At 41.9% G+C, this 57,210-nt stretch carries 62 protein-coding genes and 3 riboswitches (2 of these 65 running past the window's edge); of the genes, 37 read left to right on the top strand and 25 right to left on the bottom strand.

Annotated elements, in window-relative coordinates; all coding sequences use genetic code 11:
* The 5 genes from PBF_RS15775 to PBF_RS15755 form a co-directional block, all read left to right on the top strand.
* Positions 1–157, top strand: partial view of a DMT family transporter gene (locus PBF_RS15775; RefSeq protein WP_035330938.1) — the end only. 182 nt of this gene lie to the left of the window's left edge; only the last 157 of its 339 coding nucleotides appear in the window; the start codon falls outside the window, past its left edge; it ends in the stop codon at positions 155–157.
* Positions 154–468 carry a DMT family transporter gene (locus PBF_RS15770; protein ID WP_035330898.1) on the top strand — a complete coding sequence of 105 codons (315 nt, stop codon included), beginning with the start codon at positions 154–156 and terminating at the stop codon, positions 466–468. Before PBF_RS15775 ends, PBF_RS15770 begins: the two co-directional genes overlap by 4 nt.
* Before the next feature lie 125 nt (positions 469–593).
* Entirely contained in the window at positions 594–980 is a 387-nt protein-coding gene (locus PBF_RS15765) for a DUF302 domain-containing protein (protein ID WP_035330897.1), read from the top strand.
* 116 nt (positions 981–1,096) lie between these two features.
* Entirely contained in the window at positions 1,097–1,945 is an 849-nt protein-coding gene (locus PBF_RS15760) for a hypothetical protein (protein ID WP_035330896.1), read from the top strand.
* Complete coding sequence (locus PBF_RS15755) at positions 1,946–2,356, top strand: HIT family protein (protein ID WP_035330895.1); 411 nt, start codon at positions 1,946–1,948, stop codon at positions 2,354–2,356. It begins immediately after the preceding gene.
* Positions 2,357–2,390: 34 nt separating this feature from the next.
* On the opposite strand, the gene PBF_RS15750 is transcribed toward PBF_RS15755, so the two are convergent.
* Positions 2,391–3,404 (bottom strand): AI-2E family transporter, encoded by a 1,014-nt coding sequence (locus tag PBF_RS15750; protein ID WP_035330894.1) that lies wholly within the window; start codon positions 3,402–3,404, stop codon positions 2,391–2,393.
* Between the two features lie 41 nt (positions 3,405–3,445).
* Positions 3,446–3,745 (bottom strand): hypothetical protein, encoded by a 300-nt coding sequence (locus PBF_RS15745; RefSeq protein WP_035330893.1) that lies wholly within the window; start codon positions 3,743–3,745, stop codon positions 3,446–3,448.
* 116 nt (positions 3,746–3,861) lie between these two features.
* Between PBF_RS15745 and PBF_RS15740 the strand changes: the two genes are divergently transcribed.
* A complete protein-coding gene (locus PBF_RS15740; protein ID WP_035330892.1) occupies positions 3,862–4,707 on the top strand; it encodes an SDR family oxidoreductase in 846 nt (281 codons plus the stop codon).
* On the opposite strand, the gene PBF_RS26820 is transcribed toward PBF_RS15740, so the two are convergent.
* A complete protein-coding gene (locus PBF_RS26820) occupies positions 4,704–5,036 on the bottom strand; it encodes a hypothetical protein (protein WP_235192272.1) in 333 nt (110 codons plus the stop codon). The two genes, PBF_RS15740 and PBF_RS26820, sit on opposite strands and share 4 nt — an antisense overlap.
* 167 nt (positions 5,037–5,203) lie before the next feature.
* Here PBF_RS26820 and PBF_RS15730 point away from each other — a divergent pair, with 167 nt between their 5' ends.
* A complete protein-coding gene (locus PBF_RS15730; RefSeq protein WP_035330891.1) occupies positions 5,204–6,346 on the top strand; it encodes a metallophosphoesterase in 1,143 nt (380 codons plus the stop codon).
* Between the two features lie 25 nt (positions 6,347–6,371).
* Here the strand turns inward: PBF_RS15730 and PBF_RS15725 are convergent, their stop codons facing one another.
* From PBF_RS15725 to pxpB, 5 genes are all read right to left on the bottom strand, one after another.
* A complete protein-coding gene (locus tag PBF_RS15725; protein WP_035330890.1) occupies positions 6,372–7,163 on the bottom strand; it encodes a putative hydro-lyase in 792 nt (263 codons plus the stop codon).
* Positions 7,164–7,183: 20 nt separating this feature from the next.
* Complete coding sequence (locus PBF_RS15720; protein WP_035330889.1) at positions 7,184–8,374, bottom strand: NRAMP family divalent metal transporter; 1,191 nt, start codon at positions 8,372–8,374, stop codon at positions 7,184–7,186.
* A 219-nt stretch (positions 8,375–8,593) separates the two neighbouring features.
* Positions 8,594–9,364: a LamB/YcsF family protein gene (locus PBF_RS15715; RefSeq protein WP_035330888.1), complete on the bottom strand. Its 771-nt coding sequence runs from the start codon at positions 9,362–9,364 to the stop codon at positions 8,594–8,596.
* 1 nt (position 9,365) lies between these two features.
* Positions 9,366–10,376 (bottom strand): biotin-dependent carboxyltransferase family protein, encoded by a 1,011-nt coding sequence (locus PBF_RS15710; RefSeq protein ID WP_035330887.1) that lies wholly within the window; start codon positions 10,374–10,376, stop codon positions 9,366–9,368.
* Positions 10,373–11,083, bottom strand: a complete 711-nt coding sequence (gene pxpB / locus PBF_RS15705; RefSeq protein WP_035330886.1) for a 5-oxoprolinase subunit PxpB — start codon at positions 11,081–11,083, stop codon at positions 10,373–10,375. The genes PBF_RS15710 and pxpB overlap by 4 nt, the downstream gene beginning before the upstream one ends.
* A 337-nt stretch (positions 11,084–11,420) precedes the next feature.
* Between pxpB and PBF_RS15700 the strand changes: the two genes are divergently transcribed.
* The 10 genes from PBF_RS15700 to PBF_RS25895 all read left to right on the top strand — a co-directional run bounded on the left by PBF_RS15700 (position 11,421) and on the right by PBF_RS25895 (position 19,516).
* Positions 11,421–12,143: a CBS domain-containing protein gene (locus tag PBF_RS15700; protein WP_235192271.1), complete on the top strand. Its 723-nt coding sequence runs from the start codon at positions 11,421–11,423 to the stop codon at positions 12,141–12,143.
* Positions 12,144–12,269: 126 nt separating this feature from the next.
* Positions 12,270–12,312, top strand: a riboswitch (PreQ1 riboswitch).
* Positions 12,313–12,365: 53 nt separating this feature from the next.
* A complete protein-coding gene (gene queC, locus PBF_RS15695) occupies positions 12,366–13,025 on the top strand; it encodes a 7-cyano-7-deazaguanine synthase QueC (RefSeq protein WP_035330885.1) in 660 nt (219 codons plus the stop codon).
* Between the two features lie 3 nt (positions 13,026–13,028).
* Positions 13,029–13,505, top strand: a complete 477-nt coding sequence (queD, locus tag PBF_RS15690; protein ID WP_035330884.1) for a 6-carboxytetrahydropterin synthase QueD — start codon at positions 13,029–13,031, stop codon at positions 13,503–13,505.
* Positions 13,498–14,229 (top strand): 7-carboxy-7-deazaguanine synthase QueE, encoded by a 732-nt coding sequence (gene queE / locus PBF_RS15685; RefSeq protein ID WP_035330883.1) that lies wholly within the window; start codon positions 13,498–13,500, stop codon positions 14,227–14,229. The genes queD and queE overlap by 8 nt, the downstream gene beginning before the upstream one ends.
* Positions 14,230–14,374: 145 nt before the next feature.
* The gene (locus PBF_RS15680) at positions 14,375–15,481 is read left to right on the top strand and encodes an ABC transporter ATP-binding protein (protein ID WP_035330882.1); all 1,107 of its coding nucleotides are present in this window, start codon (positions 14,375–14,377) and stop codon (positions 15,479–15,481) included.
* Positions 15,471–16,274 carry an ABC transporter permease gene (locus PBF_RS15675; RefSeq protein ID WP_035330881.1) on the top strand — a complete coding sequence of 268 codons (804 nt, stop codon included), beginning with the start codon at positions 15,471–15,473 and terminating at the stop codon, positions 16,272–16,274. Before PBF_RS15680 ends, PBF_RS15675 begins: the two co-directional genes overlap by 11 nt.
* Complete coding sequence (locus PBF_RS15670; protein WP_035330880.1) at positions 16,275–17,078, top strand: ABC transporter permease; 804 nt, start codon at positions 16,275–16,277, stop codon at positions 17,076–17,078.
* A complete protein-coding gene (locus PBF_RS15665; RefSeq protein ID WP_035330879.1) occupies positions 17,075–18,148 on the top strand; it encodes an ABC transporter substrate-binding protein in 1,074 nt (357 codons plus the stop codon). Before PBF_RS15670 ends, PBF_RS15665 begins: the two co-directional genes overlap by 4 nt.
* A gap of 89 nt (positions 18,149–18,237) precedes the next feature.
* The gene (locus tag PBF_RS15660; RefSeq protein ID WP_035330878.1) at positions 18,238–19,011 is read left to right on the top strand and encodes a divergent polysaccharide deacetylase family protein; all 774 of its coding nucleotides are present in this window, start codon (positions 18,238–18,240) and stop codon (positions 19,009–19,011) included.
* Positions 19,012–19,363: 352 nt separating this feature from the next.
* Positions 19,364–19,516 (top strand): lmo0937 family membrane protein, encoded by a 153-nt coding sequence (locus PBF_RS25895; protein WP_113880971.1) that lies wholly within the window; start codon positions 19,364–19,366, stop codon positions 19,514–19,516.
* A 113-nt stretch (positions 19,517–19,629) separates the two neighbouring features.
* Here PBF_RS25895 and PBF_RS15655 read toward each other — a convergent pair whose 3' ends face one another.
* Positions 19,630–21,360, bottom strand: coding sequence for an AAA family ATPase (locus PBF_RS15655; RefSeq protein ID WP_035330877.1), 1,731 nt, complete (start codon positions 21,358–21,360; stop codon positions 19,630–19,632).
* A 266-nt stretch (positions 21,361–21,626) separates the two neighbouring features.
* A riboswitch (TPP riboswitch) is annotated at positions 21,627–21,729 on the top strand.
* A 68-nt stretch (positions 21,730–21,797) separates the two neighbouring features.
* Here PBF_RS15655 and thiT point away from each other — a divergent pair.
* From thiT to PBF_RS15640, 3 genes are all read left to right on the top strand, one after another.
* Positions 21,798–22,397, top strand: a complete 600-nt coding sequence (thiT, locus tag PBF_RS15650; RefSeq protein WP_035330876.1) for an energy-coupled thiamine transporter ThiT — start codon at positions 21,798–21,800, stop codon at positions 22,395–22,397.
* A 647-nt stretch (positions 22,398–23,044) separates the two neighbouring features.
* Positions 23,045–23,314, top strand: a complete 270-nt coding sequence (locus PBF_RS15645) for a hypothetical protein (protein WP_035330875.1) — start codon at positions 23,045–23,047, stop codon at positions 23,312–23,314.
* 120 nt (positions 23,315–23,434) lie between these two features.
* The gene (locus tag PBF_RS15640; RefSeq protein WP_035330874.1) at positions 23,435–23,674 is read left to right on the top strand and encodes a hypothetical protein; all 240 of its coding nucleotides are present in this window, start codon (positions 23,435–23,437) and stop codon (positions 23,672–23,674) included.
* A gap of 64 nt (positions 23,675–23,738) precedes the next feature.
* On the opposite strand, the gene qoxD is transcribed toward PBF_RS15640, so the two are convergent.
* The 4 genes from qoxD to qoxA are packed head-to-tail and all read right to left on the bottom strand — an operon-like array spanning position 23,739 to position 27,595.
* Complete coding sequence (gene qoxD / locus PBF_RS15635) at positions 23,739–24,044, bottom strand: cytochrome aa3 quinol oxidase subunit IV (RefSeq protein ID WP_035330873.1); 306 nt, start codon at positions 24,042–24,044, stop codon at positions 23,739–23,741.
* Positions 24,045–24,650 carry a cytochrome aa3 quinol oxidase subunit III gene (gene qoxC, locus PBF_RS15630; protein WP_009334518.1) on the bottom strand — a complete coding sequence of 202 codons (606 nt, stop codon included), beginning with the start codon at positions 24,648–24,650 and terminating at the stop codon, positions 24,045–24,047.
* The gene (gene qoxB / locus PBF_RS15625) at positions 24,640–26,616 is read right to left on the bottom strand and encodes a cytochrome aa3 quinol oxidase subunit I (protein WP_035330871.1); all 1,977 of its coding nucleotides are present in this window, start codon (positions 26,614–26,616) and stop codon (positions 24,640–24,642) included. The genes qoxC and qoxB overlap by 11 nt, the downstream gene beginning before the upstream one ends.
* Positions 26,606–27,595: a cytochrome aa3 quinol oxidase subunit II gene (qoxA, locus tag PBF_RS15620; protein ID WP_035330870.1), complete on the bottom strand. Its 990-nt coding sequence runs from the start codon at positions 27,593–27,595 to the stop codon at positions 26,606–26,608. The genes qoxB and qoxA overlap by 11 nt, the downstream gene beginning before the upstream one ends.
* A gap of 498 nt (positions 27,596–28,093) precedes the next feature.
* Here qoxA and ltaE point away from each other — a divergent pair, with 498 nt between their 5' ends.
* Complete coding sequence (ltaE, locus tag PBF_RS15615; RefSeq protein ID WP_035330869.1) at positions 28,094–29,125, top strand: low-specificity L-threonine aldolase; 1,032 nt, start codon at positions 28,094–28,096, stop codon at positions 29,123–29,125.
* A 42-nt stretch (positions 29,126–29,167) separates the two neighbouring features.
* On the opposite strand, the gene PBF_RS26165 is transcribed toward ltaE, so the two are convergent.
* Positions 29,168–29,344 (bottom strand): hypothetical protein, encoded by a 177-nt coding sequence (locus tag PBF_RS26165; RefSeq protein ID WP_160169262.1) that lies wholly within the window; start codon positions 29,342–29,344, stop codon positions 29,168–29,170.
* Between the two features lie 442 nt (positions 29,345–29,786).
* Between PBF_RS26165 and PBF_RS27215 the strand changes: the two genes are divergently transcribed.
* Positions 29,787–30,647: a CAP domain-containing protein gene (locus PBF_RS27215; protein WP_035330868.1), complete on the top strand. Its 861-nt coding sequence runs from the start codon at positions 29,787–29,789 to the stop codon at positions 30,645–30,647.
* A 24-nt stretch (positions 30,648–30,671) separates the two neighbouring features.
* Here the strand turns inward: PBF_RS27215 and PBF_RS26525 are convergent, their stop codons facing one another.
* Entirely contained in the window at positions 30,672–30,818 is a 147-nt protein-coding gene (locus tag PBF_RS26525) for a hypothetical protein (RefSeq protein WP_200870056.1), read from the bottom strand.
* A gap of 273 nt (positions 30,819–31,091) precedes the next feature.
* Between PBF_RS26525 and PBF_RS27055 the strand changes: the two genes are divergently transcribed.
* Entirely contained in the window at positions 31,092–31,220 is a 129-nt protein-coding gene (locus PBF_RS27055) for a hypothetical protein (RefSeq protein ID WP_258750318.1), read from the top strand.
* Positions 31,221–31,263: 43 nt separating this feature from the next.
* Here PBF_RS27055 and PBF_RS15605 read toward each other — a convergent pair whose 3' ends face one another.
* Positions 31,264–32,205 (bottom strand): DMT family transporter, encoded by a 942-nt coding sequence (locus PBF_RS15605; protein WP_035330867.1) that lies wholly within the window; start codon positions 32,203–32,205, stop codon positions 31,264–31,266.
* A gap of 148 nt (positions 32,206–32,353) precedes the next feature.
* Here PBF_RS15605 and PBF_RS15600 point away from each other — a divergent pair, with 148 nt between their 5' ends.
* From PBF_RS15600 to PBF_RS15590, 3 genes are all read left to right on the top strand, one after another.
* The gene (locus PBF_RS15600; protein ID WP_035330866.1) at positions 32,354–34,522 is read left to right on the top strand and encodes a beta-propeller domain-containing protein; all 2,169 of its coding nucleotides are present in this window, start codon (positions 32,354–32,356) and stop codon (positions 34,520–34,522) included.
* Between the two features lie 156 nt (positions 34,523–34,678).
* Positions 34,679–35,683 carry a DUF3231 family protein gene (locus PBF_RS15595; RefSeq protein ID WP_035330865.1) on the top strand — a complete coding sequence of 335 codons (1,005 nt, stop codon included), beginning with the start codon at positions 34,679–34,681 and terminating at the stop codon, positions 35,681–35,683.
* Between the two features lie 104 nt (positions 35,684–35,787).
* Positions 35,788–36,195 carry a hypothetical protein gene (locus PBF_RS15590; RefSeq protein ID WP_035330864.1) on the top strand — a complete coding sequence of 136 codons (408 nt, stop codon included), beginning with the start codon at positions 35,788–35,790 and terminating at the stop codon, positions 36,193–36,195.
* A 34-nt stretch (positions 36,196–36,229) separates the two neighbouring features.
* Here the strand turns inward: PBF_RS15590 and PBF_RS15585 are convergent, their stop codons facing one another.
* Positions 36,230–36,616: a globin gene (locus PBF_RS15585; RefSeq protein ID WP_035330935.1), complete on the bottom strand. Its 387-nt coding sequence runs from the start codon at positions 36,614–36,616 to the stop codon at positions 36,230–36,232.
* Positions 36,617–36,813: 197 nt separating this feature from the next.
* Here PBF_RS15585 and PBF_RS15580 point away from each other — a divergent pair, with 197 nt between their 5' ends.
* Positions 36,814–37,641, top strand: a complete 828-nt coding sequence (locus tag PBF_RS15580) for an aldo/keto reductase (RefSeq protein WP_035330863.1) — start codon at positions 36,814–36,816, stop codon at positions 37,639–37,641.
* Between the two features lie 45 nt (positions 37,642–37,686).
* Here the strand turns inward: PBF_RS15580 and PBF_RS15575 are convergent, their stop codons facing one another.
* Entirely contained in the window at positions 37,687–37,938 is a 252-nt protein-coding gene (locus PBF_RS15575) for a hypothetical protein (protein ID WP_430515286.1), read from the bottom strand.
* Positions 37,939–38,289: 351 nt separating this feature from the next.
* Between PBF_RS15575 and PBF_RS15570 the strand changes: the two genes are divergently transcribed.
* Complete coding sequence (locus PBF_RS15570) at positions 38,290–38,862, top strand: hypothetical protein (RefSeq protein ID WP_035330862.1); 573 nt, start codon at positions 38,290–38,292, stop codon at positions 38,860–38,862.
* Between the two features lie 32 nt (positions 38,863–38,894).
* On the opposite strand, the gene PBF_RS15565 is transcribed toward PBF_RS15570, so the two are convergent.
* Positions 38,895–39,203 (bottom strand): hypothetical protein, encoded by a 309-nt coding sequence (locus tag PBF_RS15565; RefSeq protein WP_035330861.1) that lies wholly within the window; start codon positions 39,201–39,203, stop codon positions 38,895–38,897.
* Positions 39,204–39,359: 156 nt separating this feature from the next.
* Between PBF_RS15565 and PBF_RS15560 the strand changes: the two genes are divergently transcribed.
* The 3 genes from PBF_RS15560 to PBF_RS15550 are packed head-to-tail and all read left to right on the top strand — an operon-like array spanning position 39,360 to position 40,376.
* Entirely contained in the window at positions 39,360–39,869 is a 510-nt protein-coding gene (locus PBF_RS15560; RefSeq protein ID WP_035330860.1) for a hypothetical protein, read from the top strand.
* A 2-nt stretch (positions 39,870–39,871) separates the two neighbouring features.
* Positions 39,872–40,009: a hypothetical protein gene (locus PBF_RS26520; RefSeq protein ID WP_035330859.1), complete on the top strand. Its 138-nt coding sequence runs from the start codon at positions 39,872–39,874 to the stop codon at positions 40,007–40,009.
* A gap of 31 nt (positions 40,010–40,040) precedes the next feature.
* Entirely contained in the window at positions 40,041–40,376 is a 336-nt protein-coding gene (locus tag PBF_RS15550; RefSeq protein WP_035330858.1) for a DUF3889 domain-containing protein, read from the top strand.
* A 244-nt stretch (positions 40,377–40,620) separates the two neighbouring features.
* Here the strand turns inward: PBF_RS15550 and PBF_RS15545 are convergent, their stop codons facing one another.
* The 5 genes from PBF_RS15545 to PBF_RS15525 all read right to left on the bottom strand — a co-directional run bounded on the left by PBF_RS15545 (position 40,621) and on the right by PBF_RS15525 (position 48,855).
* On the bottom strand, positions 40,621–41,178 hold the full coding sequence (locus PBF_RS15545) for an HAD hydrolase-like protein (RefSeq protein WP_035330857.1): 558 nt from the start codon (positions 41,176–41,178) through the stop codon (positions 40,621–40,623).
* 89 nt (positions 41,179–41,267) lie between these two features.
* The gene (gene metH / locus PBF_RS15540; RefSeq protein ID WP_035330856.1) at positions 41,268–44,714 is read right to left on the bottom strand and encodes a methionine synthase; all 3,447 of its coding nucleotides are present in this window, start codon (positions 44,712–44,714) and stop codon (positions 41,268–41,270) included.
* Positions 44,707–46,557 (bottom strand): bifunctional homocysteine S-methyltransferase/methylenetetrahydrofolate reductase, encoded by a 1,851-nt coding sequence (locus PBF_RS15535; RefSeq protein ID WP_035330855.1) that lies wholly within the window; start codon positions 46,555–46,557, stop codon positions 44,707–44,709. The genes metH and PBF_RS15535 overlap by 8 nt, the downstream gene beginning before the upstream one ends.
* A 4-nt stretch (positions 46,558–46,561) precedes the next feature.
* Positions 46,562–47,746 (bottom strand): cystathionine beta-lyase, encoded by a 1,185-nt coding sequence (metC, locus tag PBF_RS15530; protein WP_035330854.1) that lies wholly within the window; start codon positions 47,744–47,746, stop codon positions 46,562–46,564.
* Positions 47,743–48,855, bottom strand: coding sequence for a methionine biosynthesis PLP-dependent protein (locus PBF_RS15525; protein WP_035330853.1), 1,113 nt, complete (start codon positions 48,853–48,855; stop codon positions 47,743–47,745). Before PBF_RS15525 ends, metC begins: the two co-directional genes overlap by 4 nt.
* 75 nt (positions 48,856–48,930) lie before the next feature.
* Positions 48,931–49,046, bottom strand: a riboswitch (SAM riboswitch).
* 447 nt (positions 49,047–49,493) lie between these two features.
* Between PBF_RS15525 and PBF_RS15520 the strand changes: the two genes are divergently transcribed.
* The 4 genes from PBF_RS15520 (at position 49,494) to PBF_RS27050 (ending at position 54,762) form a co-directional block, all read left to right on the top strand.
* Positions 49,494–49,733 (top strand): hypothetical protein, encoded by a 240-nt coding sequence (locus PBF_RS15520; RefSeq protein ID WP_035330852.1) that lies wholly within the window; start codon positions 49,494–49,496, stop codon positions 49,731–49,733.
* 314 nt (positions 49,734–50,047) lie between these two features.
* A complete protein-coding gene (locus PBF_RS15515) occupies positions 50,048–52,885 on the top strand; it encodes a 2-oxoglutarate dehydrogenase E1 component (protein WP_035330851.1) in 2,838 nt (945 codons plus the stop codon).
* Positions 52,886–53,144: 259 nt separating this feature from the next.
* Positions 53,145–54,398: a 2-oxoglutarate dehydrogenase complex dihydrolipoyllysine-residue succinyltransferase gene (gene odhB, locus PBF_RS15510; RefSeq protein WP_035330850.1), complete on the top strand. Its 1,254-nt coding sequence runs from the start codon at positions 53,145–53,147 to the stop codon at positions 54,396–54,398.
* 238 nt (positions 54,399–54,636) lie between these two features.
* Positions 54,637–54,762: a hypothetical protein gene (locus PBF_RS27050; protein ID WP_268745122.1), complete on the top strand. Its 126-nt coding sequence runs from the start codon at positions 54,637–54,639 to the stop codon at positions 54,760–54,762.
* A 458-nt stretch (positions 54,763–55,220) separates the two neighbouring features.
* On the opposite strand, the gene sda is transcribed toward PBF_RS27050, so the two are convergent.
* Positions 55,221–55,352, bottom strand: a complete 132-nt coding sequence (gene sda, locus PBF_RS15505) for a sporulation histidine kinase inhibitor Sda (RefSeq protein ID WP_035330849.1) — start codon at positions 55,350–55,352, stop codon at positions 55,221–55,223.
* 212 nt (positions 55,353–55,564) lie between these two features.
* On the opposite strand from sda, the gene PBF_RS15500 reads away from it, so the two are divergent.
* Together PBF_RS15500 and PBF_RS15495 are read left to right on the top strand one after the other, a co-directional pair.
* Complete coding sequence (locus PBF_RS15500) at positions 55,565–56,359, top strand: VOC family protein (RefSeq protein WP_035330848.1); 795 nt, start codon at positions 55,565–55,567, stop codon at positions 56,357–56,359.
* A gap of 199 nt (positions 56,360–56,558) precedes the next feature.
* Positions 56,559–57,210, top strand: partial view of an AMP-binding protein gene (locus tag PBF_RS15495; protein WP_035330847.1) — the 5' portion only. It continues 1,004 nt past the right edge of the window; only the first 652 of its 1,656 coding nucleotides appear in the window; the start codon lies at positions 56,559–56,561; its stop codon lies off the right edge, out of view.

The raw sequence follows: 57,210 nt of genomic DNA, 5'->3' as shown, positions 1-57,210 counted from the left end.
CATGGGCACCGCCGGGACAGTCCTATCTGAAATTATATTTTTCGGAGAGCCCTTGAAATTATCTAAAATCATTCTTGTCCTTATTTTATTACTAGGTGTACTTGGCTTAAAGCTGGTGACAAACGAAGACGAATCAAAAGGAGCTGAAAGTTCATGAGCTGGCTGTATCTGATTCTTGCTGGGGTTTTTGAGATGACAGGTGTCACCATGATAAACAGCCTGCACCAAAAACGGAACTGGCAATCCTTACTTTTGCTTGTTGGCGCCTTTGGTGCCAGCTTCTGGTTCCTTGCGCTGGCCATGAAAGAACTGCCGATGGGGACAGCTTATGCGGTCTGGACTGGAATTGGTGCTGCCGGAGGATCCATTCTTGGCATGATTCTGTACGGAGAGCCCAAAGATGCCAAAAGGATATTCTTTATTGCAATGGTATTAAGTGCTGCAATCGGACTTAAACTTGTGTCTTAGATATGAAACCCGGTCACACCAAAAAACGATCTCAATCAATATCTCATAGCAGTTCACCAACATTCTATAGTAAAAAAACAGCAGTTTGTTCATATTAAAAAGGACATGAAAAAGAGGTGACTGCTATGAATTTTGATTACACAGTTAAATCAGAGAAATCCATTGAAGAAGCAATTACCGCATTGGAAACACATTTAAAAGATGAAAAGTTTGGTGTACTTTGGACTTTTGATATTAAAGAGAAGCTGGAGGAGAAGGGCTTTCATCTGGATGAAGAATTTAAGGTCCTTGAAGTCTGCAATCCCCAGGAGGCGGAGAGAGTACTGAAAGAAGATAAAATCGTTGGCTATTTTCTCCCCTGTAAAATCGTTGTATATAAAGAAAGCGGCAAAACAAAGATAGGATTGCCAAGGCCAAGTGTGTTAATAAGTATGATGGAAAGTCAGAACCTTAAAGAAATGGCATCAGATATTGAGAAGCGCCTGATTGCCTGCCTGGATAAATCCGTTTAAGCCGTTTCCTTAAAAAATATCCTTCCTTCCAAAGACAAACAGTTAATAATGCTGTTTGTTTTTCTTTTTATACTTTACAATAGAATGTGAATTCTAAATTTTGCGAAGGTGAGTCAATGGATACAAAATTAATTTTAATCGAAGGCCTGCCGGGTTCAGGCAAATCGACTACGGCAAGATTGGCCTATGAAGTGCTTAAGCAAAAAGGCATCGAAGCAGAAGTATACTTCGAAGGTGATCTCAGCCACCCGGCAGATTTTGAAAGTGTCGCTTACTTTACTAATGATGAGTGGCAGCTCTTATTAGAAGAATTTAGCCCTTTTAGAGAGCAAATTTCAGAGAAAAGCATTTCAGAAGATAATGGCTTTTTGCTGCCTTATAAAAAACTGGGATCAGATCTTCCAGATGCATTTTATGAAAAAGCATTTAAACATGATATCTATGAGCTGCCATTGGAGCAAAATATTAAACTCATCACTCAAAAGTGGGCAAGATTCGCCAGGCAAGCTGAAAACACCAATAAAGTTCATATTTTTGAATGCTGTTTTATACAGAATCCCGTTACGGTCGGGATGATTAAATATGGGGCTTCCCAAACAAAGATATTGGACTATGTTTTAGCGCTGGAACATTCGGTGAAAAAGCTTAATCCGATGCTAATTTATATCAACCAGGATAACATTGGATACTCCTTTAAAAAAGCTATTAAAGAACGGCCGAAAAGCTGGTCAGAGGGTTTTATCAATTACTATACCCAGCAAGGATATGGAAAGCAGAATCAGTTAAGCGGGGAAGAAGGTACAATAAAGGTTTTAAAAGCAAGAAGGCAGGCTGAAGAAGAAATCCTGAAAAAACTGACTATCCGAAAGACTGTAATCAATAACTCTGCATATGATGAGCGTTCCCACAAAATCACTTTAGAAAATTCCCTGATCAATTACCCTGTAAGGAAAGGAAATGATTAAATGACATATCAGGAAAATTGTCCTTTTTGCAGTCCCCACAAGGATCCACACCAGAATATCATTTTTGAAAACAGCACTTGCTATTTTCTTCAGCACGATAAAGAACAGGACGTTTTGGAGGGCTGCGGGGTCATTGTGCCAAAAGCACATCATTCAGATGCCTTTCACTTAACGGCTGAAGAGTGGAAGGATACATATAAACTTCTTCAAAAAGCGAAGGATTATTTGGATAAAAAGTATGCACCGGATGGGTATACTCTTGGATGGAATGTCGGTGAAGCTTCAAACCAATCCATTCTTCACAGCCATCTGCACGTCATACCCAGATATAATGATGAACCACACGCAGGAAAAGGGCTCAGGCATTGGCTGAAGCAGCCTGATAATAAAAGAGGCGCAGTGAATAAATAAAAAAACACACAGCGGGACTGTGTGTTTTTTCAAGTTACTGTATTTTCGGCGGATTGCTCTTGACTTCAAGTACATCCAGAAGAAACACAAACACCGGTATACCGACAATCAATCCCCAGACACCGAAGAAATGCTCTGAGAAAATCAGTACGATGAACGTATAAAATACAGGCAAATCTGTTTTGGAAGACATAAGCTTAGGATTTAAAATATAAGCTTCAATCGCATGGATCACCATAATCACAAGGACAATATAAAACACCTGAATGAAGCCGCCGAGAGAATAGGCGATTGTACATAAAGGAACCATGGAAATAATCACACCTGCCACTGGAATTAGCCCAAGCAGGAAAATAAGTATGGACAAGCCCATCAGGTGAGGAAAGTCCATTATCCAAAGGGCAAGTGTAGTCAGGATGCAATTCACTGTGGCAATGACCACTTGAGCTTCAATGACCTTTCCAAATGTTTGCACAAATTTACTTCCAAAGTAGGAAATCTCATTATAAAAGGGAGCCATTTTGCTGTATTTGAACTTTAAAGTAAACTCTGTCAGTTTAGGCTTTTCAAGCAGGAAGAACAAACTAAGGATAAGGGACAGCAATACTTGAACCGCAATATGGCTAATATCTGAGAAATATTGCAGCAGGAACGCAAAGCCCTGTTCAAGATACTTCGTAATTTCATTTCTTTCAAGCATTTGCACAATGTATGTGATGACAATATTGTCATGCTTCTGGGTATAAAAGCCTTCAACCTGCTTAAACAGCTGTGAAATTTCAGTAACTATTAAAGGAAGGTACTTAATAACCCCGATAGAAAGCAGGCCGATAATGCCTATATAAAGGGTTACGACTGTCAGTTTTCTATTCAGTTTAAATCTTGAAAGGACCAGTTTCACGAGCCTATCCATCAGGAAGGAAAAAATAAAAGTAATCAGGATTAAATTAATCATGCTTCTCGACAGGTAAAGAGCCAGAACTATAATTCCAAAAATGACGAATCTTTTAAAGCCGTTATTATTAAAAAGTGATTTAATCGTTTCCAATTCCATTCCTCCACACTTTAGTAGGTTTCTTCACGGTTCCATTAAATGCGGAGATAATTACTCTGAAACATGTAGGGTGTCATGTATTCGCTGCTTCTATGGAATGCAGCAGATGTAAGAGTCTGAAAATACATCTGCTGTGATATAAAATTGGTTGTCTTTGCGGTTGTTTTTGCTGCAGTTACCAATGTGCTGCAAAAAACAGGGTTTTTCAGGGCCGGTGAATCGATTACAATGGCATCTCTTCCCGAGTCACTGAAATCAATCGGCTCCTGGCTTTGCTGCACTGCAGGAATCAAACCGGATAAAATCAGAAAAATGCTGATAAATATGTGAGCCAACTTGTTCATCCTCTTATTATCAATATATTTATTATTTTATAATACTTTTACATTTAATTATATATCTATTTACATTTGAAACAAAAAAATTCAGCCCAGAGAAAGGATGATGGTATTTGAATAGCAAATACGCAGTCATTACCGGATGTTCAAGCGGATTTGGCGTATTAATGGCAATTGAGCTGGCAAAGAATGATTTTCAAGTTCTTGCAACAATGAGGAACTTGGATAAAAGCAAAATATTAATGGAGAAAGCTGATAAAGAGGGAGTACTTGCTCAGATTTCCATTCGCGAATTGGATGTCACTTCATCAGCTTCTATTGAAAATTTAAAAAGCCAGCTGGCACAATTTCCTTCGGTTGATGTTTTAATCAATAATGCAGGCTACGCAGGAGCGGGATTTGCAGAAGAAATACCACTGAATGAGTATAGAGAACAGTTTGAAACAAATGTCTTTGGAACGATTGCCGTGACTCAGGCAGTTCTGCCATTTATGCGGGAAAAGGGATCGGGAACCATCATAAATATAAGCTCCATCAGCGGAAGAGTAGGTTTTCCGGGCTTATCGCCATATGCCGCTTCAAAATTTGCGGTAGAAGGCTGGAGTGAATCACTTAGGCTTGAAGTCAAGCCGTTTGGAGTAAATGTGGTGCTGATTGAACCAGGGTCTTTCAGGACAGGCATTTGGACAACAGGGAAAAAAATATCGGAGCCCTCTTTGAAAAGAGACTCGCCTTATTACCCATATATGATAAAAATACAGAGGTACCTTGATAAAGGGGAGCCCTTTTATGAAGATCCAGTAATCGTTGCGAAAAAAGCAGTGGACATTATTAGGGAAAAAGAACCTGCACTCAGATACCCCGTAGGAAAGGGTGTCCGAACAAGAATTCGCCTGAAACACCTTCTGAGCTGGAAAACGTGGGAGAAAGTTATATTCAAAACACTTTATAAAGATTAATTGATAAACAAATATCCGGTAATGATCAATCCGACGATAAAAAAGGCAAAAGTTCCAGCAAGAAATGGATTGAGATTTATGAAAAAATCTGCTCTTTCTTCTTCATTCATATGAGTCATCATATTTAATTTTGAATCGGCAATTACATTATTGGTCCAGGCATCGCCCTGAGAAAAAGTAAATAAGCTTAATGCAAATAGAATGAAGCTGCTGTAGGCAAGGGTATCAAGAAGAGGAAAGTTGAGAAAAAATGACACAGCGGCTGCTAAAATGGATTCTAAAATAAAAAATAATAATGCCCAGATCCAAAACTTTCTTTGTATCCCCATAGGAGGACCTCCTTATTTCATTTTCTTTTTTATACCGAACAAAGGGTAAAAAGGTTTCAAAATTTTCCTTTTTTTCTTCTTTTTTCTTAAGTCCCCAATCTCTGATTAATTTTCTTGCATCTAGAGAAAATAAGAAAACTAATCTTTGATCGTCTGGGGGAGTAGGAATGAAAAAGGGAATGAAAAAATATTCTATTACGCTGTTATCATTCATAGCCCTGCTGCTTGTCTGGAACCAGACGGAAGCTGAAGTATCCGGACCGCCAACCATCCATCTGCGCCTGTTGGAAACCACTGATTTGCACGGAAACATGATTGGTTATGATTACGATGACCGCAGGAAAACAGTGGAGTTTGGGCTTTCCAGGACGGCCAGCCTGATTAAACAGGCAAGAAATGAGTCTCCTAACTCCCTTCTCTTTGATAATGGGGACATTCTTGAAGGCAATGGACTCGATGAATATGCCTATAGAAGCCATCCGCTTGACATGGCTAATGTCCATCCTGTTTTCAAGGCTATGAACACGTTGCTTTATGATGCTGCAACAGTAGGAAATCATGAATTTAATTACGGAATTGATTTTATGGAAGAAAGCATAAGGGGCGCCAATTTTCCTTATGTGAATGCAAATATCTATGTGGAAGACAGCAATCAGCTAGAGGAAGATGACCTCAATTATTTTAACCCCTACACCATCATCGAGAAAGAAGTGACAGATACAGCTGGAGAAAAGCATAAGTTGAATGTCGGAGTCATTGGCTTTATTACTCCCATTGTTGAGGAGTGGAATAAAGAGTATTTTCGCGGGAACCTAAAAGTGAAAAACATAAAAGAAACGGCCGAGCACTTTATTCCTGTTATGAAAAGCAAAGGGGCGGATATCATTGTTGCCCTTGCACATACAGGCCTCCAATCCGATAAAGGGCTGGAGGAGAAAAAGGGCAATTCAGTTCAAGCACTCAGCAAAGTTAATGGAATAGATGCTATTTTATTCGGACACAGTCATTCTGTTTTTCCTGTAAAGGATGAGCTGCAAAAGGTGCCTGGAATTGACTTGAAGACAGGAACCATAAATGGAACAGCTGCAGTTCAGGCTGGATACTGGGGCAATCATCTCGGTCTCATCGATTTAAAAATAGTCTATGAGGATGGAGAATGGAAAGTAAAAAGCAGTCTAGCCTCCATCAGGCCTATTTACCGGACTATCAAAAATAAGAAGAAAGAAGTCATCCCGGCTGACCCGTTAATAGAGCAGATTATGAAAAAAGATCATCAGGATGCCCTTGATTTTTTAAAACACAAAAAGTAAAAGGCGCCAAAAGGACGCCTTTTTCCTATAAAACCGAAAACTCTTCATTTTTTAAATCTGTAATAAACATATGTCCCGGTGCATGTGTAATCATAATTTCCGGCTTCACATGCATGGCAACTGCCTGGGGAGTGACGCCACAGGCCCAAAAGACAGGTACCTCTCCATCTTTAATCGTCACGGCATCGCCAAAATCGGGCTGATGTATATTATTTATGCCGATTGCTTCGGGGTTCCCAATATGGACAGGGGCCCCATGAACAGAAGGGAAGCGGCTTGTCACCTGGACAGCCCGAATAGCTTCCTTCTCTGTCATCGGCCGCATACTCACAACCATTGGACCTTCAAACCGGCCAGCCTTCACACACTCAATATTGGTTTTAAACATCGGGACGTTCCGATTTTCCTCAATATGGCGGATAGGGATATTATTTTTCAGCAGTGCTTCTTCAAAGGTAAAACTGCATCCAATCAGAAATGCCACCATATCATCATCCCAATAAGAAGTGATGTCTGAAAGCTCTTCAGAGAGAACACCGTTTTTATATACCCTGTATTTGGGCAAATCGGTTCTGATATCAGCATTTGGAGCTGAAAGCATAGGCACAGGAGAACCAGGTTCGGTCACATCAATGATTGGGCAGGATTTTGGATTCCTTTGGCTGAAAAGGAGAAACTCAAAAGCCAAATCCTTTGGCAATATGGCAAGGTTTGCCTGAATGAAGCCGTTGGCCATTCCAGCTGTCGGCTTATCCCACGCCTTGCTGCGGATCAATTTGCGCGCCTCATCAGGATTCAATAGAGAAGGGGAGTTCATATAAAAATCTCCTTTCATGCTTATTTAAACAACTCAGGGATACCATTGATTAATGAGTAAACCCCCATGTAAGACATGGCAATCACGATAATGACTCCGAAAATGGTCATCCAGAGCGGATGTTTATAATCGCCGACAATTTTCGTTTTATAGGCAGCAATCAGCATTACACCTAAAGCGACCGGCAGGATAAGACCATTTAATGATCCAACTAAAACAAGTATTTTTACCGGCTTTCCAATTAAAACAAAGACAAACGTAGAAACGGCGATAAAACCGACAATTACCCATTTATGATGTTTCTCGACAGCTGGGCTCAATGTCCGAATGAATGAGACAGAGGTGTAAGCTGCACCGACTACAGAAGTGATGGCTGCTGCCCACATTACGACTCCAAACATTTTATAGCCAATATTGCCCGCTGCCAGCTGGAATACAGAAGCTGGCGGGTTGGATGGGTCCAGTGCCAAGCCTTGCGATACTACACCAAGTGCTGCGAGGAAAAGGAAGATACGCATGATGGAAGCAATCCCGATTGCACTCACAGAGCTCTTTGTGACTTCAGGAAGAGCTTCTTTTCCTTTGACACCTGCATCAATTAAGCGATGGCCGCCAGCAAAAGTGATATATCCGCCGACCGTACCGCCGACAAGTGTGATTATGGCCAGAATATCAATTTTGTCAGGAACAAACGTTTTGACAACAGCTTCACCGACAGGAGGCTGTGCAGTAAACATGACATAAAGAGTAAGTCCAATCATGACAAATCCTAAAATCTGTGTGAAGCGGTCCATTAATTTTCCTGCTTCTTTTACAAGAAAAATGCCGATTGCCAGAATTCCGCTTAAAAGAGCGCCAAATTCAGGCGAAATGCCGAAAATAACATTAGTACCTAAGCCGGCACCGGCAATATTCCCGATATTAAAAGCCAGTCCGCCCATGACAATCAGGGCAGCAAGGAAATACCCGAGGCCCGGCAGGACATCGTTGGCAATATCCTGTGCGCGCTTTTCGGAAACAGCAATGATTCGCCAGATATTCATCTGTGCACCAATATCAATAATAATAGAAATTAAAATGACAAACCCGAAGCTCGCAAGCAGGGTTTCTGTGAATACAGTCGTTTGAGTCAGAAAGCCTGGTCCGATGGCAGAAGTAGCCATAAGGAAAGCAGCGCCAAGCAATAGACTGGCATTAGATTGCTTTTTCATTCATTTTCCCCCAATAATTCAATTTGTGTTTTTTATGAAATCAGCGCTGTAAGGGCTGATGAGGCCGTTCGCGCTGGTGAATCCTTCGTGAACGGCATTCATTCGCACGTTTAAGACCACTAACGCTGACCAATCCGCCGTGAACGGAACTATTCCCCGATTAGTGGGTTTCGCACTTAACAAGTCACCAATTTTTCATTATCTCCATCAATACCAATTTTATTTCAAAAACTCACTGATTTTTGCCACCTGGATTCCCGCTTCATTCAATGCCTTCGGGATATATTGGGCAAATTCCAGAGCGCTTTCCCCATCACCATGTATGCAGATCGTATTGGCCTCAATGGAAACATCCGTACCCTGTACAGAAGTAACTTTTCCTTCTTTGACCATGCGGATTACTTGATTAACAGCAGCGCTGTGATCTGTAATTAGTGCATTGGTTTCCCGTCTTGACGTAAGAGATCCGTCCTCCTGGTATGTACGGTCTGAAAATACTTCATTGGCAGAACGGAGGCCAATTTTCCTTCCGGCTTTAACCAATTCGCCCCCTGAGAGACCGAACAGAATCAGTTCTGGATCCACTTTGTAAACAGCTTCGGCGATTGCTTCCGATAACGGCGCGCTTTTTGAGGCCATGTTGAACAGTGCACCGTGCGGTTTGACATGCTGAAGCTTGCCGCCTTCTGATTTAACAAAAGCAAATACTGCGCCAATCTGGTAGACCACCAGGTCATAGGCCTCCTGAGGCGTTATATTAATATCCCGGCGGCCGAAACCATGAAGGTCCTGTAGTCCCGGATGGACACCCAGGCCAACATTTTTCTCAAGCGCCATCCTGACTGTTTTTCTTATTGTCGCCGGGTCGCCGGCATGGAAGCCGCAGGCGATATTGGCTGAAGTAATGTAGTCCAGAATTTCCTCATCGCGCCCCATCTTGTAAGAACCAAAGCTTTCTCCCATATCACAATTAATGTCTACAATGTGCATGTTAATTTCCTCCTCTGGTTTTTAAAAATATCCCTTGTTTTAATTCCTTTAACTTCATTTCTCTCTTAATAAGTAACTGCTGCGCCTGTTCATTTGATATTTCTGCAAACCGTAAGGCATCTCCTGGTTTAGCCTGTGCCAGAAGGGGAAGGTCGACAGCAGCAACCTGTCCAATTTTCGGATATCCGCCGGTTGTCTGCCTGTCAGCCAAAAGAACAATCGGATTCCCATCGGGCGGAACCTGAATGGAACCGAAATTGACGGCCTCAGATATTTGTTCAGCATGCTCTGACAGTGCAAGGGCAGGGCCCTTCAATCTGTAACCCATCCTGTCCGATTGTGCCGTCACTTCAAAAGCATGATTAAACAGCTGTTCCCTGCTTTCGCGGGAAAATAAATCAAATTGGCGTCCCCTGGTGATTCTGATTTCCGGATTCCCTGCAGTTTCCGGAATGAGTTTTGAGGCAATGCCCCAGTCGTTTTCGACAAAAGTTTTATCAAGGAGCTGCTTTGACAGATATTCCGTCATTTTCAAAGACTGGAGAGAAGGTTTGCCGGTTTCCAGCACATCTCCAGACTTTAATGCTCTGCCTTTATATCCGCCAAGACCGGCGCGCAGATAAGTAGATTTACTGTTCATTACTTCCGGGACGGCAAAGCCGCCGGCAGCAGCCAGATAAGCCCGGCACCCTTTTTGACATCCGCCGAATTTAAGTTCACTGCCTTTTTTCACAAAAACCGATCGCCATGTCCGAATAGGCTTGCCATTGATCGAAGGGGAAAGGTCTCCGCCGCAAATTGAAATTAATGTGTCTTCTTCAAATGTCAGGGCAGGGCCCATCATCGTTATTTCCAATGAAGGATCATTTTCCTCATTGCCGGCCAGCAGATTGGCAATCCGATGCGAAAAAGGATCCATCGCTCCGCTGGCTATGATGCCAAACTTCTGATAGCCGGTTCTCCCCAGATCCTGAATGCTTGAAAGGAGTCCAGGCTTTAACACTTTAATCATTGATCCGTCTCCTCCCAATAATGGTATTCTTCCAGACTGATTGGCTTGAATTTAATTTTATCTCCAGCTGTTAACAAGGTAGGGGATTCATCCATTGGGCGAAACAGCTTAACAGGAGTACGCCCGATCAGCTGCCAGCCTCCCGGCGTCTCGATGGGGTAAATCCCAGTCTGCATCCCGGCAATTCCAACTGTACGCTCGGGAATTTTTAACCTTGGTGTATCCCGTCTTGGTGCGGCAATTTGTTCTGACATTCCGCCGATAAAAGGGAAGCCTGGCGCAAAGCCGATCATATAGACCAGATAGCTGCCTGAAGAGTGAATGTCTATTACTTCATCCGAGGTAAGGCCATTATGTTCGGCAACATAATCAAGATCAGGGCCAAATTCTCCTCCATAGCAAACCGGGATTTCGACAATTCTTGCTTCCATTGCCTTATTTTCCCCCAGCTCTTCCATAAGCGGTTTTATAAGGGAACAAATGAAATCAAATGGAAGCTCTCCATCTGAAAGCTGATAGATCTCAAATGGATTATAAAAAATAGTGACAGTTGTGTAAGCGGGTATGTATTCTATCATCCAATCTGGAGGATGTTTCTCGAGAAAAGCTGTCAGTGTCTGCACTTTTTGATGTGCACCCTCACTGATTTCATTCCCAAGTTCAATAAGAACAGCATTGTCTCCTAAAGGATGTACAGTGTATTCCATGATTTCACCAGCTTTCGCAATAAATGTAGGGAGCTGAAGGTTCAAAAAAATTATTCAGTAATAATAAATATCCATTTTCGCTGAGACGAAATACACACTTTATGCTTCCCTAAAATAAGGGAAATCAATATTTATTCACGTTAGAACGAAAAAATCTATTAGTAATTTTATATATTTATGCAATGTCTTCAGCTAAACAATATAATATCATATAATAGATTGAAAATTCTATTTGTGCAAATTATTCTGCCGGAAAGCGAAGCAGAATCTTCATAGTTTATTTTGTCCTCTAATATGGGAATAAAGTAGGGACATTATGAATTAGGGAGAGATTATTGTGGGTGCAGATAGAGAAATGAATTTATCGGAAAGATTTGAGGCTGCCTTTAACCGAATTCACAAAGCCTTGAAACAATCTGCTAAACAAGCCAGAACAGACCGGTTTTATAAGCTGATTGAAATACAGAAAAACCATTCGCTGATTCGATTATATGAAGATGATTTACATCAGTTTGCCAAGCTGAGAAATGCCATTGTCCATGAAAAAATTGATCTGGATTATTATATTGCTGAGCCACATCTGGAAACGGTTGTAAAAATTGAACGGATTGCCGGCCATTTTGAAAAGCCCAAAACAGCGATTTCGATTGCTGCCACACCGGTATTCTATTTTTATGAAGATGGCAAGCTTTCAGATGTACTGGCCATTATCAATAAGTTTTCCCATTCCCAGTTTCCCGTTTACTCGCGGAAAGAAGAATATTCCTGGCTATTAACCTCGGCTGATATTGTAAAATGGATGGCAGAGCACTTTACCGAAGAAACGATCCAGTTGAAAAAGGTGAAAATCAAGGAGCTTTTCAACAAGAAATCCAAGCATCAAATAGCGTTTGCCGGCACGAATACTTCTATTTTCGATTTGGAGGATATGTTTGAGGAATCCAGAAATAAAAATGAAAAGCTTGAAGGGATCATTGTTACCGAAAATGGAAAGCCGACTGAAAAACCAAAAGGCATCATTACAGCATGGGACCTGTTGGAGGCCGATTCAGAAAATTAGATGAGCGTTTATTAATGTTGCATGATTTAGAATTATAAAACTTTTTATTTGGGTATAAGTAATCCCTTCTAAAACTCCGGTAAAGATGATAATATAAACTGATAGTTCAATAGAAAATCCGTGTACACGGTAGAGGTTCTAGCTACCCTCTTTAAAAAACTAAGGAAAACAGGTCTGCTTTCTTAGTGGTCCTGTTTTTCTATGTTAAAGGAGAATTTTTATATGAAAAATGATAAAGCGCTCGTTGTATTCAGCGGCGGCCAGGATAGTACTACCTGCTTATTCTGGGCAAAGGAACGTTTTGCCGAGGTGGAAGCAGTCACTTTTAATTATAATCAGCGGCACAAGCTTGAAATTGAATGTGCCAAGCAAATAGCAAAAGATCTGGGAATCAGGCATCATATCCTTGATATGTCCCTGCTGAATCAGCTTGCGCCAAACGCACTGACCCGTGATGACATAGAAGTAAAAGAGGGAGAGGAAGGCGGACTTCCATCCACATTTGTGCCCGGAAGAAACCTTTTATTCATGTCCTTTGCCGGTGTGCTGGCCAGTCAGATCAATGCCAGGCATATTATTACAGGCGTGTGTGAGACAGATTTCAGCGGCTATCCTGATTGCCGGGATATTTTTATTAAATCACTGAATGTCACACTGAATCTGTCGATGGATGGGCAGTTTGTGATCCATACGCCTTTGATGTGGCTTAATAAAGCTGAAACATGGAAGCTGGCAGATGACTTGGATGCCCTTGAGTATGTGCGTAATAATACGCTGACATGCTACAACGGCATTCCGGCAGATGGCTGCGGTGAGTGTCCTGCATGCGATTTAAGACAAAAGGGACTTGAAGAATACCTCAATGAAAAGGGGGAGCTTTAAGCCATGTACGGATTTAGGATTGTTGATAAACTCCAGAAGATAAATGAAGACATTAAGCCGGATCAGCTGAAATACCACCATAAACGTGTAATGGTCAGCAAGGAATTCACTTTTGATTCAGCCCATCATCTGCATTGCTATGAAGGCAAATGCAAAAACCTGCACGGCCATACCTATAAGGTGATTTTTGGCATAAGCGGATTCGTGGATGACAGAGGGTTAATGATTGATTTCGGCGACATAAAAGAAATCTGGAAAAATGAGATTGAGATATACCTAGACCATAAGTACCTGAATGAAACGCTGCCCCCGATGAATACGACAGCCGAGAATATGGTTGTCTGGATTTATGAAAAAATGGCAGAAAGCCTGCAAAACAGAGTAGAGCAATATGATGGTGCAAGAGTTGAATTTGTGCGCCTTTTTGAAACTCCAACAAGCTATGCTGAAGCAAGAAGGGAGTGGATGGAGGTTGAGTAAGATTCCTGTACTGGAAATCTTCGGGCCGACCATTCAGGGGGAAGGAATGGTGATAGGCCAGAAAACGATGTTCGTCCGTACAGCAGGATGTGATTATTCATGCAGCTGGTGTGATTCCTCTTTTACCTGGGATGGAAGTGCGAAGGACAGCATCCGCCAAATGGAACCGGATGAAATTTGGAAAGAGCTGAAGGAACTCGGCGGGGACGGATTTTCTTTCGTAACCATTTCGGGCGGCAATCCTGCTCTTCTGAAAAATTTGGGTGAATTTATTTCTCTGCTTAAAGCTGAACGAATTAAGCTCTGCCTGGAAACACAGGGAAGCCGCTGGCAGGATTGGTTTTATGAAATTGATGAACTGACACTGTCTCCAAAGCCGCCGAGTTCAGGCATGAATACGGATTTCGATGTGCTCGATCTGATAGTGAACAAACTGCAGACCGGCAGAAGGGAAGATCAGCAGTTCTCACTGAAGATCGTTGTTTTTGATGATGAGGATTATGAATATGCCAAAAACGTATATCAGCGCTATCCCGGGGTTCCATTTTATCTGCAGGTGGGAAATGATGATACCGTAACAGCAGACGACCGGAATTTACTGCAGAGGCTGCTTGATAAATATGATTGGCTTATTGAAAAAACGATTCATGACAGTGAGCTGACAAATATTAAAGTACTTCCGCAGCTGCATACCTATGTATGGGGCAATAAGCGCGGAGTGTAGCATCCGGAAATCCCGCATTCAACATGCGGGGTTATTTTTATATAGTAATTGCAATATATGACAGATTTCGAGAAATCTATGGTATTATACGTTTGAACTTAACAAGGCATACGTGCTGTAAATTTCTATAGATAGGGAGAGTTAGATGACAGATAACACCATTATCCGGTTTAATTCGGTGACAAAAAGATATGATAATGACCCGCCTGTATTAAAAAATGTCAGCTTTGAAATTGAACGCGGGAAATTCTATACCCTGCTGGGTCCATCGGGCTGCGGGAAAACAACGATATTGCGGCTGATTGCCGGCTTTACTGAACCTTCTGAAGGGGATATTTATTTTAATGGAAAAATCATTAATCATGTTCCCGCCAACAAAAGACAAGTAAACACGGTTTTTCAGGATTACGCCCTGTTTCCGCATCTGAATGTGTATGAAAACATTGCATTCGGCTTAAAAATCAAAAAAATGAAGAAAGCGGATATCGAGAAGAAAGTAAAAGAAGCGCTGAAGTTTGTAAACCTTGAAGGCTACGAACACCGGAAAATTAAAGAAATGTCAGGCGGGCAGCGCCAGCGTGTTGCCATCGCAAGGGCCATTGTCAATGAGCCTGAGGTCATTCTCCTGGATGAGCCTCTATCCGCACTTGACCTGAAGCTGCGGACCGAAATGCAGTATGAGCTTAGGGAACTTCAGAGAAATCTTGGCATCACGTTTATTTTCGTCACACATGACCAGGAGGAAGCACTGGCCATGTCAGATGAAATATTCGTCCTTAACAGCGGAAGCATTGAGCAGAGCGGTACTCCTACTGATATTTATGACGAACCGATCAATCGCTTTGTAGCTGATTTTATTGGTGAATCCAATATTGTTGCCGGAACGATGATCAAGGATTATCAGGTGAAGTTTGCCGGAAGGTTATTTGAGTGTGTTGACGGAGGCTTTGAGCCGAATGAAGAGGTTGAGATCGTAATCCGGCCTGAAGACCTGGCTATTACAGCCCCGGATGATGGGAAGCTGAAGGTTAAAGTTGACTCCCAGCTATTCAGGGGAGTGCATTATGAGATCAGCTGCTATGACAGCGATGGCAATGAATGGCTCGTCCATTCGACCAAGAAGGCGACCGTCGGGAATCAAATTGGCCTTCATTTCGATCCTGAAGCGATTCACGTCATGAGGCATGGGGAAACAGAAGAGGAATTTGATAAGCGTCTCGAAGCTTATGAAGAGGGAAGCCATGAGAACTAATTCCCGCAATTTTTATTTAATTCCTTATGTGCTTTGGATTGCCCTCTTTGTTGTGACGCCTTTGCTTCTTGTTCTGTATTATTCGTTCTTTGATATTGAAGGGCATTTCACACTGGAGAATTATCGGAAATTCTTTACACCTGTTTATTTAAAAATGACGCTAAGCTCCTTTTGGTATGCCTTTTTAATTACGTTATTTTCATTGCTGATCGCCTATCCGACGGCCTACCTGCTGACGAAAACGAAGCATAAGCAGCTGTGGCTCTTATTGATCATCCTGCCATCCTGGATTAATCTGCTTTTAAAAGCCTATGCTTTCCTTGGCATCTTCGGAACATATGGTGCTGCGAATAGCTTTCTGGAAGCAATGGGAATCGGCGGAAGACAAATTCTGTTTACGGATTTCAGCTTTATCTTTGTGTCGGTTTATATCTTTCTTCCTTTTATGATATTGCCGATATTTAATTCTTTAGATGAATTGAATCCAACGCTTTTGGATGCTTCCAATGATTTAGGCGGTTCTTCCTGGGTAACATTCAAGCGTGTTATCTTTCCATTGACTCTGGATGGCGTGAAAGCAGGATGCCAGATTGTCTTTATCCCTGCATTATCATTATTCATGCTGACAAGACTAATTGCAGGAAACCGTGTCATCACTCTTGGAACCGCCATTGAGCAGCATTTCCTCGTGACACAGGACTGGGGAATGGGCTCAACCATTGCTGTCTTCCTGATTATCGCCATGGTACTCATTATGGTGCTGACTGGCAGAAGAAAGCGGGGGATCCTATAAATGAAAAAGAACAGGAAATGGCCGGCAGTATATTTGGCTCTTATCTTTATTATCCTGTACGCCCCGATTTTTTACTTAATATTTTATTCCTTCAACAGCGGAGGAAACATGTATCAGTTCGAAGGATTTACTTTGGATTGGTATCGGGAGCTGTTTGCGGATACGCGATTGCTCATCATTGTCCTGAACACTGTTATTATTGCTCTTTTATCTGCAGCGATATCGACCATCATTGGAGTGGCCGGGGCACTTGCAATTGCTTATGCACGAAAACGCAGAGTGAAAAACACGCTGCTATCATTGAATAATGTGCTCATTGTCAGTCCAGATGTCATTATTGGCGCGTCGTTTTTAATTCTCTTTACGATGATCGGACTTAAGCTTGGGTTTGTATCTGTTTTACTGGCACACATCGCCTTCAGTGTTCCGATTGTTGTCCTGATGGTTTTGCCTAAGATTGAAGAGATGAGCACATCGATGATTTATGCCGCCATGGATCTCGGGGCCAGCAGATTGGATGTGCTGACAAAGGTCATTCTCCCTTATATCACTCCTGGGATTTTCGCCGGCTTTTTTATGGCCCTGACCTATTCCCTGGATGATTTCGCCGTCACTTTCTTTGTTACAGGCAATGGCTTTACCACTTTGTCTGTTGAGATTTATTCTCTGGCAAGACGGGGAGTTTCATTAAATATCAATGCTTTATCTGCTTTGCTTTTCCTATTTACCATCATTCTGGTTACAGGCTATTACTTTATTACAAAGCGAAATGAGAAGCCAAATGGAATGGGGGTAAGGCAATGAAGAAGCTTATTCAGGCGCTCGCCGCCGTATTAATCGTTTCATTCGCCTTGTTGTACATCGTTTCCGGGCTGAATTCCTCCCAGGGCTACACAAGCGGCAATACATTAACCATTTTTAACTGGGGCGACTACATTGATGCAGACCTGGTGGATAAGTTCGAACAGGAAACAGGCATTAAAGTCATCTATGAAACATTCGACTCCAATGAAGCGATGATGACGAAAATTGAACAGGGCGGCACAGCCTATGATATTGCAGTTCCATCAGAATATGCGATTGAAAAAATGAAAGAGGAAGACCTGCTGCTGCCGGTTGATCATTCTAAAATTCCAAACCTGAAATATATAGATCAGCGTTTTATGGACCTGCCTTTTGATTCGGGTAACAAATATTCGATTCCCTATTTCTGGGGCACAGTTGGAATTCTTTATAACACGGATATTTTAGGAGATAAAAAAATCACAAGCTGGAATGATTTATGGAACCCTGAATTTAAGAATCAGATCCTGCTGATAGACGGGGCAAGGGAAGTAATGGGCATGGGGCTCAACAGTCTTCATTATTCCCTGAATGACAAAAATACAGACCATTTGATCGAAGCTAAAGAAAAACTCGATCGACTTACACCTAACATTAAGGCTATTGTGGGTGATGAAATCAGAATGCTGATGGAAAATGATGAAGCCGGCATCGGCGTGGTTTGGTCCGGCACTGCACAGGAGCTTATGTGGGAGAAGGACAATCTTGAATATGTAGTCCCGGAAGAAGGCTCCAATCTCTGGTTTGATAATATGGTCATCCCTAAGACTGCTAAAAACCCGGAAGCGGCCCACATGTTTATGAATTTCATCCTTGACCCGGAAAATGCGGCGCAAAATACAGAATACGTCGGGTATTCAACGCCAAATCAAGAGGCGCTTAAATATATGGACGAAGAAACAATCTCTGACGAACGTTTTTATCCGGATGAAGAAATGACAGCCCGGCTGGAGGTTTATGAGAACCTCGGAAAAAGGATGCTCGCTTATTATAATGAGCTTTTCCTTGAGTTTAAAATGCATAAGAAATAGGGTACTGCCAGGATTTAAGATCCTGGCAGTTTTTGTATTGGAACTGATTCATGGATTTAGGGAATGCTAGCGCAAAGGAGGATGGAAAAATGAAGAGATTCTTCAGTATATTTATATTGATTTTTTCATTCGGAAGTATAGGTACTCCCATAAGTGCTGCCTCTCAAAAACCCGAATTGGCCATTGTCATTGACGATCTTGGGAACAATATGAGGGGAACAAAAGAAATGATGGAGCTGCCGGTGACCTTGACGGCTGCCATCATGCCTTTTATGCCAACGACAAAAGAAGATGCAGAACTGGCAAATAAAAATGGGCATGAAGTAATCGTTCATATGCCGATGGAGCCGAAAAGAGGAAAAAGGAGCTGGCTTGGGCCTGGGGCAATCACAACAGATTTAACAGATGAAGAAATCCGCAGCAGAGTAGAGAGCGCCATTAAAGAAGTCCCCCATGCGGTCGGCATGAATCATCATATGGGTTCAAGAGCAACTGAAAATGAACGGGTCATGAGGGTTGTCCTTGAAGTATGCAAAAAACACGGTTTATTTTATCTTGACAGCAAAACAACCGGAAAAAGCGTCGTCGGCAAGCTGGCAAATGAAATAGGTGTTCCTTATGTCGAAAACAATATTTTCTTCGATGATATTTACACGACAGCACATATCACAAAACAGGCTGACAGACTTGCTGAAAAACTCGTCAAAAAAGAACGGATCATCGCAATCGGCCATGTCGGAATCACAGGTACAAAGATGGTTAGTGTGCTTAAAGAGTATATACCTGTCTATAAAGAGAAAGCACAAATTGTCCCGCTGTCAGAACTGATTCCAGGCTACGAACTTATTGATGAAGGACCATAGAAAAAATTAAAGCTGCAAGCCCTGAGCGGTTTGCAGCTTTAATGGTGTGTGTGAAAGTGGTCTAGTGGCGGTATAGGTGCATCTCACTCACCTATACAGGTGGCCGCCCACATTCCGGTCTGGTTAGTCCCGCAACGATAGCGTTTAGAAGAGGTGGGCGACCGTGAATATAGTATATGCAAAGACGGTGAAAGGATGCAAAGACTGCTGATAAAATATTTGAAAAACTTTCAGGATTAAAATATCCAGTCATTGCAAAACATAATATTGTCAGTATTTTCAACAAGTACGGCATATTCCTGCTTTATAAGGGGTATGTAAGGAATAAATCAAAAGAAAAGGGGTGACCTGTATGCTTTGGACCTTAGCAGGTATTTTGCTTGTATTATGGATTCTGGGATTAATATTTAAAGTAGCTGGAGGCATTATTCATATCCTGCTGGTAATAGCAGCGATCATCATTGTGGTTAACTTTATTAGAGGAAGAGCATCGGGTAGGGGATAGCAGGCAAAGCCTTCTATATAAGGAGGCTTTCCAAATATACTTTACATAATATTATTATAATAGACAAAGATTAAAAAGAAAAACCAGCCCCAAGGAAGGGGCCAGTTCCGGTATCATGCTATAACCAATTCTGCCTTCAATTCTCCAGCAATCTCCTGGACTTCACTGCCTTCCAATGTTTCTTTCTCCAGAAGGGCTTCTACCAGTTTCTCAAATTGAGGCTGATGATTGGCGATAATCAATTCGCATCTTTCTAGTGCTTTTTGGAATAGATCCTGCATTTTAGCTTCTTTTTGTCCTTTGTTGAAAGTAAGCTCGAAGCCGTTATCAAGTAACCCTGTATCAACCATTTGCTCTATGATATGCTTCGCTTGTTTAACATCACCGCTTACCCCAATGCTGTGCTCGCCAAGAATCATTCGTTCTGATACGCCGCCGGCGAGAATCATGGCAACCTGGTCAAGCAATTCACTTGTTGTCGATAAATGAAGTTCTTTTTGGATAGGAGCTACATACCCAAGCGCTTCGCCTCGCGGAATAATGGTTGCTTTCCGGACGGATCCAGGTTTTGTTAGGGCAGCCACTAATGCATGGCCAGCTTCATGGATTGCAACCCGCTGCTTCGTTCCAACATCCTGCAGAGCACGCGTGGTGGTTCCCAAAATAGTACGGTCCAGCGCATAATCTAAATCTTCTTTTGAGATAATTTCCTGGCCGTTGCGGACAGCTCTGCGGCTTGCCGTTTCGAAAAGGGAATGAAGATCTGCACCTGAAAAACCGGAAGTGCTTTCTGCCAGATCGCCAAGAGTTGTCATAACATCTTCAGCCAGTAATCTATTTCGAGTATGAATGTTAATGATCTCTCTCCGGCCCTTTGTATCTGGAAGAGGGACGTTGAAGGAGAAGTCAATCCGTCCAGGACGCAGGAATGCTTCGTCCAGCATATCCTTCCGGTTTGTGGCGGCAATAAATAAAATTCCATCATTTGAATGTCCGCCGTCCAGCTGGACCAGAAGTTCTGTTAACGTTTTTTCACTTTCTTCTCCGCCATGCTGCTTTCTTCGTCCTGCAAGTGCATCTACTTCATCAATAAAGACAACAGCAGGAGAATGCTTTCTGGCATTTTGGAAAAGGTTCCTGACACGGGAAGCTCCCACACCGACGAATAATTCATTAAACCCGGAACCGCTTGTAGAGAAGAAAGTGGCTCCCAGTTCCTTGGCGATTGCCTGAGCCAGCAATGTTTTTCCCGTTCCGGGAGGTCCGTATAACAGAATTCCCTTCGGCGGCTTGATGCCCATTTTTATAGAGCGCTCAGGCTCTTTTAATATGGAAAGAGTCTGCATAATTTCCTCTTTCATTTCCTCCTGAATTCCGCCAACATCTTCAAGCGAAATGGAAGGAAGGGCTTTAGGCTTCGAGACACTTTGCTTCATTGTATTTGTAGCGCCCATACCGCCTTTCCCTGACTTAAACAGGTAAATTCCAACGGCAATGAACAAAATGACTATACCGCCAAGAACCCAAGGGGTATATGGTCCTGTGGCTGCAAATGTATATTGTATATTATAGGTTTCTACTAATTTATCAACCATATCGCTGTTGGGAGGCACATGGGAGATGTACTCACCATCAGGGGCGGTGATTAGCAGTTTTCCATTTTTATATTCCTGTACTGCAACAGTCTTTCCATCCTGGGAGGCTATAATTTTTTCCACAGAAGAAAACGGGACTGTCACATCCTTATTTCCTGCTTGTACGGTCCAAATAACCGCCGCCAAAATCACTGTGACCACCAATGCAATAGCAACAATCGTCGAAGGCTTTTTGAGACGTGATTTCAACTAATTCCCTCCTCATTGAACATACCTACATTATAAGGAATTAAAAATGTTAATAAAAGGGTTTAACTCTTTTTAAACGTTGTAAATTATGGAAAAATAATATTCTTTATAAGAAAGTGTGCTACAACAGCGTTCAGATGCTTTTAATTTGTGAAAAACTTGTGACAGGCAGGGAGGATACCTGTTAGATATATTTAAAAACATTTCACCAGGAACCCTTTTCACTTTTACCAATTTCATATATACTAAAAGCGGATAATTTAATAACGTGCCACAAGGGGAGCATATCGCTGAGAGTGAACAGTCCGCTGTTCTGACCCTTTGAACCTGTTAGTTAATGCTAGCGCAGGAATGTGGAATAATAAAAGGCAGATGTATTTTTCTGCCTGCTTGTTCTCCCTTGGGGTATCGTCATACGATTAAAGGGGGATTTTTTTATGAAAAAATTAAGCTTAACCGCGATGATAGAGGCTTCATTTTTTGCAGCCTTTGCTATCATTCTTGATTTCCTGCCATCCATTAAGCTTTCGCCATCCATTTCCATATCTGCCGCGATGATTCCGATTTTTATTCTGGCTTTCAGGCGGGGCTTTAAGGTCAGCTTCATTGCTGGCCTCTTATGGGGGATTTTGCAGATTGCGATGGGGGATGCCTGGATTGCCACTCCACTTCAGGCATTTATTGAGTATTTTGTGGCATTTGCCTGTATCGGCTTTGCCGGTTTGTTTTACCGGGTTATCCAAAATCAGCTGCGGGCAGGCAACAAGAAGAAGGCATTGGCATGGGTTGTCTTAGCCATATTTGCCGGAAGCCTTGCCCGGTATTTCTGGCATTTCATAGCAGGTGTGCTCTTCTTCGGAAGCTATGCGCCAAAAGGGATGTCACCTGTCCTTTTTTCCTTCCTGGCAAACGGGTCAACCATGCTTGGAGCGTCAATTCTCTGCTCGATCCTGGCCGTGTTAATTATTTCGTCCGCACCGAGATTAATCATTCGAAAATCGGATGAAGGTCTTCAAACTCATAAGAACGCTTCCTGATAAGGTGAAACTTCAATCAGTGGGGGTTTTCTTTATCCCCCGCTGATCGTTAGTCCCGTTCTAGTGTCGCTAAGATCTCCGCTAGCGCTTCGAAAAATCGACACTACGAACCCGATTGGTTCAACTAAGCCTCTGCCTGCGCGTCGGCAAGGTTGACTGTATCTCACCAATCGGGCCTTTACGGGCAGTTTGACCCCCACTTATCCATCCATGGATTCATCTAAAAGTCAAGAAGTGGGGTCTTACTGCCCGTTGGACTGCGATAAATGTGCCTCTTTGATTTAATTCAAAGAGGTTTTTTAAAAGATAAGAAAGTATAAAATTTTGAACGTCGATAACTGTCTAGCGCAAGCAGCCTACCCCCTCGAGGTCACAAGCTTGTCTAGTTGCGGCTCCTAGGGACTCGGGGTCATAAGCCGTTTCCTTTCAGAAGGAAAAACGCCTTCTTACATGAACCGTCTTATGCCTGTCGTCCCTGGGCAGTCGCCTACACATTTCGGACAATCCTCCCAAAAAGGCAAAGAACGCCTTTCCGGGAGGCTCGTCTTGTGCTTGTCGGGGGTGGGCAAGGCGCTTGCGCTTTTCTTATATATTAGGAAATTGCTCCTGAAAAATGGGTATATTACTCAAAAAGGGGAGTGAAGAAATTGTCCAATACTTTGCAGGGAAACATTATTACAGGCGTATTTGATGCGGAAACCAGAGCTTTTGAAATCCAAAAAATAAAAAGCTTTACTACTCAGTCGGTCCTCAGCAAAAACCAATGTGAAACTCTGTATAACTATCTATCCCTTCATGAAGAAGATGAGGGAGGGCAAATCATTACTCTCTACGATCAAATGCCGCTCATGCTGACCCGGCAGGAAATATGCAGTCTGAAGAAAGATTTGGAGAACATTAAAAAGCTATATCAGTAGAAAATTGCTTTGCAGCTTGCAGAGCTTTTTCTTTGCGAAAGTAATTTTGACAAATTTGTGACAAAAAGTTTGACAAATTTGTGAACATAGTTAGAATATTAATTAAAAGGGGATGAAAATATGACTTTAAAACAGCAAAAGGTGCTGCATTTTTTTAGAAATGTGACTGCTGCCGGTATCCTTTTAGGATTCATTGTATTTATTTCAAGTTTTTTTGTAAGCGGCATCACAGGCGAGTATGTATTATCCATCGGCTTAAGCATTATGGTTTCTTCCATGCTGCTGTTTGGATTCGGATTTTTTATCAATGTAATGGAAGAAATGACAAAGGGAAGCAAGGGAATCAGACAATACAAATAAAACCGGCCTCCAAAAGGGAGACCGGTTTTTTGTATTATCAGGCTCATGGTTCGCTGTTCTTGAATTAATGAGCCGCGTGCCCGGAAGTCAGAACCCAAATTGAACCCACTACAATAACAATAACCATAAATACGGCATAAATCATATTCACTAAGTTCGTCTTGCCGTCTTCACCTTCTCTTAAGTGCATGAACATGAACAGCTGCATGCCTGCCTGAACAACAGCCAGTGATCCGATAATCCACATGATTACTTTAAAAGAAAGGTTCGTTTTTAAAGCAATTCCTGCTGCTGCAAATGTCAGAGCAAGGGAAACGACAAATCCAATGACATGGCTTATCGGGAAGCTTTTTGATTGATGATGTTCCATTTAAGCCACCAGTCCTTTCAGATACACAAATGTGAAGATAAAGATCCAGACAACATCAAGGAAGTGCCAATAAAGGCCGATAATAAACGTTTTTCTTGCAGTAGTAGGGGTAAGGCCTCTTTTTAAAAGCTGGATGATGACCATCGTTGCCCAGCCAATTCCCAATGTTACGTGAGCTCCGTGTGTTCCCAGCAAAACAAATAAGCTGGAAAGGAACGCGCTTGTCTGCATCGTTGCGCCTTCATGGGCATAATGAATAAATTCATTAATCTCCATGAACAGGAAGCCTGCGCCTAGAGCCAGGGTAATCACCAGCCAGGTGATTAGCCCTTTCAGGTTATGCCGGCGCATTTCAAAAATGGCAATGCCCATTGTAAAGCTGCTTGTCAAAAGGAGGACTGTCTGAATCATGACATCCTTGATCACAAAAATGTCTTTATGTGTTGGTCCTCCTGCAAAGCGTTCATATAAAACTCCATATACTCCGAACAGAGTGGCAAACAGGACGATTTCAGCGCCAAGGAAAACCCAGAAGCCGAGAATATTCATGCGGTCCTGTTCAGTTTGATATTCAAGGGGCAAAGAAGTATCCACTTTAGCTGACATGATCATGCACCTCTCCTTCTGTTTTTCTCCAGGCATTTTCAATTCGGTGAATTTCATCTTTTTTAACATGGAAGCCTTCATTGTAATCGAATGAACGGATAATTAATCCTGCAAATATGCCGATACCGGCAACAGCCGCAGCGATGTGCCATTCAAACACAAGGAAGAAGCCTGCGATGCCAAAGATTACACCCATATAAATCGGTACCCATGAGTTACTTGGCATATGAATTTCTTCAATTTCACTGTCATGCAATGTTAAGCCTTCATTCTTTTTCTTCATGTGCCAGAATGGATCAAGAGATTTCACTTCCGGCAGCTTCGCAAAGTTATAGAATTGAACAGGTGATGCAGTTGACCACTCCAGTGTTCTTGCATCCCATGGATCGCTTGAGATGTTTCTGTCCGCATAGCGGATGCTCCAGTAAATGTTGTAGCAGAATACAGCGAATCCGGCTGCGAGAACAATAGAACCAATGGCCGAAAGCATGAATAACGGTGCAAATCCGGACTCGGCAGAGTAAGTGTATGCACGTCTTACAGCACCGTTTAATCCAAGGAAGAACATAGGCATGAATGTTACGTTAAAGCCGATAACGAATAACCAGAAATGCCATTTTCCGATTTTTTCATTCAGCATGAAGCCGAACATTTTTGGCCACCAGTAGTACAGGCCTGCAAATACCGCAAATACTACACCCGGAATTAATACATAGTGGAAGTGGGCCACAAGGAATAAAGTGTTGTGATATTGATAATCCGCTGCACCCATTGCCAGCATGACGCCTGTAACCCCGCCGATGACGAAGCATGGGACGAATGCCAGTGCCCAAAGCATGGCGGACGTAATTTTTATGCGGCCTTTACGCATCGTAAACAGCCAGTTGAACATCTTGACTCCAGTCGGTATGGCAATCGCCATCGTCGTGATGGAGAAGAATGAGTTAACCGCAGGGCCTGAACCCATTGTATAGAAATGGTGAACCCATACAACCATACTTAAGAGCGCAATTCCCAGGATGGAAAATACCATCGATTTATATCCAAACAATGATTTTCTTGAGAAAGTTGCAATAACCTCTGAGAAAATCCCGAAAGCAGGAAGGGCAACAATGTAAACCTCAGGATGTCCCCATAGCCAGAACAGGTTAGCCCAAAGCATATCCATTCCTCCGCCTGACACTGTAAAGAAGTGTGTTCCATACAGACGGTCGAATGTCATCAATGCCAATGCAACTGTGAAAATTGGGAAAGCAGCCACAATCAGAATGGATGTTACAAAGGTAGTCCATGTGAACATAGGCATTTTCATCAGTGTCATGCCTTTTGTTCTCATTTTCAAAATCGTGACGATAAAGTTTATACCTGTCATTAGAGTACCGATACCAGCAATTTGCAGTGCGACTGCGTAAAAGTTATTGCCGATTCCCGGGCTGAATTCCTTGCCTGCAAGAGGGAAGTAAGATGTCCAGCCTGCATCAGGCGATCCTCCGATGACAAAGGAAATATTAAATAGCATAGCTCCGCTGAAAAACAGCCAGAAGCTTAGAGCATTCAGCTGTGGAAAAGCAACGTCACGCGCACCGATCTGCAGCGGAATGACAACGTTCATTAAACCAATTAAGAACGGCATAGCCATGAAAAGAATCATAATAACGCCGTGTGTTGTAAAGATTTCATTATAGTGCTGGGAATTCAAAAATTCCATTTCAGGTCTCGCTGTCTGAGCTTTCATCAGCAAGCCGTCCATTCCGCCGCGGAAAAACATCAATACTGCGGAGATGATATACATGATACCGATTTTTTTATGATCAACTGTAGTCAGCCATTCTGTCCAAAGGTATTTCCACTTTTTTAAGTAAGTGATGCCAGCGACTGCACCAATCATCGTTAACAATATAGCAATCTGTGAACCTAGTATAAGGGGGTCCCCAGTAATAAAAAACTCATCCCATTTAATGCCCATGATGGTCACCTCCATGGTTTTCTTGACTATCATGGCTTTCTTCTTCGCCATGACCTTCGATTACGTTTGGATTCTCATTTTTATAATTGTCATCTTCTTCGAAGGTTTTACCTTGATATCCATGCCCTCTGTAGAGCTCAGGATTTGTATAAGCCTTCGAATTTGGATCAGCATGATTGACCCATTCTAAATGAGTATTGGAATATGTCAGTCTTCCTAAATGAGTAGGCTTCAGCAGCCCTTCATACTCATCTTCCGTTAGCTTGGGAGCTGTATCCTTAACGTCGTCAACCCATTGGTCAAAATCTTCCTGGGTTTGTGCAAGCACTTCAAATTTCATATCCGCATATCCACGGCCGTTAAAGTTCGTGTTCTGGCCTTCATAAGATCCAGGGTTGTCTGCAACAAGATACAATTCTGTTTCCATTTTTGGCATGGTATACTTTTGTCCGCCAAGTGCAGGCACCCAGAAAGATTGCATCGTGCTTGCGGAAGTCATTTTGAAGAGTACAGGCCTATCTTCGGGAATATTGACATAGTTCACCGTCTCAATTCCTTCTTCTGGATAACTGAAAATCCATTTCCAGTCAGCAGATGTTACATGTATGGTAATAGGCTCTTTTTCTTCGTAGCCTTTTGGTGCTTCTTCGAGAGCATAAAGTGTTTTTACGGTCGGGATCGTTAATGCAATAACAATTAAGATCGGAATCCCGGTCCAGATAATTTCAAGGAGTGTGCTTCCATGTTCCTCAGGCGGTTCATAATCCTTATTTTCTGGTTTCTCACGATATTTCCAGACAATGTAGCCGAATAATCCAAATACGACTACGACCACAAGAAGCATCCAGATCAGGGACCAGTTAATTAATTCTGTAATGCTTCTTGCAACAGGGCCCTGCGGTTCAAACACAACCATATTACAGCCGCTTAGAATAAGCATCGGCAATATAGCTGTTAAAGAGAGCAGCATTTTCTTCATCTGATGTTTCATCTCCTTTAAACAAAAACTATTGTTAAATAATTCACAAATAATGTGCGTATTTTCACAAATAAGTCAAAAAAATATATAGCTGGAAAAATGCACACCCTTGAAACTCTTATTTAACTTAGTTATCACTGTGTAAATGATATTAACATAAGCAATTGTGAAAAGTTGTGACAAAACTTAGAAGGAAATAAATGTAAACCTCATAGACAGTTATTCATTTTCTGCAAATAGCTTTAAAACAACGTTTTAACACCATAATTAATTTTTGAACAACTTTTGAACATTGTTAGAGGTTAGTTTTTACCAAGGAAGTTTTTCGATAATAAAGGAAAAAATACGAAAAATTAGAATCCTGTTGCAGCATGAAGAACTTTTGTAACCTGCATATTAATATTTGTCAGAGACCTGCAAAGGCTCTTTCTTATTAATTGAAAAATACAGAATAGTACAGTAACATGAAGTAAAAATAGATAGAGACAGGGTGAGGACATGATTGATTTAAGAAGCGATACAGTTACAAAGCCGACTGAAGCTATGAGAAAAGCGGCTTATGAAGCGGAAGTTGGAGATGATGTTTATGGAGAGGATCCTTCCATAAATCAACTGGAGGAGACAGCAGCTGAAGTGCTGGGAAAGGAAGCAGCTCTTTTTGTAACAAGCGGAACACAGGGAAATCAGATCGCCATTTTAACACATTGCCGCCCTGGCAATGAAATTATTCTCGAAGCAGAGAGTCATATTTTTTATTATGAAAGCGGAGCAGCTTCTGCGTTTGCCGGCGTCCAGACGAGAACATTAAGCGGGACAAGAGGGGCAATGATTCCTTCTGATGTAGAGTATGCCATTAGGGGAGAAGATCAGCATTTTCCTGAAACTGGCTTGATATGCCTTGAAAATACGCATAATAGAGCCGGCGGTGCCGTTATACCCGTTGATAATATGAAAGAAATTCATAAAGTCGCAAAAGCCAATAACGTCCCTTTACATATTGATGGAGCAAGATTATTCAATGCCGCAGCAGCACTGAACCTGCCGGCTTCCGAATTAGCAAAGCATTGCGATACTGTCCAGGTATGCCTATCCAAAGGGCTTGGTGCTCCTGTTGGATCAATACTGGCAGGAAACAGAGATTTCATAGCAGCCGCCAGAAAATGGCGCAAAAGACTCGGCGGGGGACTCCGCCAGGCTGGCATCATAGCTAATCCTGGCCTTATTGCATTAACACAAATGAGAGAACGCCTGGCAGAGGACCATGAAAATGCCCAATACCTTGCACAGCAGCTTGGCCAAATCAAAGGAATTGAAATTGTAAATCAAGTGGATACAAATATCATTGTGGCAGATGTGAAAGATCTCAAGATGAATTCATTGGAATTTGTTGAAAAATTAAAAGCTGAAGGAGTTCTTTCAGGAACTTTTGGACCTAGTTATGTGCGTTTTGTTACTCACTATGATGTAAACAGAAGCCAGCTTGAACACGCAATAACAGCCATTCAAAAAACAGCCGATCAAATCATTTAACCAGATAAAAAACGCATGTCAACCCGGCATGCGTTTTTATTTTTAGAAATATCTCTGCAGTGGAGCAGCAGTATAGTGCTGGGAGTGCAAATGACTCTGATGCCAAACGCTGTGATAGGGATAGCCCTGATGGATAGGCTGACACCAGGGACCATACTGCACCTGTGGATAACCATGATAATGGGCACCATTCATGCCGGTAATAATATATTGCCTCAAACAAATTCCTCCTTCATCTTTTATTAATGGATTATTAGTAAAGCTTCTTGCTTTTGGCACGAAACTAAATAAGACATCCGAGTTGATCTTCGCTGTGGGCACTTGATCCTCGAAAATGCTGACGTATTTCCTTCGTGCGGTGTTCATTCGAGGAAGCTTATTCAATGTTCTGCGGGAAGAGAGGGAAGTGTGAGACCCCGCAGGCGAAGCCGGGGAGGCTCGCATTCCTCCCCGCGGGTTCGCTGGTGCCTGAAGCGGTAATCAACGGCCAGTATTCATAAACATAAAACAACAATCTTTAGTAATAAATCTTTATAAATAAATTATGCAAAGCCTTTTAAAGCGGTCTCTAAATAACTACTCATTTTTTCCACCTATACTTTTCGTCTTACTCCGTAAGATAAAAAAGTAAAACTAACACTTTTAAAAGGAGAATAAAACCATGTTTTTTAAGAAAAATTTTCTTCTCGGTGTTTTCCTGATACTAACGCTTGCTGCATGTAATAATACTCAGCAGGGCATGGACTCAGGAGAGTTAACCGGGGATAACCTGGAGGATATTAGCAACACCAATAATGTGAACGTGGACAGAGAAAGACGGGGAACAGCTCCTCTTGAATTACAAAAAGTAAATAATGGGTACCTCACCATTGATCCTAACTCATACAGCACTGCAACACCAAGCCAGGAATTCCCTCATAGCCAATTAGCTGATGATGGCGGAATGCCATTGTACCAATTTGGAGAGGGCAATCAGCAAAATCAGGGAATGGAAGGCGCACAGGCTGAAGGGCGTCAATTTGCTCAGCCATTTGGCCAAGAGGGCCAGCAGCCGCAAGCACCTTCTCAAAACCCTCCACAGGAAGGGACAGGACCGGCTCCTGAAGGACAAGGTGAACAGGCACCAGCAGCTCAAAATGATGAAATAAACAACTTTGAATCAAAAGTAATTCAATTAACTAATGCAGAGCGGGAGAAAAATGGCCTTAATGCTTTAAAATCAGATAAACCGCTAAGTGGTGTAGCACAGGCGAAATCAAATGATATGCAGCAGAAAAATTACTTTTCCCATACTAGTCCAACTTATGGTTCGCCATTTGACATGATGAGGGATTTTGGGGTCAATTATAGCAGCGCCGGCGAAAACATTGCTATGGGTCAGCAGACTCCAGAACAAGTGGTTCAAGCATGGATGGAAAGTGAAGGACATCGAAAAAATATATTAAACGGCACCTTCACACATATTGGTGTAGGATATACGGATGATGGATCTTACTGGACACAAATGTTTATTGCAAAATAAAGAAACAAAAAGGAAATCGGCGCATTAGCCGATTTCCTTTTTATTGATTAAAGGTTCAAGCTGCGTTTTTAAATCATCAAGAAGTTCATGGATGGTCATTTCTGTATCTGTTTGCCCTTTATCAAGAGCAGATTCCAATAGTTTTGCAAAATCACTAAAGTTAGATTTCATAATAGACACCTTCAAACAGCAATGTATTTTATGACTCTATACCCTGTTTAGTTTTCTTAAAACTCACTATATACTATTAACCTGCCGGCTGAGGCGTGAAAAAAAATGAACATTCATTCAGCCATTATTTTTTGCATAAATGATTGAAACCTCGTAAAGTCGGGTATAAAATACTCATAATATTTCACGCCTGCCCCCATACCTGTCATTTGAACAGCGAATAGTATAGCAGGAAAGAGAATATAGATTACTTTGTTAAATGGAGGTCTGGTTATGAGATTGGTGCAAATGGATATTGATCAGCTATTGGAATCCACATCAGAGATTGCCGAAGAAGATCTTGGCTATATGATCAGACAGGTGGAAATTGATCATTTATTAGAACGTACCCAGGATTGGTAATATATAAAAGAAACTCCCCTCAGACATAAGCTGAGGGGAGTTTTTAGGCCGAAAACGTATCCTCTTGTGAGTAGCTTTTAAGTCGCAAAGATTTCCTAGAAGATATGAATACGCCGAGAATCACAATTCCCCCGCCAATTATCTGATACAAATACAATTTTTCCTGTGTAAAACACAATGCAAAGATAATAGCAAAAACAGGAAGCAGATTCAGAAAAACCCCCGCTTTGGCTGCTCCGATTATGTGAACTCCAAAATTCCACGATAGAAAAGCCATAATGGAAGCCAGAAACCCAACATACAGCAAGATCCCTATAGAGGGTAAGGTGAAGACAGGTTTTGCTGCTTCCAGCCAAAAATATTCAATCAAGCTTAAAGGCGCCAATAGGAAAATGCCAAGAAATACTGATACATAAAAAGAAGATACTAAAGGCAAGACGTCTGCATATTTTTTGCCAATCACAGAATACAAAGCCCACATAAAAACCGCCCCCAAAACGTAAAAATCTCCGGCATTAATTTTCCATGAAAGAAACACTTCCACCGATCCTTTTGAAATGACAAATAATATCCCGAAGACTGACAGGATGATTCCTGATGCATGGTGTGCCAAAAGCTTTTCTCTTAATAGAAATACGGCAAGAATCGCGATAAAAAGCGGTGTTGTACTATTTACGACTGATGCATTAATAGACGTGGTGTATTGCAGTGCAACATAAATGATTGTATTGTAACCGGCAATACCGGTCACGGCTAAGAGCAAAAGAATCCTCTTATGCTTTCTTATAATATTCCAATCATTTTTAAGCTGCTTTGTCATAAAAGGACTTAAAAGCAGAAAGGCAATGATCCAGCGCATAAGGGAAAATAAAACAGGCGGAAAATAATCTACACCAATTCTCCCTATAACAAAATTACCTCCCCATATCATATTGGCTAATATCAGCAACAGAAAGCCGTTCGTTTTGTTTCTCTCATCCAGCAATTATGAAAACCTTCCTCCTCTACTGTAATAAATAAAATTTTACCTTTACCATCAGGAAAATTCATTAATTTCAGAAAAGTTTTTCTTGAAAAAATTGTAACTATTGGAAGTTGCAGCGCGTCAACTTACTTAAAAAGGGGTGTCTGTCATGAAAAATAAATGGCTTTTTTTTGGAGGTATCACATTAATCCTTATCATACTGGCGTCTTTTTCATTTTTTAACAGATTAAAAATTGTCAGTACTCTGGCAGGAACTGATGAAGAGTTAATTGTTTTAAACAATAAAGTGTGGGAGATTACGTTTTCAAAAGAACTTAATCCGGAAAGTGTTAACAATACCTCTGTTTATATTCTGAATGAGGATGGAGAAAAAGAACAGGTAAGAATCTCTTTGGAAAATAATAATAAATCCATTGAAATTCAGCCGCCCGAAGAAGGATATAGTCTGCATTCACCGCATTATACATTGGTCCTTACAGATGATATTAAAACAAAGAGAGGACAAAATCTGAATCAATCAGTAAAAACAGCCTTTAAAGTTATAAATACATTGCCGGCAATCGGCTCAAGAGAAAAATTGAACAGTTATTTTTCAAGAATGCTTAAAGAAGAAACGACTTTCTTTTCCGGAAGGGAAATGGCAGTGAGCGAGGAGAGCAGCAGTGCAAAGAGCTCAGCTGATTCTGCAGGGACAGATTATTCGGGGACAAATGTGCAAGTATCGGGTATTGATGAAGCCGACCTGATAAAAACAGATGGAACGCACATATACAAAATCTCCGAAAATAAAGTCCAGATTATCAAGGCAGTTCCGGCAGATAAAATGGAACTGGAATCTCAATTAACTTTTAATGGAAACTTTTCTCCCTATCAGCTATTTATAGAAGGCAGCCAATTAATCATCTTAGGCCACAGTTATAAAGATGTACCTGAACACATTGGGAAGGCGTCTGCCGAAAAAAAGATTGGACCTGCATTTCAATCCGCCAAAACAATTGTTTATAATATCGAAAATAAACAAAAACCCAAAAAAATTAGAGAGGCAGACATTGAGGGCAGCCTGCTTTCTTCAAGGCTAATGGACGGAAAAGTATATTTAATAACAAGTTATCATCCCGAATATTGGATACTGGAAAAAAATGAAAATGCCGATCTGCGTCCCCGTTATTATGATACTGCCGAGAGTAAAGAGCAGCAAATTGTTGATTACAATGAAATAAAGTATTTTCCCGGTTCTCAAAATGCAAATTATATTAATATAGCTGTATTGGATTTAAATGCCGGCGGGAAGCCATTAGCTGTCACAAGCTACTTAGGCAGCGGAAATGAATTTTACATGTCCAAAAACAATTTATACCTGGCAGCCACCCAATACAATAATGAAATCATCGCAGACAGACAAATGCCACATCCGGATACGAGCATCTTTAAGTTCAATATAAAAGACGGAAAAGTAGAATTCCAGGCATCTGCGGAAATAAAAGGCACCGTATTAAATCAGTTTTCAATGGATGAGTATAATGGAAACTTTAGAGTTGTGGCAACCAAGGGGGAAGCTTGGGATGAACGAACCCCTTCATCTAATAACCTTTACATTTTGGATAAGAATTTAAAACAGATTGGCCAGCTTGAAGACCTGGCAAAAGGGGAGAGAATTTACTCTGCACGGTTTATGAATGACCGGATTTATATGGTTACATTTAAGGAAACGGATCCTCTTTTTGTTATTGATGGGTCAAATCCGGAAAAACCATATGTTCTTGGTGAATTAAAAATTCCAGGCTTCAGTAACTACCTGCACCCTTTGGATGAAAATCATCTCATTGGCTTTGGTCATGATACAAAGATTAATGGAGGCAAAGGAGCTGGCAGCCAGCCTGTTATTACAACGGACGGTGTTAAAATATCTTTATTCGATGTAAGTGATACAAGTAATCCTGTTGAAAAGGATACAGAAATAATCGGGGGACGCGGCACCTACTCGCCTTTAAACTATGACCATAAAGCGCTTCTCATTGATAAAAAGAAAAATCTATATGGTTTCCCCATTTCGATCTATCAGAATAAAGAAGGAAGCCAGTTTGAATCCACATTCGACTTCCAGGGTGCGTTAGTATACAAAATTACTGTCCAAAACGGAATTGAGCTGCAAAGTGAAATTACCCACCAGACAGAAGAAGCAATCTATGAAGAATGGGAAGATGCAATCGAGAGGCTTATCTATATCGGTGATTATATTTATAGCATTTCACCTCAAAAAGTTGATGCCTATCATACAGATGGGTTCAAAAAAGCAGGAGAAGTTAAGTTAAATTAATTTAAGAGAACTGGCCATCCGGCTGGTTCTTTTTCTTAATAACCCTGCAGAAAACATATTGGAAGTGGATTTCCATATTTTTGAATGAACTTGCTATATATCGGCAATTATAAGGTTTATAGTATATAAATATAATTATAAATGGCTGGTGAGAATATGAACGGCAGCAGTATTCCTAAATTAATATCGTCCGAAATGGCCATGCTCTGGAACACCTATATAGCAGATACAGCAGCAGTCTGCTGCATAAAGCACTATATAAAAACAAATGAAGATCCGGATGTCCTGCCGGTATTGAACTACGCACTTACTATCGCGGAGGATCACATAGACGAAATTGCCTCACTCTTTCATACAGAAGAATTTCCCATACCTGATGGATTTAATGAGCAAGATCTGCACATTGACGCTCCCAAATTATTTTCAGATGTGACTTATCTAAGATTCATGCATCATTTAGGAAGAACTGGATTGAATGCCTATTCACTTGCTAAATCGGTTTCTGCAAGAAAAGATGTTCGCAGCATGTTTAAAAAATACTATGAACAAACCGAACAACTTTTTGATATGGCAGCTGAGGCTATGCAGGAAAAGGGGATTTTCATTCGATCACCATATATTGAATATCCTAAAAAGGTAAAGTATGTATCAGACCATCGTTTCCTTGGCGGGATTGCAGGAAAAAAACGGCAGCTTCTGGCTATCGAAATTGCCCATCTGGGAACGAATATCGAGTTATCCAATATTGCCAAAACCATGCTTTTAGCATTCAGCCAGGTAGCTAAAGAAAAAATGATAAGCAATTATTTCAAAAAAGGCTATGACATGAGCCTTGAGCATGTTGAATATTTTCTCAATGTCTTAAAAAATGACGATGTAGCCTATCCAAGCACATGGGATGGCTCCATTACAGACACAACGATAACACCTTTTTCGGATAAATTAATGATGTTTCAGATCGCAAGTATAACTGCGGTCGGCGTAATGGACTTTGGAATCGCGATCGGTGCAAGCATTAGAAAAGATTTGGCTATCCAGTATGCAAAAATGATGATCAAAGTCGGCAGTTTTGCAGACGACGGTGCAAAAATGATGATTGACAACGGCTGGCTGGAAACGCCGCCTCAATCACTTGATAGAGATGAACTCAGGAAAAAATAGCGGTGAAGCATTCTTTTATAGGGGATGCTTCATTTTTATGAGTGCCACTTAATAATTGGGGTAATAGAATACTAGCCTACAAAATAAGAAGGAGATGAGACCGAATGCATAAATGGATTCTTTCTTTTACCGCATGCGTAATGCTGTCAGCATGCAGCGCGGGTGAAGAGAAAAAAGAGGAAGCCGCAAAGAATGAAAACAGCAGCCAGGAATACAATGAAGCCACAAATACAGAAGGGGAAAAGAAGCCGCTCTCTATTGCCGAGCTGGATGACCGGATTGATGAGGGTATGAATATAGATACCTACTCTGCCGAAGTACAGTCATGGGCTGAAAAGGGACAGCTGGAAATGGAAGAAACAGTAGTGGTTGAAGATGAAAATACCTCTTCAGCAGATATACTCCAGCTTGCAGATGGATTTTTAGGCGTGGCATATGACGAGAAAGAAGTTACGGAAGTAAAAATGTTCCAGTCGGCAGAGCATGCAAAAGAATATTTTGAATCATTTTAATGAATATTGGACCTTCCAACCGGAAGGTCCAATTTCATTCCGGACTGTTTACCATGATAGCTGCAACCTGCATTAATCGATCAAAGAAAAGGACAGATGCAGGATTTTGTTCAATGCCTGTCTCCTGAAAGGCCTCCTTCATACAGGCAAGCCATCTTTGCGCTCTTAATGGTGTAATCTCAAATGGAAGATGTCTTTGTTTCATGGCAGGCGGGCCAAACTCCTGGCTGTAGAGAGGAGGCCCTCCAAGAAATTGTGTAAGAAACATCCTTTGTTTCCGCTTAATATCCTCTATGTCTCCTTCAAATAAGGGACTTAAAACCGAATCTGCATACACCCGCGGATAAAACGCCTCGACAAGCTTTTCAATAGTTTCAGTTCCGCCTATCTCTTCAAAAAGTGTTTTAAAATCCTGCACGATTCTCACCTGCTTGTAATTTATTATTTTATTGTCATTATATAGAAGCTATCCTAGCTTAAACGTGATATAAATCACAGTTTAAGATTATTCTTAGACAAGCATCCGCCAGAACCTTCATATTAAGCATAAAATTTTGATAACTGAAAAGAATGTGAGAAAATTATCCAGTACTCCAAATGCTAAAAAGAGGTGAAAGAATGGAAAATTTACAATCAGCTGTTTCATTACATAACGGTGTAAAAATGCCTTGGCTGGGGTTAGGTGTTTTTAAGGTTCAGGACGGGGACGAAGTTGTCCAGTCAGTTAAATCTGCCCTGAAAGCAGGATATAAAAGCATTGATACGGCAGCAGTCTATCAGAATGAAGAGGGTGTAGGCCAGGCAATCAGGGAAGCAGGCGTACCTCGTGAAGAACTATTTATTACTACGAAAGTCTGGAATTCTGACCAGGGTTACGAGTCTGCAATCAAGGCATTTGAAACCAGCCTTGAAAAGCTTGGTCTCGATTATATTGACCTTTACCTGATTCACTGGCCAGTTAAAGGAAAGTATAAAGAAACATGGAAAGCACTCGAAACTCTTTATAAAGAGAAGAAAGTAAAAGCAATTGGCGTGAGCAACTTCCAGATTCATCACCTGGAGGATCTAATGAAGGATGCCGAGATAAAGCCGATGGTCAATCAGGTGGAGCTTCATCCTTTACTCAGCCAGTCTGAGCTTAGAGACTTCTGCAGAAATCAGGAAATTCAGATAGAAGCATGGTCACCACTCGCACAGGGAGAGCTTCTCGAAAACGCAGCATTGAAGGAAATTGCCCAAAATTACGGCAAATCGGTTGCACAGGTTATTTTAAGATGGGATCTTCAGAACGGAATTGTTACTATCCCAAAGTCAGTAAAAGAACATCGCATCATTGAAAATGCTGATCTATTTGACTTTGAGCTTTCTTCAGAAGATATGGATAAAATCAGCAGCTTAAATGAAAATAGACGAGTAGGTCCGGACCCTGACAACTTCGATTTCTAAATAACGAGAGAAACCGGCAGGCACACTTTGCCTGCCGGTTTCCTTTTACTCCTCAAAATAATCCCGAAATTCTTTTGTATCTGTATCCGTTTTATTCTTGTAGTAAGGATTATCTTCAGTCGAATTTTCCGGATCAAGATTGGTCTTTATCACAAGAGTCGGCCCCGAAGTATGCCCGGCAATCATCCTATCATCCAATTCTTCGAAGTCCGGCATCTTTTCGCTTCCTGGTTTTATTGGATCCATGGCTGCACCTCCCATTCCATAGCGTGCAATGAGCAGGTACAATTTATTCATTATAGCCCCTTAAGTACGAAAGAATGTTTGCACAGGCGAAAAAAAGGATATTAGGGAAGAAAACTAACTTTGTGTTACATAAAGTGAAACTTCAATCAGTGGGGAGTGCTTTTCTCCCTGCTGATTGTTAGTTGAGGCCCACAGGAAAAGGAAGGCTTCGGCAGCATCGCACGACCAAATGCGACAGCTTTTGGGAGGACGTGGCGCTCTTAGTCTTTGTTCGCTTTTCGGCCTTTATGTGCAGTTTGACACCCACTTATCCTCCCTTGATTCATCAGAATCTTGATATGGGGGACATACAACCCGTTAGACTGCGATAAACCTACCCTGGTTTTTGATGGAGGAAGATAAATGAGTATTTTCGAGAATATTTTAGATATCCTGGAGAAAAAGGGGGCTATATCCATCCCGTCTCTGCTGGATGAAATGAATAGGATGAGCAATTTTCATAGAACCGGCGCGAAACCGGTTGAATTATCACATGTAAAATCAGTCATCAGCAGGAAAAGAGAGCTGTTCCATATTAAAAATAATATTGTCACGATTGATCCTGATAAAGATCCCATCCTTTTGAGTGTCAGTCTTGGTGGTTATCCCGGGCCATGGTACAAAATTGAAGTGGATTTCATCAATGGGCGTTTTGTTTATTTTGAATGGCATTTAAGTTCATTTTCATCAAGAAATGAGTTGCCGAAAGCGTCAGGAAGCATTGAAGAATTTAAGAAAGAATTATACCGGCTGAAGATTTGGAAGTGGCAGAAGGAATATAAAAATCCAGGGATTTTGATGGATAGTGTGACATGGTCCATTAAGCTGGTTACGAAGGAAAATATTTTTGAGAGTCAGGGGATACAGTCATTCCCAAATGGCTGGGATAAGTTTTGCATGGCACTTACGAATCTGACAGGAAAATTTATCTGCTAAAAAGCTGCTGCTGAGAAACCGGCTGCAGCTTTTTAGTTTTCTGAAATCATCTTTAGGACAAATCTCTTGTCTTCCTCATCAATAAACAGGCAATATTCTTCTTCCTCTGTTATATCCAGCAGCTGCTGAAGTTCTTTGGGAATATGGATGGAGCCATTTTCAGAAATTAGTCTTTTATTGTGGGTTGATTCCAAATTGGCTCTTTCAATAATAATTTGATCATCGTCGAAACGAAGATCAGCCAGTTTTCCAGGCAAAAGGCCAAATTGGCTGCGCCACTTGCTGGGAAGCAGAATTTTACGAGTTTTATTGAAATTCTTGCACTTGTACATTGTCAGCATGCTGATCAGCTCCTTTTATGATTGTTAATCTATTACACATATTGGAACTTTCAAAACACGAATTTCAAGCAATTCCGAATAAAATTCATTGGCTCCAGTAAAAAGGATGAATAAAATTCCTCTAAATACAAAACCTTTAAAAAAAGGTGGGGTAAGATGAAAAAGAAGCTATATTTAGTGCTGATAATTCTCCTTTCCTGGCTGACTGTTCCATTTATAGGCAAAAAGGACTTTAAGCGATTTTATCCTGCTGCTCTATTTATGGGGTTTTATGTTTTAATAGAAGGGATTATAGCTGAAAAAAACAAATGGTGGACGATTAAGGAAAGATTTCACCCCAAGCTTAGTGGTGAATTGCCATTAGTATTAGGACCTTTTTTTGCAGGGTCTATATGGATATTAAAATTAACCTATAGTAAGCCGTTACTGTATTTACTTCTAAATGGGGTGGTCGATGCCTTTTTCGCCTATCCTTTTTATACTTGGTTCAAAAAGATCGGAATTTGGAAACTTCGGCGCTTTTCACAGATGAAGCTGTTTATGCTATTTTTGCTGAAGTCAATCTTCATGTATGTTTTCCACCTCATCTTTGTGGATAAAAAAACTATATCCAGGTTAGCGAATGGAACTAAAAAAACCATAATGAATAAGGGAGAGGAGAGTTGAAAATGCAAAAAAGAAAAGACGTTTCCTGTACAGATGACAAGGATATACTTCATCATTTAATGGAAGAACAAATTGCTTATATCTGTGTTGAAGAAGAGGAAGAACGGATGAAGGAAGAAACGTTGAAAAGCATCAAATGAGATTAGGATACTAACCGGAAAGAGGTTTAAGATGAAGAAATTAATGATAAGTCTTATGGTATTGATATTCTTATCAGAATTCATTCCCATTCAGGCAATCACTGGAGAAGCGTATGCAGAGAGACCGGAACCAGCCCATGCAAAATGGGGCAGACTTGCTATGGAAACGGCAAAAGAGAAATACCCCAGTGCTAAGATACTTGACTACCTGCATATCGGCAGAGAAAAGAGACAAACGACAGATATTGAAAGGTTTAAGCTATGGGTAGAGGATGGCGGCAAAGAGTTCGGTTTATACATTGATATTGAATTTGATTCACAAACTGACAAAGTTGTCAGGATCAATACGCGCAAAACAGCTAATTAGCTCACTCATAAGCAAAGCGGGACTTCACCAAGGTGAAGCCCTGTTTCCTTTTATCGCAGTCAAACTGCCCGTAAAGGCCAGATTGGTGAGATACAGTGAAACTAGCCGACGCGCAGGCAGATGCTAAGTTGAACCAATCGGGTTCGTAGTGTCGATTGATCGAAGCGCAAGCGGAGATCTTAGCGACACTAGAACGCGACTAACAATCAGTGGGGGATAAGGAACACCCCCACTGATTGAAGTTTCACTTTATCGCAATCTCAAATTTTGAATAGCAATCAATCGAGAAGTCTGCATAGGGATTAGTGCTGCGGAACGCACATGTGCTGATGCCGATCTGTCTGGCAGGCATTAAATCTGTGTCCTGGTCGCCAATGGCCAAATCAATATGATATCGCCGGTGCAGATATTCATAGGACTCCGGATGCGGCTTTAAAGAGAAACCATCAAATTCAGGGCAGATAACTTCTTCAAAATAGGAAGTAAGTTTCCAATACTCCAGCAGTTCCTCCGTTGATTGCCGGTTACGGTGGGTGACAAGCACGTTTACATTATTTTGCTCTAATATGTTCCTTACAAATGGAAACAATGGCTTTTCATCATGCTTAATAGCAGCTTCCATTTGACGAAAATCAGCAATTTTTTCTGGAGGAACATCAAATTTCTGATAGGCTGTCCCGTTTTTCAAGGGTGCAAGGACTTCCTGAGGTTCCAGTTCTTTGCCTGATATGCTGATAAAAGCCTGAACCAAAGTAGGCCAAGTATCCAGAATCGTGCCATCTAAATCCCAGAGAACATTCATAAAAATCTCCCTCCTTGCAATGTATTCATTGTATAGGCTGTGAAAAGGCAAAGGCAAATACCCGGCAATTTTACCTGCCGGGTATCCTATTATCTCAATACATTAAAATATCTGGCTTCCGGATGGGCAAAAACCATTGCAGATACAGAAGCCTCAGGTTCCATCATGCATTCTTCAGTTAGCTGAACACCGATACCCTCAGGCTGTATAAGCTTAAACAGCTTTTTCTGGTCCTCAAGGTCAGGACAAGCAGGATAGCCATATGAAAAGCGCTGCCCCTGGTATTTCGCCGCAAAACGGTCTTTCATCGTCATTTCAACCGGATCAGGGAACCCCCAGCGATCGCGGATCTGGCGATGAATCAGCTCAGCAAGACCTTCAGCCGTCTCCAAAGCCAGCGACTGCAGGGCATGGCTTTCCAGGAATCTGCCTTCCGCTTTTAAACGGTCTGCTATACCGCGTATTCCTTTCCCGGCTGTCACAGTAAAGAAGGAAACATAATCCATTTGACCGCTTTCTTTTGATTTAAGGAAATCTGCCAGACATAAGAATGGCTCTGATTCCTGGCGCGGAAACTCAAATGTCTCGATGACCGTTTTTTCATCCTCAGCATAAATAAACACCTTATCGCCATCTGACTGGGCAGGGAAGAATTGATAAACTGCTTTTGGTTCAATCCAGTTTTTCTCTTTTGCTTCAGCAATCAGTTCATCAACCATTTCGTTAATCTTGATGGCCTTTTCATCTTTTTCCGCAAGAAGCTTTTGCAGGTTTCCTTTTAAGCCAAGGTGATGGCCAATCAGCATTTGCTTATTTATATACGGCTCGACATGCGAGAGGGAATATGTTTTCAGCAAATGCCGTTTTAAATCTTTTGGAACAAATACAGGTACTTGTGTGTTTACTGTTGGTTTAGGCTTTACTGCAACCGCTACTGATCCGCGGTCATAAGGTACCGCATTAAGCGCTGCTGCCTGTTTTTCTTCCTGCTGGATTCGCAGTTTCTCAGCTTCTTCAGGCTCCTGAAGCTGATTGGCTAAAGAGAGACCGTTCATAGCATCTTTGGCATACAGCACGAGACCGTCATATTCCTTGGAAATTTTAGTATCAGTAAATTTCCTTGAAAGGGCGGCGCCGCCTACTAAAATCGGAATATCGATACCTGCCTGTTTCATGTCATGTGCCGTAATGACCATCTGCTGTGCAGATTTAACAAGCAGACCTGAAAGGCCGACGATATCCGGGTTTTCACGCCTGATGTTTTCAATCAGTTCAGCAGGTGAGACTTTGATTCCCAAATCTATTACTTCATATCCATTATTGCTTAAAATAATATCCACAAGATTTTTCCCTATATCATGGACATCTCCTTTAACGGTTGCGAGGATGATTTTCCCCTTGGAAGAAGATTGTGCAGCGTCTTTTTCCATATAAGGTTCAAGATGAGCAACAGATGCTTTCATAACCTCCGCGCTTTGAAGGACTTCTGCAACAATCAGCTGGTTATCATTGAACAATCTTCCTACTTCCTTCATTCCATTCATTAAAGGCCCATTAATGATATCAAGAGGAGCAGGGTATGCTTGCAGGGCCAGATCAAGATCAGGCAGGAGCCCTTCTTTTGTTCCTTCAAGAATATAATAGGCTAAGCGTTCTTCAAGAGTCATATCAGGAAGAACACTTTTGCTTTCTTTCTTCTTATCCCGGTAAAAATCTGTGAAAATGGCAAGTGATTCATCAGTCGTTTCAAAAAGAAGCTTTTCAGCCATTAAGACCTCTTCTTTTGAAATAGAAGCAAATCTTTCGAGTTTCTCCGTATTCACTATCGCATAATCCAGGCCTGCCTGAGTGCAGTGATACAGAAATACTGAATTTAATATCTCCCTGCCGACAGGAGGAAGGCCGAATGAAACATTACTGATTCCCAGTATGGTTTGTACCTCCGGGAAAGCTTCTTTAATAAGTCTTATCCCATCTACCGTTGCTTTTGCAGATCCGATGTATTGCTCATCTCCTGTGCCGACAGGGAAGACGAGGGGGTCAAAAATAAGATCCTCAGGCGGAATTTGATACTTGTTTACAAGCAAATCATACGAACGCTTTGCAATTTCAAGTTTTCGTTCAGCCGAAACACCCATTCCTTCTTCGTCAATCGTTCCGACAACCACTGCAGCACCATAGCGGTGAACGAGAGGGGCAATCGCCTCAAAGCGTTCTTCGCCATCTTCCAGATTAATCGAATTTATGATGGCCTTACCCTGTGAATAGGTAAGAGCTTTTTCAATCACTTTTTCATCTGTTGAATCGATCACGAGCGGAACTTTGATTTTTTTTACTAATTCCTTGATGAAATTCTCAACATCCTGCATTTCATCACGATCAGGATCTGCCAGGCAAATATCAATAACATGGGCACCGCCTTTTACCTGGGCACGGCCAATCTCAGCAGCCTCCTCGAACTTTCCTTCTGCAATCAGCCTTTTAAACTTGCGGGAACCAATTACATTTGTTCGTTCACCGACCATTATGGGTCTTAAAGTTGGATCGTCATAAATCAGAGGTTCAATTCCGGAAACTTTATGCAGGGAGTTCCCCTCATAATTCCTTGGTTTATAATCTTTAACCGACTCAGCAATTGCTTGGATATGTTCAGGTGTAGTTCCGCAGCAGCCGCCCACAATATTCAGCCAGCCTTCCTTGGCAAATCCCTCAAGCTTGCTCGCCAATGATTCGGGAGTTTCATGGTACTGTCCTTCTTCATCAGGCAATCCTGCATTAGGATAGCAGCTGACAGCAGTAGATGCCAAACCTGATAAAGAACGGATATGGTCCTGCATGAATTCAGGGCCTGTCGCACAGTTAAGTCCAACTGCCAGTGGTTTCATGTGTTCCAGAGAAATATAAAATGCTTCAATCGATTGGCCAGCAAGAGTCGTGCCCATCGGTTCAATCGTTCCCGAAACGATAAGCGGAAGTTTAATTCCCGTCGTTTTTGATGCATTTTCAATGCCGATAAAACCAGCCTTCACATTCAGCATGTCCTGGCTGGTTTCGAGGAGAAGAAGATCGGCTCCACCGTCTATTAACCCTCTGGCCTGCTCTTCATAGGCTGCTATCATTTCTTCAAATGTAGACCCGCCGGTTACACTCAGCGTCTTCGTCGTAGGTCCCATGGCACCGGCCACATATCTCGGCCATTCAGGAGTAGACATGAGGTCTGCAGCTTTTCTGGCAATTTCTACAGCAATTTTATTCAATTCATAAGCTTTCTCTTCCAGATCGTAATCTGCGAGAACAATGCTGGTTGCCCCAAAGGTATTGGTTTCAATTATGTCTGCGCCGGCTTTTAAATATTCAAGGTGAATATGTTCAATAACAGATGGAGCTGTAATATTTAAATTTTCGTTGCAGCCTTCATATTCTTCGCCGCCAAAGTCATCGGCAGTAAGATTGGCTCTCTGCAGCATCGTGCCCATTGCTCCATCCATGATCAGGATCTTCTTTTTCAGCTGCTCCTGCAGTGATGGTTTATGCATGTTGTTTCCTCCTTGAAAGCCGTTCGGTTGTCTCACGGGCATAGTTTGATAGCTCGACAGTCATTTCATAGCGCATAAATGGAGTGATAAGATAAATGCCATTAAACAGCTCTGCCGCAGTATCGATCAGCGACTTGGCAATGGCAATGCCTTCAGCTCCAGCTCGTGCAGGATCATCTTTCAATGAAGCCATCCGGTTTCTAATGCTGTCTGAAATTTTGATTCCAGGAACTTCATTATGCAGAAACTCGGCATTCCGGCTGCCGGTAAGAGGCATTAGGCCTATATAAACAGGTGCTTTTAAATCTTTCACAGCCTCATGAACTTCCAGCAGCTTCTCTTCAGAAAAAACTGGCTGCGAGATGAAATAATCCGCACCATGTTCAATTTTCTTTTCAAGCCTTCCAACAGCTTTTTCCAATGAGCGGACATTGGGGTTAAAAGCGCCTGCAACTGAAAAAGCAGCTTTCTGGCCAAGATCTTTCCCTGAAAAAGATAACCCCTCATTCAACTGCTTGATCATACTGATCAATTCAAATGATGAGACATCATATACGGAAGATGCTCCTGGAAAATCACCGACACGTGCAGGATCACCCGTAACAGCAAGAATATCATTTAATCCAAGTGCATGCAGCCCCATTAAATGGGATTGCAGGCCAATTATATTTCGATCCCTGCAGGTCACATGAACAAGCGGGCGCAATCCTGTCTGCTGCTTGACGAGATAACCAAGCGCAGAGTTGCAAACCCGGGGGGAAGCAAGGGAGTTATCTGCAAGTGTAATAGAATCTATTCCGGCTTCCTTCAATGCTTTTGCACCTTCGAAAAAGCGTGAAGTATCAAGCTTTCTCGGCGGATCCAATTCAACAATTACGGAAGGCCTTTCCCTGACAATATCCTGAAGAGGAGGGAGCTCTCTTGATGATGATGGTTTTTCAGAAACAATGATTTTATTAATTGCCTTTGTCTCTTTTTCCTCGATTGGCGGAAGTCCTTTTAAAACATCAGAAAACGCCTTGATATGGTCAGGTGTTGTTCCGCAGCAGCCTCCAAGCAGGCGGACACCCTGATTTCGGAATTCAATTGCGGACTGCCGGAAATATTCTGCATCTCCTTCATAATGAAATTTGCCGTCCGTATAGGCTGGAATACTGGCATTAGGATATGCAGAAAGATAGGCATGCTCTGGCAAAGGTACACTTTCGAGCGTTTTCAGCATATGATGGGGGCCAAGCCTGCAATTGATTCCCACCACATCCGCGCCAATGCCGTCAAGCTTTTTTAATGCGTCTGCTATAGGAGTCTGGTTCTGAAGAACTCCAGCTTCCTGAAGTGAAACCTGTGCGATAATCGGCAGATCGGTTTCTTTTCTGGCTATGGCAAGGACCGTCTCTAGTTCTTCCAGGTCATAATAGGTTTCAAGCAAAATACCATCTACATTCTCAAGCAGCAGGCAATATAGCTGCTCCCTGAAGCTTCTTTTTATTTCTTCAAGTGTAATCATGTTCGGCTTGAATCCTCTGATCCCGCCGATTGTACCAGCAACATATGCGCGGCCCTTGGCAGCTTTTTTGGCAATCCTTGCTGCAGCACTGTTAATCTCCTTAACGGAGTCCTCCAGTCCATATCGCTGCAGCTTCAGATAATTCGCTGCATACGTATTGGTTTGGATCAATTCAGCCCCTGCCCCTACGTACGCTTCATGGATGTGCTGGATCTGTTCAGATTGTGATAGATTTAATTCCTCAAAACAGCTATCGGTACCATAGGAGTAGAGAAGAGTTCCCATCGCGCCATCTGCTATGATGATTTCATTCTTTAATTTATTTAGGAAACTCAAAGTATCACCCCCGCTGTAAAATCGAATGTTCTGTTTGTCCAGCAGCAGCTAAAGCTGCTTTGAAATCTTTGATTATATCATCTGGGCTCTCCAGGCCAACAGATAGACGAATAAGACTGTCCGTTATTCCGCGCTGCTCCCGTTCTGAAGCAGGCATGGCTGCATGCGACATTTTGGCAGGGTAGGAGAGAATGGATTCAACTGCCCCCAGACTTACTGCAAAAACAGGAATTTTCGCATTTTCCACAAATACTCTCATCGCCTTTTCATCTTCAAGTTCAAAAGACAAGACGGCACCTGCATTCAGAGCCTGCCTTTTCTGAATTTCATATCCGGGATGATCTGCAAACCCAGGATAATGCACCTTTTTAACTGCAGGGTGATCATTAAGGAAACGGGCAATTTTTTCAGCTGACCTCACAGACTGATCAAGCCTTACCTGCAAAGTTTTAATACCTCTCAGCACAAGCCAGGCATCCTGAACACCCAGAACAGCTCCAAAGGAGTTTTGGAGAAAAGCCAGTCTTGCACCTAACTCCGGATCCTTCACAACAGCTAAGCCGGCTACGACGTCACTGTGTCCGGATAAGAATTTAGTTGCGCTGTGCAGCACGATATCCGCCCCTAAAGAGAGCGGTTTTTGAAGGGCAGGGGTCAGGAATGTATTATCCACAAATGTCAGGGCTCCATGCTGTCTTGCCAGTGAACTGATGGCCTGTATATCTGTCACTTTCAGAAGCGGATTGGAAGGAGTCTCTACATAAAAAACCTTCGTGTTTGGACGAATTGCTTCTTTTACTTCCTCAAGGTTTGTCATATCAACAAATGTGTGCTCAATGCCGAAACGGGACAGGACTTCTGTTGTCATGCGATAGGTTCCGCCATATACATCTTCTGTAATGACTACATGATCTCCCTGTGATAAGAGCAGGAATGCTGTTGAAATGGCAGCCATACCAGAAGAAAAAGCAAACCCTCTAATCCCTTCTTCAAGCTCGGCGATGACTTCTTCAAGCGCTTCCCTTGTTGGATTCAGGCTGCGGCTGTAATCATATTTTCCGAACGAATCAATATCTTTTTGATGAAAAGTGGAGGCATGCTGGATCGGTACACTGACAGCTCCTGTTTCCGGGTCGAATTTATGACTATTGTGAAGCAATTTCGTTTGGAATGTGTAATTCGTACTCATCGTACTGCCTCCTTAACAACTTTTGCAAAAGCATGTTCAAGATCCGCTTTCAAATCTTCTGCATTTTCGATTCCAACCGAGAAACGCAGAAGCCTGTTACATACACCGGTTTCCTTGCGGATCTCTTCGGGGATGTCCGCATGCGTTTGTGTTGCGGGATATGTTATAAAACTCTCAACTCCGCCAAGGCTTTCAGCGAAGGAGATAAGGGAAAGGCTTTGCAGAAAAGGATTCACCCAGGATTCATCCTGTATCCGGAAAGAAATCATTCCACCCTTGCCTGGATAAAGAACATCCGTTACGGCATCGTGGTCTGATAGGAAAGCCGCTAATTCCCTGGCATTTTTCTCATGCCGTTCCATGCGAAGAGAGAGTGTCTTCATGCCTCTGATCAAAAGCCAGGAATCAAATGGGCTAAGGACTGCACCTGCAGCATTGTGGTTCATGGCAAGATCCTCACATAACTGTTTGCCTTTTGCGACAATTAAACCGGCAAGGACATCATTATGACCTCCAAGATACTTTGTTGCACTATGGATGACAATATCAGCTCCAAGCTTTAGCGGCTGCTGAAGAAGGGGGGTATAAAACGTGTTATCCACGATCAGTAGAATATTATGCCGTTTTGCGATGTCAGCTATCAACTGAATGTCTGTCTCTTCCATCAGCGGATTAGTGGGAGTCTCCAGAAATATAGCCTTCGTATTTTCAGTGATCAGCTCTTCAACACTTTCCGGAGTACTCGTATTCACATATTTGCTCTGCAGTCCCCATTTTTTGAAGCCCTGTTCAAGCAGACGATAGGTTCCTCCGTATAAATCCTTGGAAACAATCCATTCATCTCCGGATTTAAAGAGGGAAAGAATCGTAAGTATGGCTGCCATTCCGGAACTGCAGGCATAGCCCTGGTCGCCTTCTTCCAGATCGGCGATCGCCTTTTCAAGCAGCTGGCGGGTAGGGTTGCCTGTTCGGCTATAGTCAAAGCCAGTTGACTGGCCAATGCCTTCATGGCGGTAGGCTGTGGAAAAGTATACAGGCGGATTCACAGCACCTGTTGCTGATTCGCTCCTGTTTCCGATTTGTGCTAATTTGGTGTCAATATTATACATGCTTGTAAACACTCCTTCGTTATAATAAAAAAAGCCTTCTATAAGAAGAAGACTTTTTAATGTGAACAGCCATTCTTCTTATCTTTCAAGTTTCTAAAAAACTTGCAGGAATTAGCACCTTTTCAATCAAAATACGATTGCTGGTTGCTGAGGCGTCGTCGGGCCTTACCCTCGACCTCTCTGGATAAGAAATCAAATATTAAATTTTCTCTAAACTTTACTACAGTAAACCGTTAATAGTCAACACTTTTTTGAATATTTCATGTATTGATTTAAAATGACTCCTGCTGGCATAAAGAGAAACTTCAATCAGTGGGGGTTTTTTCCCCACTGATTGTTAGTCGCGTTCTAGTGTCGCTAAGATCTCCGCTAGCGCTTCGATCAATCGACACTGCGAACCCGATTGGTTCAACTAAGCCTGTGCCTGCACGTCGGCAAGTTTCACTGTATCTCACCAATCGGGCCTTTACGGGCAGGTTGATCGCCACTTTACCTCCATGGGTTCCTCTGAGTCTTGAGGTGGGGGTCTTACTGTCCGTTAGACTGCGATAAACAGTTATAGGTAGAACGCTTTAAAGTTCAGAATATTTCCTTTATAATAATAGGGAAAATAATATTTTTCTTGGAGGGAAGCATTTATGCAAGAACATAGTCACTGCCTTCATAGATTTGCCGAAACAGATGGGCCAGCCGTTTTCCGGACAATTGATGGCATTGAAGTGAATGTTGCCGGCAGCTTATTCAAAAAATGTACAACTTGCGGTCATTTTGATTTTCCCGTGGATACTAGAGAAGCCATTGAATCTTCCCTTAAAGAAAACAGAAAAAATACCAATGAATCGAAACAAATCTATATAAACCTGATAGAAACTTTTTAAAGCCGAAGCACTTCGGCTTTTTTTATGTTCATGTTACTTCATATTATAAATGTTTAACCTTTAACAAAACATTTTTTTAGAATAAGTAATTGCTAAAAAAATTTTTTAATAGTTTTCCACTATATTCATGTTTTTATCTTTGTGCAACTAGATTTTACGTGTTAGAATAACTGTGGAAACGTTTTATCCTCTGAAAAATATTATTATTCGTAAAAATGAATTGTTAATACATTCTAATGATGGGTATTGTATTTTTAAGGAGAGAAAACGTATTGAATTATTCACTTACAAAACAGTTATGGAGGTAATTTTCCATGAAAAAGCCATCGAATGGTGAGGGACCTTTTGAACAGGGATTTCATGGCCCGAACCTTGGCTACGTTATTGAACTTTATGAAAGATATTTAGAGGATCCATCATCGATTGATCCTGAAATGAAAGAGTACTTTGAAAAAAATGGTTCCCCACTTGCGAGTGAAGGAACGGCCCAAATGGCTTCATCAGCAAATCAGCCAATGAATGCCGGACAGCTTGAGAAAACACTTGCTGCTATTCGCCTAGCGGATAATATTCGTACTTATGGCCACTTGGCTGCAGATATTTATCCGCTGGGTAACAATAAATCAGAAACTGCTTTATTTGAACTGAGCAAATATGGCTTAACTGAAAATGACTTAAAAGAGATCCCTGCCGGCGTCATTACCAAAGATGCCTCATATCCTTTACGAAACGGACTTGAAGCAATTGAATTCCTGAAGAGTGCTTATATGGGACCCATTGCTTTTGAATTCCAGCATATATTTGATGAAAACGAAAAAGACTGGCTTCGCCGCAAAATAGGGGCCAACAGCCACAAACTATCAATGCAAAAGGCGGAAAAACTGAAAGTTTTAAGAAGACTGACTGAAGTTGAGGAGTTTGAAAAGTTCCTTCATAAAACCTTCGTCGGACAGAAGAGATTCTCCATTGAGGGTCTGGATACAATGGTTCCATTACTGGATGAAATTGTTTCTGAATCCGTTTCTGATGGAGCGAAAACGATTAACATCGGTATGGCCCACCGCGGCAGGCTAAATGTTCTTGCCCATGTGCTTGGAAAGCCATATGAAATGATCTTCGCGGAATTCCAGCATGCGCCAAATAAAGAACTTGTTCCATCCGAAGGATCCATTGGAATCAATTACGGCTGGACAGGAGACGTTAAATATCATCTCGGTCTTGATAAACAGATCAAAGATGAGAATACGACCATAGCCAGACTGACATTAGCTAACAATCCGAGCCACCTTGAATTTGTCGGTTCACTTGTTGAGGGCTACACGAGAGCTTCACAGGACAACAGAACAAAGGCCGGTTATCCTGAAGTAGATCCAAAAGCGGCTTTAGCCATTATCATTCATGGAGACGCAGCATTCCCTGGACAGGGTATTGTAGCAGAAACACTTAACCTCGGACAGCTGACTGGCTATAATACAGGCGGTTCGATCCATATCATTGCCAATAATACAATAGGGTTCACAACAGAATCACATGATTCACGTTCTACAAGATATGCAAGTGATCTGGCCAAAGGGTATGAAATGCCAATTATGCATGTTAATGCAGACGAACCTGAAGCAGTAGTTGCAGCGGCAAGAATTGCCTGCGAATATCGTGCCAAGTTTCAGAAGGATATCCTCATCGATTTAATCGGATACCGCCGATTTGGACATAACGAGATGGACGAGCCTATGACGACCAATCCTCTTATGTATAATATTGTACGCAAGCGGCCAACCGTGAAAGCGCTGTATGCTGAAAAGCTGTTAAATGAAAAGATCATCAGTAAAGAGGAAGCTGAAGGCGTCCATGATGAAGTGCTGGCAAAAATGAAGGCAGCCTATGAAAAAGTGCCAAAAGAAAAGAAGGAAGCTGAGTTAACCGATCCTCCTGAAACTGTCGAAAAGGGTCTGCCAAAAATTAATACAGCCGTTTCAATTGATAAACTAAAGCAAATCAATGAAGAATTATTAAAATGGCCGGCGGATTTCAAGGTATTTGATAAACTCGGAAAAATCCTTCAGCGCAGAATGGAAGCGCTTGAAGGGGACGGCAAAATTGATTGGGGCCTCGCAGAAACACTGGCATTTGCAACCATCCTCTCTGATGGCACACCTGTCAGACTGACTGGCCAGGATTCAGAGAGAGGAACATTTGCTCAAAGAAACGTTGTCCTGCATGATCATACAACTGGAAAAGCGTATTCACCTTTGCATAAGCTCTCAACTGCCAAGGCTTCATTCGCTGTCCATAATAGTCCATTATCTGAAGCCGCTGTTGTAGGCTTTGAATATGGATATAATGTATTTGCTCCGGAAACCCTTGTTTTATGGGAAGCTCAATATGGTGATTTTGCCAATGCAGCACAGGTAATGTTTGACCAGTTTATTGCTGCCGGCCGAGCAAAATGGGGCCAAAAATCAGGTCTTGTCATGCTCCTTCCGCACGGTTATGAAGGACAGGGACCAGAACATTCAAGTGCGCGCCTGGAAAGATTCCTGACTCTTGCAGCTGAAAATAACTGGACAGTTGCCAATCTTTCTTCATCAGCACAGTACTTCCATATTTTAAGAAGACAGGCTGCCATACTCGGAAAAGAGGAAGTTCGCCCGTTAGTGATCATGTCTCCGAAGAGTCTGCTGCGCAATCCGACTGTCGCATCAAATGGAATTGAATTGAGCGAAGGAGAATTCCGATCCGTTATCGAACAGCCTGGTTTAGGTCAAAATCATGAAAAAGTGAAACGCATCATTCTTGGAACAGGAAAGATCACAATTGATTTAGCCGAAAACCTGAAAAACTATCCGGACCAGGATTGGTTCCATATTTTACGTGTGGAAGAAATCTATCCGTTCCCAATGAATCAGATCAAAGACATTTTAACCCGTTATCCAAATGTGGAAGAGATTATCTGGATTCAGGAAGAACCTAAAAATATGGGTGCTTGGAATTTCGTTGAACCTAGACTGAAAGAAATCGCAGGCAGTGACATTGAAGTCAGATACATCGGAAGAAGACGCCGATCAAGCCCGGCAGAAGGTGACCCGACTGTTCATAAGAAAGAACAAGCACGCATAATAGAAGAAACCCTATCGCAGTCCAACGGGCAGTAAAACTCCCGCATTAAGACTAGATAGATGGATTGAAATAGATTTAGCGGGAGTCAAACTCCCCGTAAGGGCCCGATTAGTGAGATAGTGAAACTTGCCGATGCACAGGCAGAGGCTTAGTTGAACCAATCGGGTTCGTAGAGTCGATCGAAGCGTTAGCGGAGATCTTAGCGACACTAGAACGCGACTAACAATCAGTGGGAAAAATCCCCCACTGATTGAAGTTTCACTTTAACACGGAAGCAAGAAGGAGGAAATTAAGGTGGCAGAAATCAAAGTTCCAGAATTGGCGGAATCCATTACAGAAGGTACGGTGGCACAGTGGCTGAAACAGCCTGGTGACACTGTCAATAAAGGTGACTATGTTGTCGAACTTGAAACGGACAAAGTAAATGTTGAAATTATTTCTGAACATAGCGGAGTTTTACAGGAAATCAGAGCACAGGAAGGCGACACGGTTAATGTAGGTGAAACCATTGCTGTCGTTAATGAAAGCGGACAAGCTGCTTCTGCTCCGGAAAAAGCGGAAGAAAAGCCTGAAGCTGCAAAAGCGGAAGAGCCTAAGGCAGAGGAGCAGCCAGCACAGCCAGCAGCTGAAGAAAAAACTGGCGGACAGCGTCCAATCGCTTCACCTGCAGCGCGGAAACTGGCAAGAGAAAAGGGCATTGACCTGAGCCAGGTGCCGACAGCCGATCCACTGGGCAGAATCAGAACACAGGATGTTGAATCCTTTAATCCTAACCAGGCAAAACAGCAGGCTCAAACACCAAAACCGGCAGCAGCTTCGAAACCGGCTGAACAGGCATCAGGCGGAAAAGAAGTGGAACGGATTAAAATGTCCCGCCGCCGCCAGACAATTGCAAATCGCCTTGTAGAAGTTCAGCAAACAGCAGCCATGCTGACAACGTTCAATGAAGTGGACATGACAAATGTGATGAACCTTCGCAAGAAGCGGAAAGATAAATTCTTTGAAGAAAACGATGTTAAGCTTGGCTTCATGTCATTTTTCACAAAAGCGGTCGTTGCAGCACTTAAGAAAAATCCTTACTTAAATGCTGAAATTCAAGGCAATGAGATCGTTCTGAAAAAATTCTATGATATTGGTATCGCTGTTTCAGCTCCAGAAGGTCTTGTCGTTCCGGTTGTCCGTGACGCTGACCGCAAGAACTTTGCAGAAATCGAAAAGGATATCATGGACCTTGCAGTGAAGGCAAGAGACAATAAGCTTGCTCTTTCAGATCTGCAGGGAGGAAGCTTCACCATCACAAATGGCGGTGTATTTGGCAGCATGATGTCTACGCCAATTCTGAACGGACCTCAGGTTGGTATCCTTGGAATGCACTCCATCCAGCTGCGCCCGGTTGCGATAGATGCTGAAAGAATGGAAAACCGTCCAATGATGTACATCGCACTATCCTATGACCACCGCATTGTTGACGGAAAGGAAGCTGTAACATTCCTGAAACGCGTCAAGGAACTGATTGAAGATCCGGAAAGCCTTCTTTTTGAAGCCTAATAACTAATGAAACCAGAGTGGAGTTCCGCTCTGGTTTTTTAGTTGCATAGGAAACTTTAAAAATGAACGATATTAATAAACTCTGTGGAAGAGTATCTGCATCCAGTTCCAGCACCTTGCTCACCCCTCGAGGTGTCGGTGGTGAGCAAGGAGCTGGAGCTTTCGTTATGGAAAATTATTTGCATTAAGGAAACAATGTACAGGTTATGAATAGTATATTAAAAAGCAGGTGATAACCTTGAAAAGAAGGCAAATGAAAATTCTGCAGTATAGTGCGATGTTAAAAAAATTAGGGGTACTAAGTGAAGAGGAATATGAAAATATAAAAAAAGCAAACAAACTGACAGCATACGTCCGAAGATAATAAAGTGAAACTTCAATCAGTGGGGGGTTTTCCTTATCCCCCACTGATTGTTAGTCGCGTTCTAGTGTCGCTAAGATCTCGGCTAGCGCTTCGATTAATCGACACTACGAACCCGATTGATTCAACTAAGCCTCTGCCTGCGCGTCGGCAAGTTTCACTGTATCTCACCAATCGGGCCTTTACATTATAAAGCGAAGCGACTTGCCTTGGGGTGACAAGCATAAGACGAGCAGATGGAGGGGAGTGCTTTTCTTCCCATCAGCTGATTGGCTTATGACCTCGAGCCCCTAGGAGCCGCAGCTAGATTGGGCAGTTTGACTCCCACTTATCCTCCTTTGATTCCTCTGAGTCTTGAAGTGGGGGTCTTACTGCCCGTTAGACTGCGATAAAAAAAGCGGGAATAGCTCCCGCTCTACATAATCAATAAGTATTTGGCTAACTAATATGGATTTTGAAACCTACTCTTTAAACGGTCTTAAGCCCCGTTTTTGAATCTCCGTTTTTAATATCCTAATCCATTCCTTTTCAGACCCTGACTTTAATGCATCACGATACGAGACGACCAGCTGCTCATTACTCATAATTTTCATTATGCATACCTCCTGGTTAAATGGATTGAATATTCTATTTTTTATTATTGTAAAGGTTTTTTAAAATTTTGTGAACCCTTTATAAAGAAAAGATTTATTACATTATGATGACATTTTTCTGCAATTCTTTTCACAATAGCTTTAACAGTAGACTGTGTTTTAAAGGAAAGATAAAATTTACAGTAACTACTGAATAAAGGGAGAATCTGCATATGAATATAATGCTTGATCATATTGTCCACTTTATAAAGGCTAAGCCGGCTGCTGCTGCTGCAAAATGGAGGGATCAAGGATATAAGGCAATATCAGGGGGGAGCCATGAAAATTGGGGGACATATAACAGCCTCTTGTACATTGGGCATTCATACCTTGAGTTTTTATCCATTGAAAAGAATCATATTGCCTCAAGGAGCGATAATCCGCTCATTAAACAGCTGACAGAAGAAATCAGAAATGGAGAAGGGATCGGACAGCTTTGCTTCCGAACCAATAATATTGAAGAGCTGCAGGGTGAATTAACAGGAAAGGGCTTTGAGACCCTTCCAATATTTGATGGAAGCAGGAAGAGGGCGGATGGAAGCATCCTTTCCTGGAGAATGCTTTTCTTAAAGGAAAATCACGACTATCAATACCCTTTCTTTATAGATTGGGGCAAGGAAGATGATAAAAGATTTGCGGAGCTGAGACAACTCGGCCTAATGGATGAAAAGCTGGCTGCTAAAAAAATAGAAGCAGTCTATATAGCTTCTAAAGACTGTGAAAAATCTGCGGCAGCATGGCAGGAGATCATGCCAGCTTCCCGGGATGATATTTACATAAGCAGTGACGGAAAAGACAAAAGAGCAGCCATTCTGATTGGTTCAGTTAATATCATCTTTTGCCAGCCATTATACGAGAATGGAAGGACAATGGAAGTTCTTCGTAAGAGGGGTGAGAAACCCTTTGCTGTTCAAGTGGCGCCAAGCCTAAAAAAAGAACTATCACTATTTGAAGGTCTTTATTTTTAACAAGAGAGAAGTTTCAACTTAAACCTGCTGCCCTTTTTTAGGGCAGTTTTTTTCACCTTATGAAAATTTATAAACTATCACTTTATGAAAATATTGAATATTCAGCAATATGTGTTAACATAAAATGTAAGCGTTTTATATCAGCACCTTAGAGGAATCTTGCATAATGATTAGATCATATACCAAGGAGGATTTCTGGATGACGGAATTATTGAATCTTACAGTAGGGAAGCTCCTGGAGGAGAAAGCCGGCCTTCACCCTGATCATGAAGCTGTAGTGTATGCTGATCGCGGACTCCGAATGAGTTATAAGGAGTTTAATGAATATTGCAGGCTTGCTGCCAAAGGGTTTATGAAGCTGGGCCTTGAAAAAGGGGAGCATATTGCCGCATGGTCGACAAATACACCAGAATGGCTCACATGCCAGTTTTCAACAGGCAAAATGGGTGCTGTCCTTGTAACCGTTAATACAAACTATCAAGCTGCTGAACTGGAATATCTTTTAAAACAGTCTGACAGTACAACGATTGTTCTGATGGAAAAGTTCAGAGATACCTCTTACATAGAAATGCTGTACAGCATCGTCCCGGAACTGAAGGATTCCGAGCCGGGACAGCTGAAAAGCAAAAGACTGCCTTTCTTAAAAAACGTTATCGTCATGGGAGAGAAACGCTTTCCTGGGACTTACAGCTGGGAAGATATTATCGGGATGGGCGAATCAGTCACAGACAGAGAACTCGATGAGCGGATGGAAAGCCTGGACCCGGACGATGCCATTAATATGCAATATACATCAGGAACGACAGGCTTTCCGAAAGGGGTTATGCTAACCCACAATAACATCGTTAACA

Origin of the sequence: Cytobacillus firmus DS1 (assembly GCF_000565285.1) — a bacterium.
In the GTDB taxonomy this organism is placed as follows: Bacteria; Bacillota; Bacilli; order Bacillales; family Cytobacillaceae; genus Cytobacillus; species Cytobacillus firmus_A.
This window is presented reverse-complemented; position numbering and strand designations above follow the sequence as displayed.

What these genes read in the sequence shown, in the direction of transcription:
- PBF_RS15770 (WP_035330898.1), top strand. Translation starts at nt 154, where the DNA reads ATGAGCTGGCTGTATCTGATTCTTGCTGGGGTTTTTGAGATGACAGGT.
- PBF_RS15765 (WP_035330897.1), top strand. Translation starts at nt 594, where the DNA reads ATGAATTTTGATTACACAGTTAAATCAGAGAAATCCATTGAAGAAGCA.
- PBF_RS15760 (WP_035330896.1), top strand. Translation starts at nt 1,097, where the DNA reads ATGGATACAAAATTAATTTTAATCGAAGGCCTGCCGGGTTCAGGCAAA.
- PBF_RS15755 (WP_035330895.1), top strand. Translation starts at nt 1,946, where the DNA reads ATGACATATCAGGAAAATTGTCCTTTTTGCAGTCCCCACAAGGATCCA.
- PBF_RS26820 (WP_235192272.1), bottom strand. Translation starts at nt 5,036, where the DNA reads ATGGGGATACAAAGAAAGTTTTGGATCTGGGCATTATTATTTTTTATT.
- PBF_RS15730 (WP_035330891.1), top strand. Translation starts at nt 5,204, where the DNA reads ATGAAAAAGGGAATGAAAAAATATTCTATTACGCTGTTATCATTCATA.
- PBF_RS15725 (WP_035330890.1), bottom strand. Translation starts at nt 7,163, where the DNA reads ATGAACTCCCCTTCTCTATTGAATCCTGATGAGGCGCGCAAATTGATC.
- PBF_RS15720 (WP_035330889.1), bottom strand. Translation starts at nt 8,374, where the DNA reads ATGAAAAAGCAATCTAATGCCAGTCTATTGCTTGGCGCTGCTTTCCTT.
- PBF_RS15715 (WP_035330888.1), bottom strand. Translation starts at nt 9,364, where the DNA reads ATGCACATTGTAGACATTAATTGTGATATGGGAGAAAGCTTTGGTTCT.
- PBF_RS15710 (WP_035330887.1), bottom strand. Translation starts at nt 10,376, where the DNA reads ATGATTAAAGTGTTAAAGCCTGGACTCCTTTCAAGCATTCAGGATCTG.
- pxpB (WP_035330886.1), bottom strand. Translation starts at nt 11,083, where the DNA reads ATGGAATACACTGTACATCCTTTAGGAGACAATGCTGTTCTTATTGAA.
- queC (WP_035330885.1), top strand. Translation starts at nt 12,366, where the DNA reads ATGAAAAATGATAAAGCGCTCGTTGTATTCAGCGGCGGCCAGGATAGT.
- queD (WP_035330884.1), top strand. Translation starts at nt 13,029, where the DNA reads ATGTACGGATTTAGGATTGTTGATAAACTCCAGAAGATAAATGAAGAC.
- PBF_RS15680 (WP_035330882.1), top strand. Translation starts at nt 14,375, where the DNA reads ATGACAGATAACACCATTATCCGGTTTAATTCGGTGACAAAAAGATAT.
- PBF_RS15675 (WP_035330881.1), top strand. Translation starts at nt 15,471, where the DNA reads ATGAGAACTAATTCCCGCAATTTTTATTTAATTCCTTATGTGCTTTGG.
- PBF_RS15670 (WP_035330880.1), top strand. Translation starts at nt 16,275, where the DNA reads ATGAAAAAGAACAGGAAATGGCCGGCAGTATATTTGGCTCTTATCTTT.
- PBF_RS15665 (WP_035330879.1), top strand. Translation starts at nt 17,075, where the DNA reads ATGAAGAAGCTTATTCAGGCGCTCGCCGCCGTATTAATCGTTTCATTC.
- PBF_RS15660 (WP_035330878.1), top strand. Translation starts at nt 18,238, where the DNA reads ATGAAGAGATTCTTCAGTATATTTATATTGATTTTTTCATTCGGAAGT.
- PBF_RS25895 (WP_113880971.1), top strand. Translation starts at nt 19,364, where the DNA reads ATGCTTTGGACCTTAGCAGGTATTTTGCTTGTATTATGGATTCTGGGA.
- thiT (WP_035330876.1), top strand. Translation starts at nt 21,798, where the DNA reads ATGAAAAAATTAAGCTTAACCGCGATGATAGAGGCTTCATTTTTTGCA.
- PBF_RS15640 (WP_035330874.1), top strand. Translation starts at nt 23,435, where the DNA reads ATGACTTTAAAACAGCAAAAGGTGCTGCATTTTTTTAGAAATGTGACT.
- qoxD (WP_035330873.1), bottom strand. Translation starts at nt 24,044, where the DNA reads ATGGAACATCATCAATCAAAAAGCTTCCCGATAAGCCATGTCATTGGA.
- qoxC (WP_009334518.1), bottom strand. Translation starts at nt 24,650, where the DNA reads ATGTCAGCTAAAGTGGATACTTCTTTGCCCCTTGAATATCAAACTGAA.
- qoxB (WP_035330871.1), bottom strand. Translation starts at nt 26,616, where the DNA reads ATGGGCATTAAATGGGATGAGTTTTTTATTACTGGGGACCCCCTTATA.
- qoxA (WP_035330870.1), bottom strand. Translation starts at nt 27,595, where the DNA reads ATGAAGAAAATGCTGCTCTCTTTAACAGCTATATTGCCGATGCTTATT.
- ltaE (WP_035330869.1), top strand. Translation starts at nt 28,094, where the DNA reads ATGATTGATTTAAGAAGCGATACAGTTACAAAGCCGACTGAAGCTATG.
- PBF_RS27215 (WP_035330868.1), top strand. Translation starts at nt 29,787, where the DNA reads ATGTTTTTTAAGAAAAATTTTCTTCTCGGTGTTTTCCTGATACTAACG.
- PBF_RS26525 (WP_200870056.1), bottom strand. Translation starts at nt 30,818, where the DNA reads ATGAAATCTAACTTTAGTGATTTTGCAAAACTATTGGAATCTGCTCTT.
- PBF_RS27055 (WP_258750318.1), top strand. Translation starts at nt 31,092, where the DNA reads ATGAGATTGGTGCAAATGGATATTGATCAGCTATTGGAATCCACATCA.
- PBF_RS15600 (WP_035330866.1), top strand. Translation starts at nt 32,354, where the DNA reads ATGAAAAATAAATGGCTTTTTTTTGGAGGTATCACATTAATCCTTATC.
- PBF_RS15595 (WP_035330865.1), top strand. Translation starts at nt 34,679, where the DNA reads ATGAACGGCAGCAGTATTCCTAAATTAATATCGTCCGAAATGGCCATG.
- PBF_RS15590 (WP_035330864.1), top strand. Translation starts at nt 35,788, where the DNA reads ATGCATAAATGGATTCTTTCTTTTACCGCATGCGTAATGCTGTCAGCA.
- PBF_RS15580 (WP_035330863.1), top strand. Translation starts at nt 36,814, where the DNA reads ATGGAAAATTTACAATCAGCTGTTTCATTACATAACGGTGTAAAAATG.
- PBF_RS15575 (WP_430515286.1), bottom strand. Translation starts at nt 37,938, where the DNA reads ATGAATAAATTGTACCTGCTCATTGCACGCTATGGAATGGGAGGTGCA.
- PBF_RS15570 (WP_035330862.1), top strand. Translation starts at nt 38,290, where the DNA reads ATGAGTATTTTCGAGAATATTTTAGATATCCTGGAGAAAAAGGGGGCT.
- PBF_RS15565 (WP_035330861.1), bottom strand. Translation starts at nt 39,203, where the DNA reads ATGCTGACAATGTACAAGTGCAAGAATTTCAATAAAACTCGTAAAATT.
- PBF_RS15560 (WP_035330860.1), top strand. Translation starts at nt 39,360, where the DNA reads ATGAAAAAGAAGCTATATTTAGTGCTGATAATTCTCCTTTCCTGGCTG.
- PBF_RS26520 (WP_035330859.1), top strand. Translation starts at nt 39,872, where the DNA reads ATGCAAAAAAGAAAAGACGTTTCCTGTACAGATGACAAGGATATACTT.
- PBF_RS15550 (WP_035330858.1), top strand. Translation starts at nt 40,041, where the DNA reads ATGAAGAAATTAATGATAAGTCTTATGGTATTGATATTCTTATCAGAA.
- PBF_RS15545 (WP_035330857.1), bottom strand. Translation starts at nt 41,178, where the DNA reads ATGAATGTTCTCTGGGATTTAGATGGCACGATTCTGGATACTTGGCCT.
- metH (WP_035330856.1), bottom strand. Translation starts at nt 44,714, where the DNA reads ATGCATAAACCATCACTGCAGGAGCAGCTGAAAAAGAAGATCCTGATC.
- metC (WP_035330854.1), bottom strand. Translation starts at nt 47,746, where the DNA reads ATGAGTACGAATTACACATTCCAAACGAAATTGCTTCACAATAGTCAT.
- PBF_RS15525 (WP_035330853.1), bottom strand. Translation starts at nt 48,855, where the DNA reads ATGTATAATATTGACACCAAATTAGCACAAATCGGAAACAGGAGCGAA.
- PBF_RS15520 (WP_035330852.1), top strand. Translation starts at nt 49,494, where the DNA reads ATGCAAGAACATAGTCACTGCCTTCATAGATTTGCCGAAACAGATGGG.
- PBF_RS15515 (WP_035330851.1), top strand. Translation starts at nt 50,048, where the DNA reads ATGAAAAAGCCATCGAATGGTGAGGGACCTTTTGAACAGGGATTTCAT.
- sda (WP_035330849.1), bottom strand. Translation starts at nt 55,352, where the DNA reads ATGAAAATTATGAGTAATGAGCAGCTGGTCGTCTCGTATCGTGATGCA.
- PBF_RS15500 (WP_035330848.1), top strand. Translation starts at nt 55,565, where the DNA reads ATGAATATAATGCTTGATCATATTGTCCACTTTATAAAGGCTAAGCCG.